The 57442-nt window shown below is 72.1% G+C and carries 51 protein-coding genes and 1 pseudogene; 33 read left to right on the forward strand and 19 right to left on the reverse strand.

The window, feature by feature from the left end; translation table 11 throughout:
- The 4 genes and pseudogenes from G6W55_RS26755 to hutI all read left to right on the forward strand — a co-directional run.
- A pseudogene (locus tag G6W55_RS26755) lies at window positions 1-233 on the forward strand (urocanate hydratase); the annotation flags it as partial.
- Window positions 230-1447, forward strand: coding sequence for an allantoate amidohydrolase (locus tag G6W55_RS26760; protein WP_175523376.1), 1218 nt, complete (start codon window positions 230-232; stop codon window positions 1445-1447). The pseudogene G6W55_RS26755 and the gene G6W55_RS26760, both read left to right, overlap by 4 nt.
- A complete protein-coding gene (locus G6W55_RS26765) occupies window positions 1444-2781 on the forward strand; it encodes a formimidoylglutamate deiminase (protein WP_175523377.1) in 1338 nt (445 codons plus the stop codon). The genes G6W55_RS26760 and G6W55_RS26765 overlap by 4 nt, the downstream gene beginning before the upstream one ends.
- Window positions 2782-2804: 23 nt before the next feature.
- On the forward strand, window positions 2805-3977 hold the full coding sequence (hutI, locus tag G6W55_RS26770; protein ID WP_175523378.1) for an imidazolonepropionase: 1173 nt from the start codon (window positions 2805-2807) through the stop codon (window positions 3975-3977).
- Between the two features lie 16 nt (window positions 3978-3993).
- Here hutI and G6W55_RS26775 read toward each other — a convergent pair whose 3' ends face one another.
- Entirely contained in the window at window positions 3994-4872 is an 879-nt protein-coding gene (locus G6W55_RS26775; protein WP_030792727.1) for an RNA polymerase sigma factor SigF, read from the reverse strand.
- A gap of 295 nt (window positions 4873-5167) precedes the next feature.
- On the opposite strand from G6W55_RS26775, the gene G6W55_RS26780 reads away from it, so the two are divergent.
- The 6 genes from G6W55_RS26780 to G6W55_RS26805 all read left to right on the forward strand — a co-directional run bounded on the left by G6W55_RS26780 (window position 5168) and on the right by G6W55_RS26805 (window position 10565).
- Window positions 5168-5548, forward strand: coding sequence for an STAS domain-containing protein (locus tag G6W55_RS26780; RefSeq protein WP_175523379.1), 381 nt, complete (start codon window positions 5168-5170; stop codon window positions 5546-5548).
- 207 nt (window positions 5549-5755) lie between these two features.
- Window positions 5756-6250 (forward strand): ATP-binding protein, encoded by a 495-nt coding sequence (locus G6W55_RS26785; protein ID WP_175523380.1) that lies wholly within the window; start codon window positions 5756-5758, stop codon window positions 6248-6250.
- 151 nt (window positions 6251-6401) lie between these two features.
- Entirely contained in the window at window positions 6402-7100 is a 699-nt protein-coding gene (locus G6W55_RS26790) for an LPXTG cell wall anchor domain-containing protein (RefSeq protein ID WP_175523381.1), read from the forward strand.
- Window positions 7100-7906 carry a hypothetical protein gene (locus G6W55_RS26795; RefSeq protein WP_175523382.1) on the forward strand — a complete coding sequence of 269 codons (807 nt, stop codon included), beginning with the start codon at window positions 7100-7102 and terminating at the stop codon, window positions 7904-7906. Before G6W55_RS26790 ends, G6W55_RS26795 begins: the two co-directional genes overlap by 1 nt.
- A gap of 194 nt (window positions 7907-8100) precedes the next feature.
- On the forward strand, window positions 8101-9252 hold the full coding sequence (locus G6W55_RS26800; protein ID WP_375372475.1) for a hypothetical protein: 1152 nt from the start codon (window positions 8101-8103) through the stop codon (window positions 9250-9252).
- Window positions 9253-9329: 77 nt separating this feature from the next.
- Entirely contained in the window at window positions 9330-10565 is a 1236-nt protein-coding gene (locus tag G6W55_RS26805; protein ID WP_175523412.1) for a hypothetical protein, read from the forward strand.
- Window positions 10566-10643: 78 nt separating this feature from the next.
- Here G6W55_RS26805 and G6W55_RS26810 read toward each other — a convergent pair whose 3' ends face one another.
- Window positions 10644-12140 carry an oligopeptide:H+ symporter gene (locus tag G6W55_RS26810; RefSeq protein WP_175523383.1) on the reverse strand — a complete coding sequence of 499 codons (1497 nt, stop codon included), beginning with the start codon at window positions 12138-12140 and terminating at the stop codon, window positions 10644-10646.
- Window positions 12141-12674: 534 nt separating this feature from the next.
- Between G6W55_RS26810 and G6W55_RS26815 the strand changes: the two genes are divergently transcribed.
- The gene (locus tag G6W55_RS26815) at window positions 12675-13352 is read left to right on the forward strand and encodes a response regulator transcription factor (protein ID WP_175523384.1); all 678 of its coding nucleotides are present in this window, start codon (window positions 12675-12677) and stop codon (window positions 13350-13352) included.
- Between the two features lie 70 nt (window positions 13353-13422).
- Window positions 13423-14697: a HAMP domain-containing histidine kinase gene (locus tag G6W55_RS26820; RefSeq protein WP_175523385.1), complete on the forward strand. Its 1275-nt coding sequence runs from the start codon at window positions 13423-13425 to the stop codon at window positions 14695-14697.
- A 430-nt stretch (window positions 14698-15127) separates the two neighbouring features.
- On the opposite strand, the gene G6W55_RS26825 is transcribed toward G6W55_RS26820, so the two are convergent.
- Entirely contained in the window at window positions 15128-15676 is a 549-nt protein-coding gene (locus G6W55_RS26825) for a GtrA family protein (RefSeq protein WP_175523386.1), read from the reverse strand.
- A gap of 222 nt (window positions 15677-15898) precedes the next feature.
- On the opposite strand from G6W55_RS26825, the gene G6W55_RS26830 reads away from it, so the two are divergent.
- From G6W55_RS26830 to G6W55_RS26845, 4 genes are read left to right on the forward strand one after another with little or no spacing between them, the layout of a single operon-like run.
- Window positions 15899-17038 (forward strand): 5-(carboxyamino)imidazole ribonucleotide synthase, encoded by a 1140-nt coding sequence (locus tag G6W55_RS26830; RefSeq protein WP_030792767.1) that lies wholly within the window; start codon window positions 15899-15901, stop codon window positions 17036-17038.
- Window positions 17035-17559, forward strand: a complete 525-nt coding sequence (purE, locus tag G6W55_RS26835) for a 5-(carboxyamino)imidazole ribonucleotide mutase (RefSeq protein WP_175523387.1) — start codon at window positions 17035-17037, stop codon at window positions 17557-17559. Before G6W55_RS26830 ends, purE begins: the two co-directional genes overlap by 4 nt.
- A 5-nt stretch (window positions 17560-17564) precedes the next feature.
- Window positions 17565-18743: a dipeptidase gene (locus G6W55_RS26840; RefSeq protein ID WP_175523388.1), complete on the forward strand. Its 1179-nt coding sequence runs from the start codon at window positions 17565-17567 to the stop codon at window positions 18741-18743.
- A gap of 34 nt (window positions 18744-18777) precedes the next feature.
- Window positions 18778-18951, forward strand: coding sequence for a type II toxin-antitoxin system Phd/YefM family antitoxin (locus tag G6W55_RS26845; protein WP_375372476.1), 174 nt, complete (start codon window positions 18778-18780; stop codon window positions 18949-18951).
- Window positions 18952-19023: 72 nt separating this feature from the next.
- On the opposite strand, the gene G6W55_RS26850 is transcribed toward G6W55_RS26845, so the two are convergent.
- Both G6W55_RS26850 and G6W55_RS26855 read right to left on the reverse strand, forming a co-directional pair.
- The gene (locus G6W55_RS26850) at window positions 19024-19425 is read right to left on the reverse strand and encodes a VOC family protein (RefSeq protein ID WP_175523389.1); all 402 of its coding nucleotides are present in this window, start codon (window positions 19423-19425) and stop codon (window positions 19024-19026) included.
- Window positions 19426-19462: 37 nt separating this feature from the next.
- On the reverse strand, window positions 19463-19822 hold the full coding sequence (locus G6W55_RS26855; RefSeq protein ID WP_078633708.1) for a VOC family protein: 360 nt from the start codon (window positions 19820-19822) through the stop codon (window positions 19463-19465).
- 144 nt (window positions 19823-19966) lie between these two features.
- Here G6W55_RS26855 and G6W55_RS26860 point away from each other — a divergent pair, with 144 nt between their 5' ends.
- On the forward strand, window positions 19967-20473 hold the full coding sequence (locus G6W55_RS26860) for a CGNR zinc finger domain-containing protein (RefSeq protein ID WP_175523390.1): 507 nt from the start codon (window positions 19967-19969) through the stop codon (window positions 20471-20473).
- Window positions 20474-20600: 127 nt separating this feature from the next.
- Here the strand turns inward: G6W55_RS26860 and G6W55_RS26865 are convergent, their stop codons facing one another.
- Window positions 20601-21944, reverse strand: a complete 1344-nt coding sequence (locus G6W55_RS26865; protein ID WP_175523391.1) for a UDP-glucose/GDP-mannose dehydrogenase family protein — start codon at window positions 21942-21944, stop codon at window positions 20601-20603.
- Between the two features lie 214 nt (window positions 21945-22158).
- On the opposite strand from G6W55_RS26865, the gene G6W55_RS26870 reads away from it, so the two are divergent.
- Window positions 22159-23316, forward strand: a complete 1158-nt coding sequence (locus G6W55_RS26870; RefSeq protein ID WP_078633706.1) for an acyl-CoA dehydrogenase — start codon at window positions 22159-22161, stop codon at window positions 23314-23316.
- A gap of 148 nt (window positions 23317-23464) precedes the next feature.
- Here G6W55_RS26870 and G6W55_RS26875 read toward each other — a convergent pair whose 3' ends face one another.
- Complete coding sequence (locus tag G6W55_RS26875) at window positions 23465-24496, reverse strand: site-specific integrase (protein WP_175523392.1); 1032 nt, start codon at window positions 24494-24496, stop codon at window positions 23465-23467.
- Between the two features lie 144 nt (window positions 24497-24640).
- On the opposite strand from G6W55_RS26875, the gene G6W55_RS26880 reads away from it, so the two are divergent.
- Window positions 24641-25192 carry a hypothetical protein gene (locus G6W55_RS26880; RefSeq protein WP_175523393.1) on the forward strand — a complete coding sequence of 184 codons (552 nt, stop codon included), beginning with the start codon at window positions 24641-24643 and terminating at the stop codon, window positions 25190-25192.
- A 76-nt stretch (window positions 25193-25268) separates the two neighbouring features.
- On the opposite strand, the gene G6W55_RS26885 is transcribed toward G6W55_RS26880, so the two are convergent.
- A complete protein-coding gene (locus G6W55_RS26885) occupies window positions 25269-25826 on the reverse strand; it encodes an acyl-CoA thioesterase (RefSeq protein ID WP_175523394.1) in 558 nt (185 codons plus the stop codon).
- 119 nt (window positions 25827-25945) lie between these two features.
- On the opposite strand from G6W55_RS26885, the gene G6W55_RS26890 reads away from it, so the two are divergent.
- Both G6W55_RS26890 and G6W55_RS26895 read left to right on the forward strand, forming a co-directional pair.
- Window positions 25946-27232, forward strand: a complete 1287-nt coding sequence (locus G6W55_RS26890; protein WP_175523395.1) for an LCP family protein — start codon at window positions 25946-25948, stop codon at window positions 27230-27232.
- On the forward strand, window positions 27225-27890 hold the full coding sequence (locus G6W55_RS26895; RefSeq protein WP_309243823.1) for an HAD-IA family hydrolase: 666 nt from the start codon (window positions 27225-27227) through the stop codon (window positions 27888-27890). The genes G6W55_RS26890 and G6W55_RS26895 overlap by 8 nt, the downstream gene beginning before the upstream one ends.
- Window positions 27891-27956: 66 nt before the next feature.
- On the opposite strand, the gene G6W55_RS26900 is transcribed toward G6W55_RS26895, so the two are convergent.
- The gene (locus G6W55_RS26900) at window positions 27957-28319 is read right to left on the reverse strand and encodes a four-helix bundle copper-binding protein (RefSeq protein WP_030792825.1); all 363 of its coding nucleotides are present in this window, start codon (window positions 28317-28319) and stop codon (window positions 27957-27959) included.
- A gap of 106 nt (window positions 28320-28425) precedes the next feature.
- On the reverse strand, window positions 28426-29880 hold the full coding sequence (locus G6W55_RS26905; RefSeq protein WP_175523396.1) for an LCP family protein: 1455 nt from the start codon (window positions 29878-29880) through the stop codon (window positions 28426-28428).
- 131 nt (window positions 29881-30011) lie between these two features.
- Here G6W55_RS26905 and G6W55_RS26910 point away from each other — a divergent pair, with 131 nt between their 5' ends.
- Window positions 30012-31055 carry a glycosyltransferase family 2 protein gene (locus G6W55_RS26910; protein WP_175523397.1) on the forward strand — a complete coding sequence of 348 codons (1044 nt, stop codon included), beginning with the start codon at window positions 30012-30014 and terminating at the stop codon, window positions 31053-31055.
- Window positions 31056-31118: 63 nt separating this feature from the next.
- Here G6W55_RS26910 and G6W55_RS26915 read toward each other — a convergent pair whose 3' ends face one another.
- The 4 genes from G6W55_RS26915 to G6W55_RS26930 all read right to left on the reverse strand — a co-directional run bounded on the left by G6W55_RS26915 (window position 31119) and on the right by G6W55_RS26930 (window position 37868).
- A complete protein-coding gene (locus tag G6W55_RS26915; protein WP_175523398.1) occupies window positions 31119-32810 on the reverse strand; it encodes an LCP family protein in 1692 nt (563 codons plus the stop codon).
- A gap of 115 nt (window positions 32811-32925) precedes the next feature.
- Complete coding sequence (locus G6W55_RS26920) at window positions 32926-34728, reverse strand: LCP family protein (protein ID WP_175523399.1); 1803 nt, start codon at window positions 34726-34728, stop codon at window positions 32926-32928.
- Between the two features lie 268 nt (window positions 34729-34996).
- Window positions 34997-36217, reverse strand: coding sequence for an LCP family protein (locus G6W55_RS26925; RefSeq protein WP_107419283.1), 1221 nt, complete (start codon window positions 36215-36217; stop codon window positions 34997-34999).
- An 892-nt stretch (window positions 36218-37109) separates the two neighbouring features.
- A complete protein-coding gene (locus G6W55_RS26930; RefSeq protein ID WP_175523400.1) occupies window positions 37110-37868 on the reverse strand; it encodes a TIGR03089 family protein in 759 nt (252 codons plus the stop codon).
- Window positions 37869-38029: 161 nt separating this feature from the next.
- On the opposite strand from G6W55_RS26930, the gene G6W55_RS26935 reads away from it, so the two are divergent.
- Both G6W55_RS26935 and G6W55_RS26940 read left to right on the forward strand, forming a co-directional pair.
- Complete coding sequence (locus tag G6W55_RS26935) at window positions 38030-39649, forward strand: N-acetylmuramoyl-L-alanine amidase (RefSeq protein WP_254876463.1); 1620 nt, start codon at window positions 38030-38032, stop codon at window positions 39647-39649.
- 176 nt (window positions 39650-39825) lie between these two features.
- Window positions 39826-40908, forward strand: coding sequence for a sugar phosphate nucleotidyltransferase (locus tag G6W55_RS26940; protein WP_030792855.1), 1083 nt, complete (start codon window positions 39826-39828; stop codon window positions 40906-40908).
- A 161-nt stretch (window positions 40909-41069) separates the two neighbouring features.
- On the opposite strand, the gene G6W55_RS26945 is transcribed toward G6W55_RS26940, so the two are convergent.
- The 4 genes from G6W55_RS26945 to G6W55_RS26960 form a co-directional block, all read right to left on the reverse strand.
- Window positions 41070-42083, reverse strand: a complete 1014-nt coding sequence (locus G6W55_RS26945) for a DNA-3-methyladenine glycosylase (RefSeq protein WP_175523402.1) — start codon at window positions 42081-42083, stop codon at window positions 41070-41072.
- Between the two features lie 99 nt (window positions 42084-42182).
- Window positions 42183-43487 carry a coenzyme F420-0:L-glutamate ligase gene (locus G6W55_RS26950; protein ID WP_175523403.1) on the reverse strand — a complete coding sequence of 435 codons (1305 nt, stop codon included), beginning with the start codon at window positions 43485-43487 and terminating at the stop codon, window positions 42183-42185.
- Entirely contained in the window at window positions 43484-44443 is a 960-nt protein-coding gene (gene cofD, locus G6W55_RS26955) for a 2-phospho-L-lactate transferase (protein ID WP_175523404.1), read from the reverse strand. Before cofD ends, G6W55_RS26950 begins: the two co-directional genes overlap by 4 nt.
- 133 nt (window positions 44444-44576) lie before the next feature.
- Window positions 44577-45131: a cysteine dioxygenase family protein gene (locus G6W55_RS26960; RefSeq protein ID WP_175523405.1), complete on the reverse strand. Its 555-nt coding sequence runs from the start codon at window positions 45129-45131 to the stop codon at window positions 44577-44579.
- Between the two features lie 722 nt (window positions 45132-45853).
- Here G6W55_RS26960 and G6W55_RS26965 point away from each other — a divergent pair.
- The 3 genes from G6W55_RS26965 to G6W55_RS26975 all read left to right on the forward strand — a co-directional run bounded on the left by G6W55_RS26965 (window position 45854) and on the right by G6W55_RS26975 (window position 51564).
- Entirely contained in the window at window positions 45854-46117 is a 264-nt protein-coding gene (locus tag G6W55_RS26965; protein ID WP_030792866.1) for a WhiB family transcriptional regulator, read from the forward strand.
- 174 nt (window positions 46118-46291) lie between these two features.
- Window positions 46292-50017, forward strand: a complete 3726-nt coding sequence (locus G6W55_RS26970; RefSeq protein ID WP_175523406.1) for a glycosyltransferase — start codon at window positions 46292-46294, stop codon at window positions 50015-50017.
- Window positions 50014-51564, forward strand: a complete 1551-nt coding sequence (locus G6W55_RS26975; RefSeq protein WP_175523407.1) for a DUF5719 family protein — start codon at window positions 50014-50016, stop codon at window positions 51562-51564. The genes G6W55_RS26970 and G6W55_RS26975 overlap by 4 nt, the downstream gene beginning before the upstream one ends.
- Window positions 51565-51653: 89 nt before the next feature.
- Here G6W55_RS26975 and G6W55_RS26980 read toward each other — a convergent pair whose 3' ends face one another.
- On the reverse strand, window positions 51654-52103 hold the full coding sequence (locus G6W55_RS26980) for a metallopeptidase family protein (RefSeq protein ID WP_078633690.1): 450 nt from the start codon (window positions 52101-52103) through the stop codon (window positions 51654-51656).
- A 304-nt stretch (window positions 52104-52407) separates the two neighbouring features.
- Between G6W55_RS26980 and G6W55_RS26985 the strand changes: the two genes are divergently transcribed.
- The 6 genes from G6W55_RS26985 to G6W55_RS27010 form a co-directional block, all read left to right on the forward strand.
- Window positions 52408-52827 (forward strand): DUF3499 domain-containing protein, encoded by a 420-nt coding sequence (locus tag G6W55_RS26985; RefSeq protein WP_175523408.1) that lies wholly within the window; start codon window positions 52408-52410, stop codon window positions 52825-52827.
- A 149-nt stretch (window positions 52828-52976) separates the two neighbouring features.
- Window positions 52977-54341 (forward strand): phosphomannomutase/phosphoglucomutase, encoded by a 1365-nt coding sequence (locus tag G6W55_RS26990; protein WP_030792880.1) that lies wholly within the window; start codon window positions 52977-52979, stop codon window positions 54339-54341.
- 119 nt (window positions 54342-54460) lie between these two features.
- Entirely contained in the window at window positions 54461-54631 is a 171-nt protein-coding gene (locus tag G6W55_RS26995) for a Trm112 family protein (RefSeq protein ID WP_020940431.1), read from the forward strand.
- Window positions 54632-54699: 68 nt separating this feature from the next.
- Window positions 54700-55833 (forward strand): SIS domain-containing protein, encoded by a 1134-nt coding sequence (locus G6W55_RS27000; RefSeq protein ID WP_078633687.1) that lies wholly within the window; start codon window positions 54700-54702, stop codon window positions 55831-55833.
- Window positions 55834-55882: 49 nt separating this feature from the next.
- A complete protein-coding gene (gene manA, locus G6W55_RS27005; RefSeq protein WP_175523409.1) occupies window positions 55883-57034 on the forward strand; it encodes a mannose-6-phosphate isomerase, class I in 1152 nt (383 codons plus the stop codon).
- A gap of 125 nt (window positions 57035-57159) precedes the next feature.
- Window positions 57160-57442, forward strand: a 283-nt coding sequence (locus G6W55_RS27010; RefSeq protein WP_175523410.1) for a cation diffusion facilitator family transporter, incomplete at its 3' end; no start/stop codon positions are given.

The following is a 57442-nucleotide window of genomic DNA, read 5'->3' on the forward strand; positions in this document are numbered from 1 at the left end:
CCTGGGTCTCCCTCCACCACGGCGGCGGCGTCGGCATGGGCCGCTCCATCCACGCCGGCCAGGTCACCGTCGCCGACGGCACCCCGCTCGCCGGCGAGAAGATCCGCCGCGTCCTCACCAACGACCCCGGCATGGGCGTCATCCGGCACGTCGACGCCGGATACGACATCGCGGAGACCGTCGCCGCCGAACGCGGCGTGCGCGTGCCCATGCGTGAAGGTGACGACGCGTGACCTTCCACAGCATGTGGGCGGAGCTGCTGCCGATCGGCCGCAGCTCCGCCTCCGGGGGCTACCGCCGCTACGCCTGGACGCCCGCCGACACCGACTGCCGGGCCTGGTTCCGGGAACAGGCCGAGACCCGCGGCCTCACCTACGAGACCGACCGCAACGGCAACCAGTGGGCCTGGCTCGGCGACCCCACCGCGGGCGACGCCGTCGTCACCGGTTCTCACCTCGACTCCGTGCCCGACGGCGGCGCCTTCGACGGCCCCCTCGGCGTGGTGTCCTCCTTCGCCGCGCTGGACGAACTGCGCGCCCGGCAGGCGCACTTCACCAAGCCCCTCGCGATCGTCAACTTCGGCGACGAGGAGGGCGCCCGCTTCGGCCTGGCCTGCGTCGGCTCCCGGCTCACCGCCGGAGCCCTGACCCCCGAGCAGGCCCACCGGCTCACCGACGCCGACGGCATCACCCTGCCGCGGGCCATGGAGGCCGCCGGACACGACCCCGACGCCATCGGCGCGGACCCGGAGCGGCTGTCCCGCATCGGCGCCTTCGTGGAACTCCACGTCGAGCAGGGCCGCGCCCTGGACCTGTCCGGCGACCGGGTCGGCGTGGCCAGCGCCATCTGGCCGCACGGCCGCTGGCGCTTCGACTTCCGCGGCGAGGCCAACCACGCCGGCACGACCCGGCTCGTGGACCGCCGCGACCCGATGCTGTCGTACGCCGAGACCGTGCTCGTCGCCCGCCGCGAGGCCGAACTCGCCGGTGCCGTCGCCACCTTCGGCAAGATCTCCGTCGAGCCGAACGGCGTCAACGCCGTGCCCTCCCTGGTGCGCGGCTGGCTCGACTCCCGCGCCGAGGACCAGGCCACCCTCGACACCGTCGTCGGCGGCATCGAGCGGGCGGCCCGCGCCCACGCCGACACGCACGGCATCGACCTCGACGTGGTCCGGGAGTCCTTCACCCCCGTGGTCGAGTTCGACCACGCCCTGCGCGACGAACTCGCCCGCATCCTGGGCACCGACACCGGCCTCAAGGTGCCCGTCCTCGGCACCGGCGCCGGACACGACGCCGGAATCCTCTCCGGACGCGTCCCGACCGCCATGCTGTTCGTGCGCAACCCCACGGGCGTCTCGCACTCCCCGGCCGAGTTCGCGGCCGAGGACGACTGCGTGGCCGGAGTGCACGCCCTCGCCGACGTACTGGAAGGACTGGCCTGCGCGTGACCAAGCGGACCTACTGGGCGGAGCACGCCTGGCTGGACGACACCGTCGAGCCGGGCGTGGCGCTCGACGTCGCCGACGGCCGCATCACCGCCGTCCACAAGGAGACACCCGCCCCGCCGCCCGGCGCGGAGGTGCTGCGCGGGCTGACCCTGCCCGGCCTGGCCAACGCCCACAGCCACGCTTTTCACCGGGCACTGCGCGGCACCGTCCAGATCGGCTCCGGGACTTTCTGGACCTGGCGCGACCTCATGTACCGCTTCGCCGACCGGCTGACCCCGGACACCTACCACGCCCTCGCCCGCGCGGTGTACGCCGAGATGACCCTCGCCGGCATCACCGCCGTCGGTGAGTTCCACTACGTCCACCACGCCCCCGGCGGCACCCGCTACGCCGACCCCAACGCGATGGGCGAGGCCCTGATCGAGGCCGCCGCCGCAGCCGGCATCCGTATCACCCTCCTCGACACCGCCTACTTCTCCGCCGGCTTCGGACAGCCCCCCAACACCCACCAGCTCCGCTTCTCCGACGGCACCGCGGACGCCTGGGCCGAACGCTGTTCACTTCTCAAGGAACGGGATCACGCGAGGATTGGTGCGGCGATCCACTCCGTACGGGCCGTGCCCGCCGGCCAGTTGGCGACCGTCGCCCGCTGGGCCGCCGAGCGCGGGGCGCCGCTGCATGTGCACCTGTCCGAGCAGACCGCCGAGAACGACGCCTGCCACGCCGCCCACGGCCGCACCCCGACCCGGCTGCTCGCCGACCACGGGGTCCTCGGCCCGCGCACCACCGGCGTCCACAACACCCACCTCACCGACGAGGACATCGCCCTGCTCGGTGACTCGGGCACCGGCACCTGCATGTGCCCGACGACGGAACGGGACCTCGCCGACGGCATCGGCCCGGCCGTCGCCCTCCAGGCCGCGGGCTCACCGCTCTCCCTCGGCTCGGACAGCCACGCCGTCATCGACCTGTTCGAAGAGGCGCGCGCGATGGAGCTGAACGAGCGCCTGCGCACCCGCACCCGGGGCCACTGGACGGCCGCCGCCCTGCTGCGCGCCGCCTCCGCCGACGGTCACGCCGCGCTCGGCCGCCCCGAGGCGGGCACCCTGGAGACCGGCGCGCCCGCCGACTTCACCACGATCGCCCTCGACACCGTCAGAACAGCGGGCCCGCTGCCCCGGCTCGGCGCCGAGACCGCCGTATTCGCGGCGACCGGGGCGGACGTACGGCACACGGTCGTCGCGGGCCGGCACGTCGTACGCGACGGGGCCCATACGCTCGTACCGGATGTGCCATCGGCGCTGGCGGGCGCGATCCACGCCCTGCGCGGCTGAACCCCATCACCCCTGAGGACACGATGAGCAGCACCGTCATCACCAACATCGCCACGCTGGTCACCAACGACCCCTCCCTCGGTGACAACTCCCCTCTCGGACTGGTCCGGGGCGCGGCCGTCGTCCTCGACGGCGACCGTGTCGCGTGGACCGGTGAATCCAGCAAAGCACCCGCCACTGACAATCGGGTCGACGCCGGCGGCCGGGCGGTGATCCCGGGCTTCGTCGACTCCCACTCCCACCTGGTCTTCGCGGGCGACCGCACCGAGGAGTTCAACGCCCGGATGTCCGGCCGCGGCTACACGGCGGGCGGCATCCGCACCACGGTCGCCGCCACCCGCGCCGCGACCGACCGGGAACTGGAGGCCAACCTCACCCGTTTCCTGGACGAGGCGCTGCGCCAGGGGACGACCACGTTCGAGACCAAGTCGGGCTACGGCCTGACCGTCGCCGACGAGGCCCGTGCCCTGCGCCTGGCCGCCGCCCACACCGACGAGGTCACCTACCTCGGCGCCCACATCGTCTCCCCCGACTACGCCGACGACCCGGCCGCGTACGTCGACCTGGTCACCGGCGAGATGCTCGACGCCTGCGCGCCGTACGCCCGCTGGATCGACGTGTTCTGCGAGAAGGGCGCCTTCGACGGCGACCAGGCCCGGGCGATCCTCACGGCCGGCAAGGCCAGGGGACTGCACCCGCGGATCCACGCCAACCAGCTCTCCCACGGCCCCGGCGTGCAGCTCGCCGTCGAACTGGACGCGGCCAGCGCCGACCACTGCACCCACCTCACGGACGCCGACGTGGACGCGCTGGCGAGCGGGAACACCGTCGCCACGCTGCTGCCGGGCGCCGAGTTCTCCACCCGGGCCGCGTGGCCGGACGCCCGCCGGCTGCTGGACGCGGGCGTCACCGTGGCGCTGTCCACGGACTGCAACCCCGGCTCGTCCTTCACCTCCTCCGTCCCCTTCTGCGTCGCCCTCGCGGTGCGGGACATGGGGATGACACCGGACGAGGCGGTGTGGTCGGCGACAGCCGGCGGCGCGGCGGCCCTGCGCCGCACCGACATCGGCCGTCTCGCTCCCGGCGCCCGGGCCGACCTGGTCCTGCTGGACGCCCCGAGCCATGTCCACCTGGCCTACCGGCCGGGCGTCCCGCTGGTCTCCCAGGTGTGGCGCCGGGGCGTACAGGTGCTCTGAAGAGCCGGGGGAAGCCCTACTCCTCCGCCGTCAGCCCCTCGCGCAGACGGCTCAGCGTGCGGGAGAGCAGCCGGGAGACGTGCATCTGGGAGATGCCGAGTTCCTCGCCGATCTCCGACTGGGTCAGCCCCGCGACGAAGCGCAGGGAGAGGATCTGGCGGTCGCGGGGCGCGAGCCCGGCGATCATCGGCTTCAGGGACTCGATGTACTCGATGCCCTCGATCCCGTGGTCCTCGTACCCGATGCGGTCGGCGAGGGCGCCCTCCGCGTCGTCGTCCTCCGGCTGGGCGTCCAGGGAGGAGGCGGTGTAGGCGTTGGACGCCGCCATGCCCTCCAGGACCTCCTCCGGGCTGCGGCCGAGGCGCTCGGCCAGTTCCGCGACGGTGGGCGCGCGGTCCAGCTTCTGGGCGAGTTCGTCGCCCGCCTTGGCCAGGTCGATGCGCAGCTCCTGGAGTCGGCGCGGGACCCGGACCGACCAGGACGTGTCACGGAAGAAGCGCTTGATCTCGCCGATGATGGTCGGCATCGCGAAGGTGGGGAACTCGACGCCGCGGGACAGCTCGAAGCGGTCGATCGCCTTGATCAGACCGATCGTGCCGACCTGGACGATGTCCTCCATCGGCTCGCTGCGCGAACGGAAGCGGGAGGCGGCGAACTTGACCAGCGCGAGGTTCAGCTCGACGAGCGTGTTGCGGACGTACGCGTGCGCGTGGGTGCCCTCTTCGAGGGACTCGAGCCGCTCGAAGAGCGTCTTGGAGAGGGCGCGTGCGTCGACGGCGCCGATCTCGTCGTAGGGAGGGATCTCGGGGAGGTCCTCCATGAGGGGGTCAAGATGTTCCGGTGGGGGTGCCGACGTCGCTGTGGGGGTGTGCGATGCGTCGAGCCGGGGTGACATGATGCCTCCATCGTTCTCGGCATAAGGCTGCCGAAGCCAGTGAGCGCACTACGGTGTGCGGCGCCTCCAAAGCCGGCCGTGTCGGTTGGGTGTTCCCCGGATGTCCTCCGGGGTGTTCCTCCTAGCCCTACCCGCTCCACCGAACCGATCGCAAGTTCGTTTTGTTGGTTTATGTCCGTTTATGGATGATTGTTCGGCTGTTGGAGTGCGAGTCGAAGGCGTAGTGTTCGAGGGCACGGCACACCGTGCGATGAGCAGTTCCACAAGCAGTGAGCGAACCCCGGGAGAGACACGCATGGACCGCGGGACGGTCGGCAGCGCCCAGTCGGGCCGGCTTCTGGTCGAGGTGCGGCAAGAGGGCTCCAATGCCGTCGTGACCCCGGCGGGTGAGTTGGATCACCACACCGCCGATCTCTTGCGTGACCCCTTGGAGGACTGCCTCGCCAAGGGGCTCAGCCGGCTGGTCGTGGACTGCTCACGGCTGGAGTTCTGCGACTCCACGGGGCTGAACGTGCTGCTCGGGGCCCGTCTGAAGGCCGAGGCGGCCGGCGGTGGGGTGCATCTCGCGGGCATGCAGCCGGTGGTGGCGCGGGTCTTCGAGATCACCGGTGCGGACGCGGTCTTCACCGTGCACGACTCCCTGGAAGCGGCGCTCGCCGACGACGACGCGGGCTGACTCGCGAGCCGGGGGGTGTTCCGGCCCGTCCCTCGGGCAGGAGACACCTGAACATGCCGACGGGGACGACGGCGACGACGGCCGTGAAGACGACGGCCGTGAAGATGACGGAAACGCCGTCCGGCCACGTAATGACCTACGAGTGATGACGTTCGAGTGATGACTTCTGAATCGTGAAGCTTGCGGAATCGGTGAGGTGAAGCGCTGATGAGCACCACCCGGCCCTACTCGCCGGGCGACCGCGGTCCGGAGCAGGAGCCGGAAGCCGACGGCGCTTCCGGGGCGCCGACGGGCCCCGAGGTCCGCCGGCTGAGCTTCGACGGGGCCAGCGGGGTCGTCCCGCTCGCCCGCGACTTCGCCCGGCAGGCGCTGTACGCGTGGGGCTGGCTGCCCGCGGCCACCGCCGACCGCCGCGCGGCCGCCGAGGACGTCCTGCTCGTCGTCTCCGAACTGGTCACCAACGCCTGCCTGCACGCCGAGGGACCCGAACAGATGGTCATCGGCTGCGACCGCAAGGTGATCCGCGTCGAGGTCTCCGACCGCGGCACGGGCCAGCCGGCCCCGCGCAGCCCGCACCGCGCGGGACGCCCCGGCGGCCACGGCATGTTCATCGTCCAGCGCCTCTGCCTGGACTGGGGCGTCGTCCGCGCCCCCGGCGGCACCGGAAAGACGGTCTGGGCCGAACTGGGCGCCCCGGCCTGACGGTCGCCCCGGCGTGACGGTCGTCCCGGCCTGACGTTCTCCGCGCCCCTTTTTCCCGCCGTCTCTTTCTTTCTCACCGTCTCTTCCCTCCTCAGGGTGCCCGGCGTACCTTGACGGCTCGATCTGATGCCTCGTCAGTAGGGATGGGACCGTGTCGAACCGGAAGCGAACCGCCGCGCTCGTGACCGTCGCGGCCCTGGCCGGCTCGGTGGTCTGGACGGCCGCCCCGGTGGCCACGGCCCAGGTCGTCGACGTGAACTACGCCTGCAAGACGCCCATCGGCGACAAGAGCGCCGTATCGCCCATCGACATCAAGGGCGTCAAGAGCGGCAGCGGCTACAAGATCACCATGTCGTGGCAGAAAGGCGTCTCCTCCAGCCCCGTCGAACTCGGCAAGGGCTCGATGAACCCCAGCGCCACGATCACGCTCGGCGGCGCGGACAGCGGCACCGTGGCCGTGACCGGACCGGCGAACCAGGCCGCGATCCCCGAGAACACCCCCATCAAGATCAACGACCTGAGCGGCACGTACACCCCGAGGAAGAGCGGGAAGGTCACCTTCACCGCGGGGGTCCTCACCATCAAGGCCCTCGGTACGACGACAACATGCACGCCCGCCAACAGCCCCGGCCCCTCGCTCACCCTGGACGTGACGGCGGCGGGCGGAACGGGTGGGACGGGCGGGACCGGCGGCTCGGCAAGCGGAGGTGGCGGCGGCTCGGGCGGTGCGGCGCTGCCCCAGACCGGCCCCGAGGACTCCGCCGTCGCCCTCGGCACCCTCGGCGGCACCGTCCTGCTCCTCGGCGCGGTCGGCACGCTCTGGCTGACCCGGCGCAACCAGCCCCGCTGATGTCGTACGCCCGCGCCGCCCTGCTGCTCTCCCTGCCCCTGCTGCTGGGCGCCACGCCCGCCCCCGGCGGCTGGTCGGCCGTGCCCTCCGGTGGCGGACGGCCCGCCTTCTACGCCGAGGGCGTCCCGGGGGCGGTGCTCCAGGACACCGTCTCCGTGGTCAACCGGGGCACCCGGCCGCTCACCGTCCGGCTGACTGGCACCGGGCTCCCCGTACGGTTCGCGCGCACGGCCGTCGACGTCCCCGCCCGCACCCGCGCCGAGGTGCCGTTCACGGTGAGCGTGCCGGGGGACGCGGGCCCGGGGGAGCGGACCGGGGAGATCGTCGTACGGGAGTCCGCAGGGCGCCGGCTCTCCGTGCCGCTGCTGCTACGGGTTGAGGGCCCCGAACTGGCCGCGCTGACCGTGGAACACGTGGCGGTCCGCGGCGACCGGATCACGTACGAGCTGGTCAACCGGGGGACGACCGACCTGGCGCCGAGCCTCGCGGTGCGCGCGGAGGGCGTGCTCGGCACCGTACTCGACCGCCCGCCGCACGCCCTGCCCGTCCACCTTCCCCCGGGCCGCCGCCTACGGCTCACCGAGCCCTGGCCCGACCGCCCGGCCCTGGACAAGGTCACCGTCCACCTGACCGCCACGTCCCCCGGCACCCCACCGGCCACGGCCCACACCACGACCCACTTCGTGCCCTGGGGAGCCCTGACGGCAGGCACGGCAACCGCCTTGGCTGCCGCCGCGGCGACTGTGACGGTCGTACGGCGACGCGGGCGCGGCCGTGCGGCCGGGGCGAGGGGGGTGGGGGCGTGAGAGGGACGACGCCACGGACGACGTGGCCGGCACCGACCCCGATCCCGACCCCGACCCCGACCCCGACCTCGACCCCGACCCCGACCGCGGGCCCGACCCTGGCCGCGCTGCCCCCGGCCGCAGCCCCGACCCCGAACCTGGCTCTGCCTCCGGCCTTGCCCCCGACCCCGACCCCGACCCCGGCACTTCTCGGGATGCCGTCGGGTGGTCGTCCGGCCCGGGGGAAACGGGGTGACGGCGTGAAGTGGACCGTACTGCGGGGTCTCGTGGTGGTGCTCGTTCTGGCGTCGGTGCTTCTCGGGCTGCCGGTGGGTGGGGTGGCCTTCGCTGCCGAGCGGCCCGTTGTCACCCTCTCCGACTCTCAGGCCGGGACCGGTGGCACGGTCACCGTCAGGGGGGAGGGGTGGCCCGCGCGGGCCCTGCTGATGGTGCTCGTCTGCGGTCGTGCCACGCCCGCCCGGGGTGTGCTCGGCGGCACCAACTCCTGTGCCAACGCCGACGGCCGGGCCGTCACCACCGACGCCGACGGACGTTTCAGCCGGCGGCTCCCCGTGACCGAGCCGCCCGTGCCGTGTCCGTGTGTCGTGCACGTGGCCACCGCGACCGGCGCCAAGGAGAAGGCCGACGCGGTGTTCCAGGTGGCCGGGCATCCGGTGGAGGCGTTGCCCGAGGAGACGGCCGGCGGGCGGCTGTCCGTCCTCACCGACCTCCGCCTCGAAGGCTCGGGCGGTCTGCTCACCTGGTTCGGCGCGCCGCCCCGCCGCACGCTCGTCCTCACCGTCGGCAATGTCGGCACCGGCTCGGTCCGCGACCCGGTCTTCCAGGTCGGCACCGCCCACGGCGTGTTCGCCCCGCAGTGGGACGAGCGGCCGTGGCGCGGCACGATCGCCCCCGGCCGGAAGGCCCGGATCGAGCTGCCCGTCGAACTCTCCGCCGGCGCCCACGGCGACTACACCGTCTCCCTCAAGTACGGCGGGAAGGTCGTCGCCGAGCAGCCGTGGCGGGTGGGCCGCCCCTGGGGCGTGACCCTGTTCTGGATCCTGCTGTGCGTGGTCGTGCCGACCGCCGTGTTCCGGATCGGGATGGCGGTCGTGGACCGGATACGGCCCCCGGGACAGAGACCGCGACAGAGACAACGGCAGAGGCAGCGGCAGGGGCGGCGTCCGCGCCACGGACGCCTGGCGACGCGGCCCGGCGCCACCGAGGGGCCGCCGCGACCGGCCTCCACCCCGGCGGTCCTCCCCTGGTTCACCCCGGACGCCGGTCCGGGCCCCGTACCGCACGACGACCGTCCGACGAGTCCCACGACTCCGACCACGACTCCGACAGGGAAGGGAACCCCGTGAGCGAGAGGGAGAGCGAGAGAGCCGCACCGCCCCGCGCCGGACGACGGAGAGGGGCCGCCGCGGCCGGTGCCGTCGTCCTGTTCGCCGGGGCCGCCGCCCTGCTGGGCGTGACCGCCGGACCGGCCCAGGCCGCCGAGGTCTCCTACGCCACCAAGTGCGTCCCGCCCCCGGGCGTCGGTCTCCCCGACGTCAACGGGACCACCAAGGTGGAGATCACCGCGCCCGCGACGGCGAAGGTCGGCGACACCGTCGACGTCGTCTGGAAGTTCACGCAGGCCGCGTCCAAGAACCCGGACATCATCGACCTGCCCGCGAACTCGGTGCAGCCCTCCGGCACCCTCAAGGCGGCCGGCGCGCAGAGCGCGGACGTCGCGATGAGCGGACCCCGCCAGAACCCGGCGATCCCCAAGGGCGCCGCGATGGCGTTGTCCGACATGAAGGGCACGCTGAAACTGACGGCGGCCGGCCAGGTGACGCTGACCCCGGACGCGTACGTCGTCAACGCGCTGTCGACGGACACCAAGTGCGCGCCCACGGAGGCGGTCCAGCCCGCGGCGACCATCAACGTCACGGCGGGTGAGGGCAGTTCGGAACCACCCAGCTCAAGCCCCAGCCCAAGTCCGAGCCCCAGCACCAGCCCCAGCACCTCCCCGAGCCCCTCGCCGTCCCCCTCCGGCGACACCCCCACCGACTTCACCGGCAAGGTCGTCGACGTCCCCTACACCTGCCAGTCGCCCATCGGCGAGAAGAAGGCCACCTCGCCGGTGCAGATCAACGCCAGGAAGAACGGCGGAAGTTACGACCTCACCGTGCAGTTCAAGAAGTCGGTGATGGACAGCCCGGTCGCCATCCCGGCCGACTCGGTGAAGCCGTCGATGCGGGTCGTGCTGGGCGGTTCGGACCAGGGCTCGGTGACGGTGACCGGTCCGACGAACGCCTCGCCGATCGCCCAGGGCGCCCCGATCGAGATCCCCGATCTGACCGGGACGTACAAGCCGGGCGCCACCGGTGAGTCCACGCTCTCCCCGGGCGTGCTGATCGTCGAGGCCCTCGGCACGACCACGACCTGCACCCCGGACAGCACGTCGGTCTCGCTCACCCTGGACACCGAGGAACAGGCGAGCGGCGCGTCCGGCGGGAGTTCATCCGGGGGTGCGTCCGTAAGCGGGAGTACGTCGACCGGTGGCGGCCTCGCCGAGACCGGCGCCGGTGACCACGGCACCCTGAAGGCCCTCGGTCTGGTCGCGGGCACGGCCGTCCTGCTGGGCGCGGCGGTGTTCACGTTCCTGCCGGGACGCAGGTGGCTGCGCTGAGACTGAGACGACCGGACAAACGCGGAGGGCCGCCCCGGCGACCACCGGGACGGCCCTCCACCACAACCGAGGACTACGTCAGTTGACGTTGCCCATCAGTTCCCTGACGCGCTTGCGGTACATCCACACCGCGACACCCGCGGCGACGGCCAGGACGGCCTGGAAGGCCACGATGCCCGTCTTGTTGAGGTCGACACCGGCGATGGAGAGCAGACCGGTGGTGGCGTCACCGGCGGTGACGGCCAGGAACCAGACGCCCATCATCTGGGAGGCGTACTTCGCGGGCGCCATCTTCGTGGTGACCGACAGGCCGACCGGGGAGAGCGTCAGCTCACCGACGGTCTGCACGAAGTAGATGCCGACCAGCCACATCGCGGCCGCCTTGTGACCGCCGTCGGCGATCGCGAGCGGGGCGAGGAAGAGGAAGAAGGACGCGCCGATCAGGACCAGGCCCATCGCGAACTTCGTCGCGGTGCTCGGCTCCTTGCCGCGGCGGGCCAGCGCCAGCCAGGCCCAGGCGAAGACCGGCGCCAGCGCCATGATCATGACCGGGTTGACCGACTGGTACCAGGAGACCGGGAACTCCCAGCCGAAGACGGTGTTGTCGGCGGAGGAGTCCGCGAACAGGGACACGGTCGAGCCGCCCTGGTCGTAGATCATCCAGAACACGGCGGCGGCGACGAAGAACCAGATGTACGCGGACATCTTCGACTGCTCGGCGCGGTCCAGGTCCTTGTCGCGCTTGATGCGGGCGATGACCAGGACGGGGATGAGCAGACCGGCGATGGTGATCGGGACCAGCAGCCAGTTCAGGGTGTAGTGGCCGGAGACACCGACGATCGTGTAGAAGACGGCGGCGACGGCGGCCCACAGACCGGCCTTGCGCAGGGTGGCGCTCTTCTCGGCGGCGCTCATCGGGGTCGGGACGAGGTCCGAACGGGCGTCGAGGTGACGGCTGCCGAGCAGGAACTGGGCGAGGCCCAGGCCCATGCCGAGCGCGGCGAGCGCGAAGCCGAGGTGCCAGTTGACGTTCTCACCGACGGTACCGATGACCAGCGGGGCGGCGAAGGCGCCCAGGTTGATGCCGATGTAGAAGACGGTGAAGCCGCCGTCGCGGCGCGGGTCGTCCGGGCCGTCGTAGAGGTGGCCGACCATCGTGGAGATGTTGGCCTTCAGCAGACCGGAGCCGACGGCGACCAGGCCGAGACCGGCGTAGAAGGTGCCGGAGTTCGGCAGGGCCAGCGTGAGGTGGCCGAGCATGATGATCGCGCCGGCCACGGCGACCGTCTTGCGGGGGCCGAGGACACGGTCCGCGAACCAGCCGCCGGGCAGGGCGAGCAGGTACACGAGGGACAGGTAGACCGAGTAGATCGCGGTCGCGGTGGCCGCGCTGAGGTGCAGGCCGCCCGGTGCCACCAGGTACAGCGGGAGCAGGGCCTTCATGCCGTAGTAGGAGAACCGCTCCCACATCTCGGTCATGAAGAGAGTGGCCAGTCCGCGGGGGTGGCCGAAGAAGGTCTTCTCGGAACCGGGGGTGCCCGGGCGGACCGAGTCCTTCGTCAGGCTGGACGCCATGGTCGTTCCTTGCTGGTCGGGACGCGCGCATGCGTGAGCGGACGCGCGCCCGGTGGGGGGCGGCCGGCACCGGCGGGTCGTGGCCCGTCCACCCCACGCCCACGGGGAGCCCGCTCCGGATCGCGGAGCGGTGGACGGCGACCACCGGGATCCACGCCCCTGCGCGTGTCACGCGGTCGGGGCCCGGCCGTAGGTCATTCCTTTCAAGGCCGGAGGGGACTGCCCGCACCGGCCCGCACACAAAAGAGACCCTCGGCGTCAAGCGAGCCGAAGGCCGCCCCGGTGCTACAGGCGTTGTTTCACCATACGTCAGCACAGTGCCGGATATGGAAGGACTTGAGACGCGGATCACAGGCGATCAAGGAACCGCGCTCATGGTTTTGAAGGCGGAACCATCCTGCCATCCATCGACCATAGGTCTGTACCACTAGGGGCGGCGCTGGCCGGGACCTCGATGTCCGACTTGTCCCTCGGTAAGAAACGGGGCCGTCGATCACACTTCGGGCGCTGGCCCCCGCGGACTACCATCAGCTCATGACCCGTGTACTGCTCGCCGAGGACGATGCGTCCATCTCGGAGCCGCTGGCCCGCGCCCTGCGCCGGGAAGGGTACGAGGTCGAGGTGCGTGAGGACGGACCGACCGCGCTCGACGCCGGGATGCAGGGCGGCATCGACCTGGTCGTGCTGGACCTGGGCCTGCCCGGCATGGACGGTCTGGAGGTGGCGCGCCGGCTGCGCGCCGAGGGCCACACCGTGCCCATCCTGATCCTGACCGCGCGCGCCGACGAGGTGGACACCGTCGTCGGGCTGGACGCGGGCGCCGACGACTACGTCACCAAGCCCTTCCGCCTCGCCGAACTGCTCGCCCGGGTCCGGGCCCTGCTGCGGCGCGGCTCCGCCGAGCCCGCGCAGCCGCCGGCCACCCACGGGGTGCGGATCGACGTCGAGTCGCACCGGGCGTGGATGGGCGAGGAGGAACTCCAGCTCACGGCGAAGGAGTTCGACCTGCTGCGGGTGCTGGTGCGGGACGCGGGCCGGGTCGTCACCCGCGACCAGCTCATGCGCGAGGTGTGGGACACCACCTGGTGGTCCTCCACCAAGACGCTGGACATGCACATCTCCTGGCTGCGCAAGAAGCTCGGGGACGACGCGGCCAACCCGCGGTACATCGCCACCGTGCGGGGTGTGGGCTTCCGGTTCGAGAAGAGCTGACCGGACCCGCGCTTCGAGAGCCGGGCCGGGTCCCGCCCCGGTTCGCCGACCCACCGCTGCGGAGAGCACCGTGCGCCGTCGTCTCATCCAGTCCACCCTCGCCGTCGTCCTCGTCGTCATCGCCGTGTTCGGGGTCTCGCTCGTGATCGTGGAGACCCGCACGATCAGCAACAGCGCCCAGGAGCGGGTGGACTCCGAGGCGCTGCGGCTGGCCAGCATCGTGGACAGCAGACTGGTGGGGGCGGAGGACGTCACCTCCGAGATACTGCGCGACCAGGTCGCGCAGGACCGGTACGCCGTGGTCCGCATCCCCGGGCGGGCGCCCATCGAGGTCGGCAGCAAGCCCGGCGGCGACGTCATCGAGTCCACGGCCAAGGGCGAGGAGGGCGAGAGCGTCCTGGTCCAGGAGCCGCGCTCCACGGTCACCCGGGAGGTCGGCCGGACCCTGCTGATCATCGCGCTGGTGGCGCTGCTCGCGGTGATCGCGGCGGTGCTGCTCGCCATCCGGCAGGCCAACCGGCTCGCGTCCCCGCTGACCGACCTCGCGGAGACCGCCGAACGCCTCGGCTCCGGCGACCCGCGCCCCCGCCACAAGCGCTACGGCGTCCCCGAGCTGGACCGGGTCGCCGACGTCCTGGACTCCTCGGCCGAGCGGATCGCCCGGATGCTCACCGCCGAACGCCGGCTCGCCGCCGACGCCTCCCACCAGCTCCGCACCCCGCTCACCGCGCTGTCGATGCGGCTGGAGGAGATCACCCTCACCGACGACCCGGACACGGTGAAGGACGAGGCGACGATCGCGCTCACCCAGGTCGAGCGGCTCACGGACGTCGTGGAACGCCTGCTGACCAACTCCCGCGACCCGCGCACCGGCTCCGCGGTCACCTTCGACCTCGACGAGGTCATCCAGCAGCAGCTCGCCGAGTGGCGCCCCGCCTACCGCGGGGTGGGCCGGGCCATCGTCAGCTCCGGCAAACGGCATCTGCGGGCGGTCGGCACCCCGGGCGCGGTCGCCCAGGTGCTGGCCGCGCTCATCGAGAACTCCCTGATGCACGGCGGCGGCACGGTCGCCCTGCGCACCCGCGTCACCGGCAACCAGGCCGTGATCGAGGTCACCGACGAGGGCCCCGGCATCCCCACCGAACTGGGCGCCCGCATCTTCGAGCGCGCCATCAGCGGCCGCAACTCGACAGGCATCGGCCTCGCCGTCGCCCGCGACCTGGCGGAAGCCGACGGCGGCCGCCTGGAAATGCTCCAGGTCCACCCCCCGGTCTTCGGCCTCTTCCTCTCCCGCACGGCCCCTTCGAAAAAGTCCCCGGAGAACGGCGAGACGACGGTGAGGTGAGGGGGCGTTGCGGGCTCGACCCAGGGCTTCGACGCGGCCTGCCTGCGCGCTCGGCCCCCGGCGAGGGCTGGGCCCGGTCTCGGCCCCGGGCTCCGACACGGCCTGCCTGCTCGCTCGGCCCCCGGCCAGGACTGGGCCCGGCCCCGGCCACGCGCTCGGCCTCGCCCTCACCTCCGAGCCCGGCCTCGCCGTCAGCCTCGGCGGGCCAGGAATCGGCCTCGGTCCCGGCATTTGCCCAGGACTCGGCTTCTGGCTCGGCTCCGGACTCCGGTTGGGCCCCAGCCCCGGGCCCGCCCCGGCTCTCGCCCTGGACTCCGGGCTCCGCCCCGGCCTGGGGCTCGGCCTCGTCCTTTCGACGCGGGCCCGGACACTCGACGCGGCCTCGGACACAGCACCGCCCCCGGCCCCAGACCTGGTCCCGGGCTCGTGCTCAGGCCCGCTGGCGGGCCTTCGGCTTGCGGGGCTGTTGGCGGGTTACGCGGGAGCTCTCGGCCACGAGGATGGATTCCGCGCGGGCCACCGTCTCCTTCGCGGGGAGGGTGCGGAAGACCCAGGTGCGGTAGGACCAGAAGCGGAACAGGGTGGCGACGCCGATGCCGAGGAACTTGAAGATGTTGCTCTGGAGCGGGGTGTCCCAGCCGAAGCCGTACGTCGCCGTGAACAGCAGGCCGTTCTCGATGACCAGGCCGACCACGCTGAACAGCAGGAACAGGGTCAGTTCCCGGGTCCGGCCGCTCTTGTCGCGGTCACGGTAGGTGAAGTACCGGAACCCGATGTAGTTGAAGATGATGGCCACGACCGTCGCGATGACGCTCGCGCGGACCACCGGCAGGTCCGTGACCTGACGGACGAGGTTGAAGACGCCCAGATTGACCAGAAGCCCCGCGCCACCCACGGCACCGAACTTCGCCAGCTCGCGGAAAAGGCGCCGCAACCTGGACGAATGCACCGACGACTGCCCCGAGGAACCATGTGCCATGGTCGTACAGGCCCCCGTCCGGGTTCGGTTTCGTCAACCCAGCCATGCTAACCACGACCCCCGCCGGTTTCCTGTGGTCGGACTCACGGGTCGGGCCACGAGAGGGCGAGAACCCGGGAAACGCCCGGTGTGAGCGCGGAAAGCGGACGGTAAGAGACCCGCGACGGCCGGCCGGAACGGCACGGGATCCGGCCGCACCGGCGCGGCCGATACCCTGGGGGCGTGACGTTCCCGGTAGTCGGCATGGTCGGCGGGGGTCAGCTCGCTCGTATGACACACGAGGCGGGCATCCCGCTCGGCATCAGGTTCAAGCTCCTCAGTGACACCCCGCAGGATTCCGCGGCGCAGGTGGTGAGCGAGGTCGTCGTCGGCGACTATCGCGACCTCGACACGCTCCGTGACTTCGCGCGGGGCTGCGATGTGATCACCTTCGATCACGAACACGTACCCACCGAACATCTCCGGGCCCTGGAGGCGGACGGCATCCCCGTCCGCCCCGGCCCGGACGCGCTCGTGCACGCCCAGGACAAGGGCGTGATGCGGGCCCGGCTCGACGCGATCGGCGTGCCCTGCCCACGGCACCGCATCGTCGCCGACCCGGCCGACGTGGCCGCCTTCGCGGCCGAGGGCGAGGGCTTCCCCGTCGTCCTCAAGACGGTCCGCGGCGGCTACGACGGCAAGGGCGTCTGGGTCGTCGACTCGGCCGAGGAGGCCGCGGAGCCGTTCCGCGCCGGCGTCCCCGTGCTCGCCGAGGAGAAGGTCGACTACGTCCGGGAGCTGGCCGCCAACGTCGTCCGCTCCCCGCACGGCCAGGCCGTCGCCTACCCGGTCGTCGAGTCCCGGCAGGTCGCCGGCGTCTGCGACACCGTGATCGCGCCCGCCCCCGACCTCGACGAGGCGCTCGCGCTGAAGGCCGAGGAGATGGCGCTCACGATCGCCAAGGAACTCGGCGTCGTCGGCCATCTCGCCGTCGAGCTGTTCCAGACCCGCGACGGCCGCATCCTCGTCAACGAACTGGCGATGCGCCCCCACAACTCGGGCCACTGGACCCAGGACGGCGCGATCACCAGCCAGTTCGCCAACCACGTCCGCGCGGTCCTCGACCTCCCGCTCGGCGATCCGCGCCCGCGCGCCCCCTGGACCGTAATGGTCAACGTCCTGGGCGGCGACTACCCGGACATGTACTCCGCGTATCTGCACTGCATGGCGCGCGACCCCCAGCTCAAGATCCACATGTACGGCAAGGACGTGAAGCCCGGCCGCAAGGTCGGACATGTCAACACCTACGGCGACGACCTCGACGACGTGCTGGAGCGCGCCCGTCACGCAGCCGGCTACCTGAGAGGCACGATCACCGAATGAGCCCCGTTGTTGGCATCGTCATGGGGTCGGACTCCGACTGGCCCGTGATGGAGGCCGCCGCCCAGGCCCTGGACGAGTTCGAGATCGCGTACGAGGTCGACGTCGTCTCCGCGCACCGCATGCCCCGCGAGATGATCGCGTACGGCGAGCAGGCGGCCGAGCGCGGCCTCAAGGTGATCATCGCCGGCGCCGGCGGCGCGGCCCATCTGCCCGGCATGCTCGCCTCGGTGACCCCGCTGCCGGTGATCGGCGTCCCGGTCCCGCTGAAGTACCTCGACGGCATGGACAGCCTGCTGTCGATCGTGCAGATGCCGGCCGGTGTCCCCGTCGCCACCGTCTCCGTCGCCGGCGCCCGCAACGCGGGCCTGCTCGCCGCCCGCATCCTCGCCTCCCACGACGAGGAACTGCTCGGCCGGATGCGCGAGTTCCAGCAGGAGCTGAACGACCAGGCCACCGAGAAGGGCAAGCGACTGCGGGCCAAGGCCGAGAACGCCGGCAGCGGCTTCGGCTTCGGGAAGTGACGCGGATGACCTCGCTGGACCGGGCCAGGGAACTGCTCGCCGAGTTCCCCGTGGCCGACGGGCACAACGACCTGCCCTGGGCCCTGCGCGAGCAGGTCCGCTACGACCTCGACGCCCGGGACATCGCCACCTCCCAGGCCGCCCACCTGCACACCGACATCCCCCGGCTGCGGGCCGGCGGCGTCGGCGCCCAGTACTGGTCGGTGTACGTGCGCGCGGACCTGCCCGACCCGGTCCCGGCGACGCTGGAGCAGATCGACTGCGTACGCCGGCTCATCGACCGCCACCCGGCCGACCTGCGCGCCGCGCTGACCGCCGCCGACATGGAGACGGCGCGCGAGCAGGGCCGTATCGCCTCGCTGATGGGCGCCGAGGGCGGGCACTCCATCGCCAACTCGCTCGGCACCCTGCGTGGCCTGTACGAGCTGGGCGTGCGGTACATGACGCTCACCCACAACGACAACGTGGACTGGGCGGACTCCGCGACGGACGAGCCCGGCGTGGGCGGTCTGTCGGCGTTCGGCCGCGAGGTCGTCCGCGAGATGAACCGGCTCGGCATGCTGGTGGACCTCTCGCACGTCGCGGCGACGACCATGCGGGACGCGCTGGACGCCTCCTCGGCGCCGGTGATCTTCTCCCACTCCTCGGCCCGCGCCGTCTGCGACCACCCGCGCAACGTCCCCGACGACGTCCTGGAGCGGCTGCCCGCCAACGGCGGCATGGCGATGGTCACCTTCGTGCCCAAGTTCGTGCTCCAGGCGGCCGTCGAGTGGACCGCGGCGGCCGGCGAGAACCTGCGCGCGCACGGCTTCTTCGACCTGGACACCACCGCCGAGGCGATGAAGGTCCACCGGGCCTTCGAGGAGGCCAACCCGCGCCCGGTCGCCACCGTCGCGACGGTCGCCGATCATCTGGACCACATGCGCGAGGCCGCCGGCATCGACCACCTCGGCATCGGCGGCGACTACGACGGGACGGCCTTCACCCCCGACGGCCTGAACGACGTCTCCGGCTACCCCAACCTGATCGCCGAACTCCTCGACCGCGGCTGGTCCACCGCCGACCTCGCCAAGCTGACCTGGAAGAACGCGGTCCGCGTCCTGGGCGCCGCGGAGGACGTCTCCCGCGCCCTTCAGACCACCCGCGGCCCGTCCCACGCGACGATCGAGTCGCTGGACGGCTGAGTCCGGTAGGGCTCCAGGAGGGTTGCACACGACCATGAGCGTTCTCATGTCCGCCGACGACCACGAGTCCTGGCAGGAGACCAGCTACCTGCTGCGCTCTCCTGCCAACGCCCGCCGTCTCATGGAGGCGGTCGCGCGCGACAAGGAGGGTTCCGCCGCGGTCCCCACGACGTCGGCGGAACCGCGCGCCCTGTCGGGTGACGAGTGACGAGTGACGACACGAACGTGAAGATCCTCAAGGCCCGGTACCACTACCGCGACTGACAGCCGCCCCGTCCCCTCAGGGCTGCTCGATCCGGCACAGGCAGAACGGGTGGCCCGCCAGGTCGGCGTACACCACGAAGTCCTTCTTCTCGCGGTTCTCCAGGTCCAGGGGGCGGGCGCCCAGCTCCCGTACCCGTTCCTCGGCCGCGTCCACCTCCGCCCAGGTGGTGCCCGCGTCCAGGTCGAGGTGGAACTGCTGCGGGTTGCGGTCGGCGCGGGGCCACTCGGGCGGGGTGTAGCCCTCGACCCGCTGGAACGCGAGGCGGGGGCCGCCGGGGATCCGCAGGACGTACCAGGAGTCCCCGCCGCCCTCCTCCGCCTCCGGTGTCCCGCCCAGGAACGCCGCGTAGAAGGCGGCGAGCGCGCCCGGATCGGGGCAGTCGAGCACCACGGAACGGAAACGGACTACGGGCGGCATGGGGCCCTCCTCGGCCGGTGGACGCGCGACCGCCGGATCAGCAGGCGCACAGACAGAACGGGTGCCCGGCCGGGTCCGCGTACACACGCCAGCTCCGCGAGCGGTCGTCCGTGTCGAGCGGCTTGGCCCCCAGCGCCAGGACCGACTGCTCCGCCGCGTCCAGGTCCTCGACGGTCAGGTCGAGATGGAACTGCTGGGACTGCTCGGGCGCCGGCCACGCGGGCGGGACGAACCCGGGGGCGGCCTGGAAGGCGAGCGTCCGCCCGTCCGGCACCTTGAGGTCCACCCACTCCTCGTCGCCCTCGACGGTGCCGCCCAGCACCTCGGCGTAGAAACCGGCGAGCGCGCGCGGGTCGGGGCAGTCCAGGACGACGGCACCCAGCTTGGCGACAGTCATGACTCCTCCTCGATACGGGGATACGGGGATACGGGGACACTGGGGTTACCTGCTGAGACGGGTAACCGGTAACCGTTACCCCATGCTCCCGTAGTGGCGGTAACCTCGCAAGGGGATTGCCGGACCGGGAGGTAGCGTGCGGCCATGAGCGAGAGAGCGCCCGCGCCGGGAGGGCTGGCCCTGGTCGAGTCCCTGGTCAACACCCTGGACCTGGAGTCGGGCGCCGACGCCCTCGACACCGCGGAAGGGCGGGCGCGGCTCGGCCTCGCCGACGACGAACTCCCCGCCGCCCGCGCCCTGCGCGAGTCCCTGCGCGCCACCCTGCTGGCCCACGCCGGCCACCCGCCGCACCGCGCCGTGACTCCGCTCGGCGACCTGCTCGCGGCCGCCCCGCTCCGCGTGACGGTCGACGCGCACGACGGCTCGGCCCGGCTCGCCCCCACCGACCCGGACCCGCTGCTCTCCCGAGTCGCCGCCGCCGTCGCGGAGGCGCTGGTCGCGGGCACCTGGGACCGGCTCAAGGCGTGCGAGGCGCCCACCTGCCACTGGGCGTACTACGACCGCAGCCCGGCCGGACGCGGCCGCTGGTGCTCGATGCAGGTGTGCGGAGCGCGCGCCAAGATGCGCCGCTACCGGGCCCGGGAAGCGTGATCCACAAGACGTTCTTACGCCATGTACCGGCCACGTGCGGCAGAATGCACGCAGACGCCGGTTCGGCCGACTGAGCCTCGGCCGAACCGGCGTCGTCCGTACGGCACGCGTACGCCGCAGGAATGCGTCAGGCGGTCGGGCGTCCCATCGCCCGGTACGTCCAGCCCGCGGCCCGCCACAGCGCCGGGTCCAGCGCGTTGCGCCCGTCGAGAATCAGCCGCACCGACGCGACCTCCCCGAGCGCCACCGGGTCCAGCTCCCGGAACTCCCGCCACTCGGTCAGATGCAGGACGACATCGGCGCCCCGGACGGCGTCCAGCGCGGTGTCGGCGTACCCGAGGGTCGGGAAGACCCGGCGGGCGTTCTCCATGCCCTTCGGGTCGTAGACGGTCACCTGGCCGCCCTGGAGGTGTATCTGCCCGGCCACGTTCAGCGCGGGCGAGTCGCGCACGTCGTCGGAGTCCGGCTTGAAGGTGGCGCCGAGCACCGCGACCCGCCGGCCCAGGAACGAACCGCCGCCCAGCGCCTCGCGGGCCAGCTCCACCATCTGCCCGCGCTGGCGCATGTTGATCGAGTCGATCTCGCGCAGGAAGGTCAGCGCCTGGTCGGCGCCCAGCTCACCGGCGCGCGCCATGAACGCCCGGATGTCCTTGGGCAGACAGCCGCCGCCGAAGCCGATCCCGGCCCGCAGGAACTTCTTGCCGATCCGGTCGTCGTACCCGATGGCCTCGGCGAGCTTGGCCACATCGCCGTCCGCGGCCTCGCACACCTCGGCCATCGCGTTGATGAAGGAGATCTTGGTGGCCAGGAAGGAGTTCGCGGCGGTCTTCACCAGCTCCGCCGTCGGGAAGTCGGTGACGACGAACGGCGACCCCTCCGCGACCGGCGTGGCGTACACCGCGCGCAGCAGCTTCTCGGCGCGCTCGCTGCGCACGCCGACGACGATCCGGTCCGGGTGCAGGGTGTCGTCGACGGCGAAGCCCTCGCGCAGGAACTCCGGGTTCCAGGCCAGCTCGGCCGCCGCGCCCGCCGGGGCCAGCTCGGCGATCGTCGCCGCCAGCCGGTCGGCGGAACCCACCGGCACGGTCGACTTGCCGACGACCAGCGCGGGCCGGGACAGATGCGGGGCCAGTGAGCCGATCGCGGACTCGACGTACGACATGTCGCAGGCGTACTCGCCGTGCTTCTGCGGTGTGTTCACGCAGACGAAGTGCACATCGCCGAACGCGCCGACCTCGGCCCAGTCCTGGGTGAAGCGCAGCCGTCCGGTGGAGCCCTCGATCCCGGCGACATGCCGGCGCAGCAGCTCTTCGAGCCCCGGCTCGTACATCGGGGTCTCGCCGCGCTCCAGTTTCTCGATCTTCTCCTTGACGACGTCCAGGGCGAGCACCTCGAAGCCCAGCTCGGCCATGGCCGCGGCGTGGGTGGCGCCGAGATAGCCGGTGCCGATCACGGTGATCTTGAGGCTCATGGATGCTCCAGGAAGAAAAGCCGGGGATGCGCGCTGCCTGAGCATAGTCGGGCGGGGACGGCCCTCTCACCGGGCGGTTTCCCGGGCCCGGACCGCGCCTCGTTCCGCCTTGTTGCCCACCTCACGTGCCACGGGCACGGGCGGAGCCTTAAAATTTGAGTTACTTAACGGTAATTAGCGTGATCACCCCAGCGTTCATGGAGCGTGAGAGACCTTGGCCGGATCGGCTGACTTCGACCTGTACCGCCCGTCCGAGGAGCACGACATGCTCCGCGACGCCATCCGCTCACTGGCCGAGGCGAAGATCGCGCCGTACGCCGCCGCGGTGGACGAGGAGGCCCGCTTCCCCCAGGAGGCGCTGGACGCCCTCGTGGCGAGCGACCTGCACGCCGTGCACGTACCCGAGACGTACGGCGGCGCGGGCGCGGACGCCCTCGCCACGGTGATCGTCATCGAGGAGGTGGCCCGCGCCTGCGTGTCCTCCTCGCTGATCCCCGCGGTGAACAAGCTGGGCTCGCTCCCGGTGATCCTCTCCGGCTCCGAGGAGCTGAAGAAGAAGTACCTCGGCCCGCTGGCCAAGGGCGACGCGATGTTCTCGTACTGCCTCTCCGAGCCCGACGCGGGCTCCGACGCGGCCGGTATGAAGACCAAGGCGGTCCGCGACGGCGACCACTGGATCCTCAACGGCGTGAAGCGCTGGATCACCAACGCGGGCGTCTCCGAGTACTACACGGTGATGGCCGTCACCGACCCCACCAAGCGCTCCAAGGGCATCTCCGCCTTCGTCGTCGAGAAGTCCGACCCGGGCGTCTCCTTCGGCGCCCCGGAGAAGAAGCTCGGTATCAAGGGCTCCCCGACCCGCGAGGTCTACTTCGACAACGTCCGCATCCCCGCCGACCGCATGATCGGCGAGGAGGGCACCGGCTTCGCCACCGCGATGGCCACCCTGGACCACACCCGCATCACCATCGCCGCCCAGGCCCTCGGTGTCGCCCAGGGCGCCTTCGACTACGCCAAGGGCTACGTCCAGGAGCGCAAGCAGTTCGGCAAGCCGATCGCCGACTTCCAGGGCATCCAGTTCATGCTGGCCGACATGGCCATGAAGATCGAGGCCGCCCGCCAGCTCACCTACGCGGCCGCCGCCAAGTCCGAGCGCGGCGACAGCGACCTCACCTTCCAGGGCGCGGCCGCCAAGTGCTTCGCCTCGGACGTCGCGATGGAGGTCACCACCGACGCCGTCCAGCTCCTCGGCGGCTACGGCTACACCCGCGACTACCCGGTGGAGCGCATGATGCGCGACGCGAAGATCACACAGATTTATGAAGGAACGAACCAGGTCCAGCGCATCGTGATGGCAAGGAACCTTCCCTAGTAGGGTTTTCGCAGGTCAGAGCTGTTTGGAAGGGTCGTTCTGGGCGCCATGCCGGGGATTTCCGGGTAGATGGCGGACCGAGGGCGGTCGCTGACCTGTACAAACAACACAGCCCCCGGCGCGACGCCGGGGGCTGTCGTCATACGGATCAGGCGACCTCTGATGCCTCCGTCGGATCGTCGGCACCAGGGGTCAACATTGTTGCGATGGCGTCCCGGCCGCGCTGCTCGGACCCTTCGAAGATGTAGTGGTAGTGCTCCCGCAGCACGTCCGTACTGCTGTGGCCCATCCAGTCGGCCACGTCGTTCTCGGGGACGCCGGCATACAGCAGTCGTGACCCGTAGTAGTGCCGGAGTGAGTGCGTCTTGCAGTAGTTCACCTGCCCCTTGCCCAGAGCCTCCATCCAGATCTTCGGGTAGAAGTAGGACGCGTAGAGATAGCCGGTCCGCGTCACGTTGGGGAAGAGGAGACGCTCCGGCCCCCATGCGCCGTGGTTCTTGATGTGCCGTCGAAGCTCAATCGCGACGTTCGGTGGAAGGGGGACCGTACGACCTGGCTCGTCCTTTTCACGAGCCTTGATGTGCCGACGTTGGATCGCGCTGTTCTTCCCCGACTCGGTGTCTCCGTCCTCCGCGATCTGGAAGTCCACACGAAGTGTCGCGGCCTTGAAGTCGACCTGATCGCGGGACACCGCCATGGCCTCACCCACCCGCAGGCCGCACCCTGCCATGAGCCATAGCATTGCGCGGTATCGCGCAGGAGCGGCGTTCAGCATCGCCAGAACTTCCCGCGTCGTGAGCCGCCTTGCGGTGTTCTTCTGCTCCCGGATCTCCTTGGTACGGCTGCCCGCGCCCTTGACCTGCTTGCACGGGTTCCGGCCGACGATCTCGTTGACGACAGCCCAGTCCATCATCCCGGAGAAGAACGAGAACCGCTGACGCCGTGTGCGGGCGGACAGCCTTCGGTCATGCTCCATCCACAAGAGCCATTGCTCAACATCAGCGCTTCTCAAGGACACGATGGAGCGTGCTTTGAAGAACGGCTGAATGGTCGTCTTGAGGATGGACCGGTATTGCTTCCTTGTACTGTTCTCCAACTTTCTTTGATTCGTCCACTGCTCCCACACGTGCGTCACGGGTTGCTTGCCGTGCGGGTCGTACCAAGACGTCGCCCTTGTCACTGGCGGCCCCCTCCTGCTGCCGGCGACGCACGGGCCCGCCCCGCCGTCGCGCCGGTCACTCTCCGGCGTTCTCAAGTGTGCGCACTGGCCACCCTGTGTTGTCAACCCAGGGTGGGACCCCCTGGGTGTGTTAACTTGGGTGATATGGAAGCGGATGGCAGTGGGTTCGAGATCACTCAGCGGCAGGGCGCCTGGGTGGTCCGTATGTGGTGGCCCGTGGGGCCGGTCAACGGCGGGCCGCAGCGGATCATCATCGAGTCGGGCGAAGACGCCCCTGCTCGTGAGGTGGCTCGGGGTATCTCGACCACTGTCCTGCGCAGGCTCGATGTGGCCGCAGCCCTGGAGTTGGCCAGGCAGGCTCCCGAAGCCCGGCGAACGTTGGAGGAAGCGGCGGGGAAGCTGAATGGGATGGGAGAGGCGGCGGGGCTCGCCCTAGAAGGCGAAGGCGTCTCAGACCGGTACTTGGCCCTGCTTGTTGCCACGTATACCGCCATGGCGGATTCTGGAACTCCCGCGCCCATTCCTTGGCTGGCACGGCTCATCGGCCGCCGACCTGAGACGGTGAAGGATCACCTGAAACGGGCCAGAAGGGACGGTTTCTTGACCACGGTTGCTGGTAAGGCGGGTGGAGAGTTGACGGGCAAGGCCAGAACGGCACTTGCGGAATTGGCCGAAGCAGGCAGTCAAGGTGACTGAACCGCATTTCTCTTTATGCTGGTTTCGGTTGTTTGACCGGCTGTTGCTGGTGGCCGCGGCACGTTCTCAACAAGGGTCAGTGCTCGTACCCCTCCGCCAACCGCCGCTCCCGGAGTTCCCGGATCGCCCGGCGGCGGGCCAGGCGGTGGGTGCGGCGGATCTGGGCCTCCTGGTAGCGGCGTTCGTCGCGTTCCGTCTCCGGGAGGACCGGGGGGACCGTGCGCGGCTTGCCGTCGGCGTCCACGGCCGCGAAGACCAGGTAGGCCGAGCCGACCTGGGTGGGCGGCGCCGATTCGTTCCAGCGTTCGGCGAGGACCCGGACGCCGACCTCCATCGAGGTCCGGCCGGTCCAGTTGACCTGGGCCTTCACATGGACGAGATCGCCGACGCGGACCGGTTCGAGGAAGGCCATCTCGTCCATGGACGCGGTGACGGCGGGACCGCCGGAGTGCCGTCCGGCCACGGCGCCCGCCGCGTCGTCGACGAGTTTCATGATCACACCGCCGTGCACCGTGCCCAGGAGGTTGGTGTCGTTGTGGGTCATGATGTGGCTGAGCGTGGTGCGGGACGCGGACGTGGGCTTGCCCGGGATGTCCGGGGTGTCCGAGTCCGCTGCGGTGACCTGGTCTGTCATGTCCTCCACCTTATGCCGAGGGGGACAAGCCGGAACTTTGTGTCAGCTTGGCAACAGCGGGGCTGTGATTTTCCGACGCCCCTATGGGGGACACAGCCGCTGCCTGCACACTGGTCCGCATGAACGATTGGCCCGAGGGATGGTCCGACAGCGACCGCGGCTCCCGGTACGGAAACGGCAGCGCCGCCGCACAGCCCGAGAGCGCGCGCGTCATGCGGCAGGTCCGGCGCGGCCCCGCCGCCCCGCCGCACGGCGCCGGCGTTCCCCAGCAGCCGTCGTACGTCAACGGCCAGGGGTACGGCGACTACACCGACGCCCGGCAGACCGGCTACGACAGCGGCTACAACACGGGCCAGGTCTACGGCGGTCCCGGCGGCCCGGGCGGCCCCGGCCCGGAGGACCCCTACGGCTCCGCCCCGCGCCCCGCGCCGAACTGGCGGCGGCGCATCAAGTGGACCGCGATCACCGTCGTGAGCGTCCTCGTCGTGACGACCGTGGGCACCTACTTCTGGGCCGACGGCAAGCTCAAGCGCGAGGTCGACCTCTCCAAGGTCATCGACCGTCCCGAGGCCGGCGAGGGCACCAACTTCCTCATCGTCGGCTCCGACAGCCGTGAGGGCATGTCCGCCGAGGACAAGAAGAAGCTGCACACCGGCTCCGCCGAGGGCAAGCGCACCGACTCGATGATGATCCTGCACACCGGGTCCAACGGCGACACCCTCATCTCGCTGCCCCGCGACTCGGACGTGGAGATACCGTCCTTCGTCGGCTCCGAGTCCGGCAAGACGTACAAGGGCACCGGCCGGCACACCAAGCTGAACGCCGCCTACGCCGAGGACGGCCCCGAACTCCTCGTGCGCACCGTCGAGTTCAACACCGGCCTGCACATCGACCACTACGTCGAGATCGGCTTCGCCGGCTTCGCGAACATCGTGGACGCCGTCGGCGGCGTCGAGATGGACATCCCGCAGGACATCAAGGACACCAAGTCCGGCGCCGACTTCAAGAAGGGCAAGCAGACCCTGGACGGCCAGGAGGCCCTCGCCTTCGTCCGCACCCGGTACGCGCTCGCCGGCTCCGACCTGGACCGCACCAAGAACCAGCAGAAGTTCCTCGCCGCCCTCGCCAACCAGGTGGCCACCCCGGGCACGGTCCTCAACCCGTTCAAGCTCTACCCGACCATGAGCGCGGGCCTGGACACCCTGATCGTCGACAAGGACATGGGCCTGTACGACCTGGGCTCGATGTTCTTCGCGATGAAGGGCGTCAACAGCGGCGACGGCAAGTCGATGAACATGCCGATCTCCGGTTCCACCGGCGGCAACCTCGTCTGGGACAAGGCGAAGGTGAAAAAGCTGGTCGAGCAGCTCAAGAACGACGAGAAGGTGACGGTCTCGGGTGGCTGACACCCCCGGCGCCAGACCGGCGCCCGCCATCGGACCGGTGCCCTCCACCGGACCGCCGTTCGACGCCGTCCTGTGCGACGTCGACAACGTGATACGGCACTTCGACTCCGCCCACCTGGAGGCGCTGGAGCGCGCCGCGGGCCTCGCGGAGGGCACGACCAAGAAGGTGGCGTTCTCCCCGGAGGTCGACGGACCGCTCCTGCTGGGCCGGATCACCGAGCAGGAGTGGGTGGCGGCCATCGCCGAGGGCCTCGCCGGACTCGTGGACGACGAGACGGGCTGGGCCCTGGGCACCGCCCTCCTGGAGTCGCCCTTCCACGCCGACGAGGCCGTGGTGACCCTGCTGCGCCGGGCCCGGGTCCGGGTGCCGGTGGTCCTCGTCTCCAACGCCACCCTCGGCCTGGAGCGCGACCTCGACGCCCTGGGCCTGTCCGAACTCGCCGACCACGTCGTCAGCAGCGCCCGTGTCCAGCTCGCCAAGCCCGACCCGCGCATCCTGCACCTCGCGGCGGCCAGGGCGGGCGCACGGCCCGAGCGGTGCCTGTTCGTGGACGACACCGAGGAGAACGTGGCGGCCGCGGCCGCGCTCGGCATGCGCGCCGTCCACTTCCGCGAAGCGGCCGACCTTGAGCGGGAGTTGGCGCCGCTCCTCGGCTGAGCCGGCCCCGGACGGCAGCACTCGGGGGCACCCGCGGGGGCGCCCCCGAGCGGTCGCGCGGCGGTGTCACATCGTGGCGCCCGCCATCGCGCGGCACATCTCGGCGCAGCGGCGACAGGAGTCGGCGCAGCGCATCATCTGCGGATCGTCCGGCATGGACATACACGCCTCGGCACACATGTCACAGGCCGTGGCGCACATCGCGCACATCTCGGCGGCGAGCGGCGAACGCCGCATCATCATGTCGGCGCACATCCGGGTCGTCTCGGAGCAGTCCATGAGCGCGCGCATGATCTGCATCTGGGCCTGGCCGCCCATGTTCATGCAGGCGCTCATGGTCTCCTCGCACACGCCGTGGCACGCCATGCACGCCTGGACGGCGTCCTGCATCTCCTGGGTCATGGTCGTCATGGATCCGGACTGGGTCATGGCTCCTCCTGCGGGGTGAGAGGCCGCCCGGGCGGGCCCCGGGCCCTGCCTGCCCTTCCGTCCTACGCCCGCCCGCCCCCGCCCGCCATCCGGAGACACGCCGCGCTCAGGGACAGCCCACCTCGTTGCCCCGTACCACCTCGGACTCCTTGCCCACCGGCTCCGGGCCGCGCACCGGACGGACCTCGTGGAACTCCGTGCCGGCGATCACCTTCAGGGTGGGGCCGAGCCCGGGGACGGCCTTCAGCTCGGCGCCGGGCAGCGCGGCGGCCAGGGAGCGCGCCGAGCGGTCCCAGCGGGGGTCGTAGGCGACGACCGTACGCCGTACGGTCCGGTCGGCGGCGTCGACGGGGCGGCGGGTGGTGCGGAAGCCGGTCGCCGCCAGGGCGGTGTCGACGCGGTGTCCGAGCCCCTTCTCCGAGGTGCCGTTCTCCACCTGCACGTTGATCTGCTGCGGGGCCACCGCCACCCGCGGCGCCGGTGCGGTGCGCGCCTTCGGCGCCGTCGCCAGCGGCTTGTCGTCGCGCAGCGCCCGGAAGAGCCGTTCCGACTTCTCCGGGTCCCACTTCAGCGTCGAGCCGATGCCCTTGACCGTGAAGCCCATCGTGCCGATGGGCACGGTCGTGAACTCGGAGGACGACGGCGAGAACGTCCGCATCGCCCGCCCCAGGTCCAGCAGCTCGTCGGTGCCGAAGCCGCGGTCGGCCCGCACCGAGCCCAGCACCGCCCGGGTCACGTCCCGGAACTTCAGCGGGTTCAGCAGGATCCCGGACGAGGTGGCCTGCGCCACCAGCGAGGCCAGGAACCGCTGCTGGCGCTTCATCCGGCCCAGGTCCGAGGAGGCGTCGGCATGCCGGGAGCGGACGTACTGGAGCGCCGCCCCGCCCCGCAGGGTGTGGGTGCCGGGCGCCAGGTCGAGGCCCGTGTACGTGTCCTTGAGCGGCTGGGCGGTGCAGATCTTCACACCGCCGACGACGTCCACCGTCTTCATGAAGCTCGCGAAGTCGACCTCCAGATAGTGGTCGATCTTCACGTGCGTCATGCTCTCCACCGTGCGCACGGTGAGCTGCGGACCGCCCTCCGCGTAGGCGGCGTTCAGCTTGATCGGATGACCGCGGTGCTCCTTGCCGGTGACCTGGTCGGTGTGCGGGGGCGTCTCGGCGTAGGAGTCGCGCGGCAGGCTGACCACGCTGGCCCGCTCCCGGTCCTCCGAGATGTGCACGATCATGATCGTGTCGGTGCAGTTGCAGGGCGCCCCGCCGAGCCGGAAGCGGCGCCGCTCGGTGTCGTCGATCTTGTCGCGGCCGTCGGTGCCGACCAGCAGCACGTTCATGCCGTGACCCGCGCGGGGACGGTTCTTCATGTCCTTGAAGGGGTCCACCCGGGCGATGTCCGCGTCGAGGCTGGTGACCACCGAGTGACCGATGCCGGCCGAGGCGAGGACGACGACGGACAGCGTGGTCGCCGCCCGCATGGCCCAGCGGGGCCGGCGTCTGCGGACGGGGCGCACCGGGGGGCGCGGCGGACGGCGCCGGGACCGGGGCGGCGGTGTGGCGGGCATGGGGACACCTCCGGGCGACGGCCTGGGCGGGGGGAGCCGTGAGTACCGTAGGCCCGTACGATCTGTCGCCCGGGGCAGCGCACCCGGCGGGGCGCACCGCTGTCCCCCGTTCGCGGTAACGTGAGCCCCCTATGAACGCCAAGTCCGACGTGCAGCTCCCCGCCGTGTCCGTCATCATGCCCGTCCTCAACGAGGAACGGCATCTGCGCGGAGCCGTCCAAGCGATCCTCGCGCAGGAGTACGCCGGCGAGATGGAGGTCGTGATCGCCCTCGGTCCGTCCACGGACCGTACGGACGAGATCGCGGCCCAGCTCGTCGCCGAGACCGCGTCGAGCGAGAACAAGCGGGTGCACACGGTCCCCAATCCGACCGGCCGCACCCCCGCCGCCCTCAACGCCGCGATCAAGGCGTCCCGCCATCCGGTCGTCGTCCGCGTCGACGGGCACGGCATGCTCTCGCCCGACTACATCACCACCGCCGTACGGCTCCTGGAGGAGACCGGCGCGCAGAACGTCGGCGGCATCATGCACGCCGAGGGTGAGAACGACTGGGAGCACGCGGTGGCCGCCGCGATGACCTCGAAGATCGGCGTCGGCAACGCCGCCTTCCACACCGGCGGCCAGGCCGGGCCCGCCGAGACGGTCTACCTCGGGGTGTTCCGGCGCGCGGCGCTGGAGCAGCAGGGCGGCTACAACGAGGAGTTCATCCGTGCCCAGGACTGGGAGCTGAACTTCCGGATCCGCGAGGCCGGCGGGCTGATCTGGTTCTCGCCGGAGCTGAAGGTGTCGTACCGGCCGCGGCCCAGCGTGAAGGCGCTCGCCAAGCAGTACAAGGACTACGGCCGCTGGCGGCACGTCGTCGCCCGCTACCACGAGGGCTCGATCAACCTGCGCTACCTGGCCCCGCCCACCGCGGTGTGCCTGATAGCGGCCGGGATCGTGGTGGGCGCGGCGCTCACCCCGCTCGGTTTCGTCGTCCCCGGCGGCTACCTCGCGGCGATCGCCGCCGGGTCGGTGCCGGCCGGCAAGGGGCTGCCGCTCAGGGCGCGGCTCCGGATCCCCGTCGCGCTGGCCACCATGCACATGTCGTGGGGGTTCGGCTTCCTCACCAGCCCCAGGTCGCTGGCGCGGAAGGTCATCGCCTCGCGGCGCCCCGCGGTCCTCAGCTCCTCCTGACGAAGCTCCCGCGAGGGAGCTTTCCTGAGAAAGCCCTCGCGGGGAAGCCCCGCCGGACCCGGTCTACCAGCTATAGGCCGGGTCCACGTGCATGCACTGGCTCTCGTCGGCGCCGTTCATCGCCTGCGCCGACTCGGGCGTGGTGTCGTCGTCCTCCTTCTTCTCCGGCGCCTTGTAGGTGTCGCCGGAGCGCCAGTCGGCGCCCACGAAGAGGGTGACGCCGGAGACGTCGGTGGACTTCTTCACCTGGTCCGCCGGGATGCCGAGGACCGTGGCGACGCGCAGCGCGTCGGCCTGGAGGTCGGTGCTCGGGTAGCGGATCACCGTGGTCTCCTCGGAGGTGGCCGCGGAGGTGTCCGCGAGGGCCCCCGTGAGCCCCTTGTCCTGGAGCAGCCCGGTGACCGCCGTCGCCCGGCCGCCGGCCGGGGCCAGCGTGTCGGTACGGGTGCCGTTGTGCACCTGCACCGCGATCTTCTCGTCGGCGGCGGCCACGTCGGTGACCGTCGGCGCGGGGCTCGCGGTGGGCTTCTTCTTGTCCTTGCCGTCCAGCGCGATGTCCTCGCGCACCAGCCGGAACAGCTTGTCGGCGTCCTCGGTGGGCACGACCCGGCCGGTGTCGTAGGTGTCGTACCGGTTGGGCATCGTCGTCATGGTGATGCGCTCGGTGGGCACCTTCTGAAGCTCGGTGGCCAGGTCGTACATCTTGGTGATGCTGCCCAGCCCGTCGTCCACGGTGATCGCCTTCGTGGCCGCCTCGGCCAGCTTGCGCAGCGAGTTCGGCTTGGTCAGCTTCGCCTCCGAGCGGAGCTGACGGACCATCGAGTTCATGTACATGTGCTGGGCCTTGGCCCGCGCGAGGTCGGTGTCGTCCTCGAAGCCGTAGCGGGTGCGCAGCCACTGGAGGGCCTGCTCGCCCTTGACGGCGGTGGTGCCCTCCTCCAGCTTCAGACCGGAGCCCTTGCCGGTGCTGGTGTGCGAGTGGACGTTGGCGTCCACGCACACCGGGACGCCGCCGATGGCGTCCGCCATCGACACCACCCCCGCGAAGTCGATCATCATGAAGTGGTCGATGTGGATGTCGGTGAGCTTCTCCCAGGTGGCGACCGTGCAGCCGGGGCCCCCGCGGCCCAGGGACTCGTTCGTCATGGCACGGTCGCTCGCCCCGTACACCTTCCCGGACTCGGGGTCGGTGCACTTGGGGATGGAGAGCAGGGTGTCGCGCGGCATGCTCACCACGGACATGTTGGTGCGGTCCGCGGAGACGTGCAGCAGCATCTGGACGTCGGCGAGCGGCGGGCCGTCGAAGGTGTCCCGGGCGCCGCCGAGCTTCTGGTTCTCGGTGGAGTCCCGGGCGTCCGAGCCGATCAGCAGGATGTTCAGCGCGGTCTGCCCGGCCGAGTTGGCCCGGGTCTGCGACGCGCGGTCCTTGGCGTCGCCGAGGTTGAGGTCGGCGCTCTTGATGTTGGCGTTGAGATGACGGTAGTAGAGGTATCCGGCGCCGGCCGTCCCGAGTATGACCAGCGCCAGCACGGACGCCGACCAGCGCAACGCGCGTCGACGGCGGCGTCTGCGGTCCGCGGGACGACGGCCGCCCGCGCCGCTGTCGCCGTCGCCGGTGCCGTCCTGGCCGCCGTCGCCGCTGCCCTTGCCGCCGTGCTCGCTCTGCGACGCGTCGCCGTCCCGCTGTGCCGGGAACGCCGTCTCCGCGTCCTCGGCCGCCGGTACCTCCGCGCGCACCCCGCTTCTCCCCGCCATACCCCTGCCCCTCCCCGCCGAACGCCTGACACGGGCCCGTCCCGCGTCCAGTCAGACGCACGACGGGCCCGAAGGGTTACCCCTGTTCGCCTACCCGGCTTTCACCGATCGGCGCCTACTTGGCGCACTGCACCTTGTCCGCCGTGGACTTCTGCACCGAGTCCGGCACCTTCGTCGCCGCCGTCAGCGGCACACCGGCGCCCTTGAAGTCCTTGCCCAGGGTCAACGTCATCGTCGGCAGTCCCTGCGCGTTCTGGACGCTCTCGCCCGGCTTCAGCGCGGTCCCCGGCAGGCCCATGATCTCGGCCAGCCTGCGGGCCTGGTCCGCCTGGTCGGGGTCGTACTCCAGCGTGGTCCTGCTGAGCGCCTCGGGCGCGTTGCCCGCGTTCTCGGACTTGGTGACGCCCTCGTCGATCTGGAGCCAGTTGAGGGTCTCCTGCGCGCTGCCGGCCGGGGCGCCGCCGTTCATCACCTGCACCCGGACCTCCGAGGCGGCGGACTTGGTCCCCTTCAGCCGGGCCGCTGCCGCCGCGGCCGCCGCGTCCTTGGACGCCTTGGCCTTCTGCTTCACCTCGGTGAAGGACACATCGTCCTTGATCATCTGGAAGACGGTGGGTGCCGTCGACTCGTTCAGGACGACGGTGGCCTTGACTTTCTCCGCCGGGTTGTCGACCACCGGCACCGTGGTGAAGGTCAGGTTCTTCACATTGAGCTTGCCCAGCTCCAGACCGAGGTCCTTGAGCTTGTCGATGCTGTCCAACTTCGAGTCGACGGTGAGCGCCTTGGTGCCCGCCTCCGCCAGCTTGATCATCTTGGTGGGGCTGGAGAGCGTGTCGTTCGACTTCAGCTTGCGCATCAGCGCGCTGAGGAACTGCTGCTGGATCTCGATACGGCTCAGGTCGCCGCCGAAGCCCACCGAATGCCGGGTGCGCACGAAGGCCAGCGCCTCCTCGCCCTCGATGGTGTGCGTGCCCTTGGACAGCTTCAGATGGGAGTCCGGGTCGTCGATGTCCTTGGCCAGACAGACCTCCACGCCGCCGACCGCCGAGGTCAGCGTCTTGACCGCGTTGAAGTCGGCCACCATGAAATTGTCGGCCTGGATCCCGGTCAGCTCGGTGACCGTGCGCACGGTGCAGCTCGGGGTGCGCTCCTCCTGGCCGAGGCTGGTGTTGAACCGGACACCCTGGGTGCCCTTGATCACCTTGGTGCTGCCGTCCTCCTGCGTGGTCGGGCAGTCCGGGACGTCCACGATCAGGTCGCGCGGGATGCTCAGCGCGGTCGCGTTCGTCCGGTCCTTGGAGACGTGCAGCAGGATCGTGGTGTCCGCGTGGCCGACGCTGTTGGCGTCGCCGTAGCCCTTGTTGCCGGAGCCGGTGCGCTTGTCGGTGCCGATCAGCAGGATGTTGATCGCCTTGTCCGTGCTGAAGCCGCCGGTGCTCGCGCCGTCGTCGGAGACGGACGTGATGTTGTCGTTGAGGTGCTGGAGATAGAGGTAGGCCGCGCCGGCCGTGCCCACCAGCAGGAAGGCCATCGTCCCGCCGGTCCACAGCAGGATCTTCCTCGCCCGCGACTTCTTCTTCACCGGACGGCGGCCGCGCCGGTTCGGCGGCTCCTCCGGCACACCGCGGCGGCGGCGCGGCGCCGGGACCCGGCCCGGTGCGTCGTCGTCGTAGTCGTCGGCGTCGGAGTCCGACTCCCGGTCGGGTGCCGTCGAACGGCCCCGTGCCGCGCCCGGCGGCGGACCGCCGGCCGGTGCTCCCGGTGCTCCTGCGCGGGAGGCGACCCTACGGGGTCCGGGGACCGCCGATTGCGGAGCGGAAGGAGTCAGTCGCAGTTCGTATTCGCCGGTTCTCGGGTTGAGCACCCACTGGTCTGCGGGGTCGATGTCGTCCGCCCGCCCACGGCCTTGCGCGTCCACGGTTGTCTGAATCCTCCGTCGGGGCCACGCGGCGCCTCTCCCCCTCAAAAGGCGCTCGGGTCGTCACGCTCAATCAGTCGGTTTCGCTGGGTCGCTCGGTGCACGGCGCCAGGACGGACCTCGCGGCCGGGTGCACCGGATCGCTCACACTATCCGGCCGGTTCGGCGTGGAGCGACGCCCGTGACACATTCCACGTCCCTACAACCGGGCAATCCGGCGCATTTCTTTGAACTGGAGTTCCCCATAGGGCACACCTTGACAACCGCTTTACCCGCAGCCGTCCTCGGCGGCGGTGTTCCCGCGGAACGTGGGGGCGGGGGGAGTGGGCGAAATCCCGGGCGAAACACCGGGTGGGAGCGCACGGACCCCGTACGGACCGTGGTCGCCCGACTCCGTAGGGATTGTTTTCATGGGAAGTTCCTGAGAAACCACGACGGGTGCGTCGGTGCGCAGCCGCTCGAAGAGTTTCTCCGCCTCGGGCTCCACCAGTTGGTCGCGATTGACGTTGTAGACGTACGACTCCCGCGGAACGGTCAGGAATTGCACGGCTTCGGTGGGAATGTCGCGCAGACCCCGCACCAGGTCGTAGAGCCCGCGCAGGCTCGCCAGGTCCGGGTCGGTGGTGAGGGAGGAGGTGGCCGCGTCCAGCACCGGGTACAGCTTCGCCGGGTTCAGCAGGACGTCGTTGCTCTGCACCTTGTTGACGAGCGCCCCGAGGAAGCGCTGCTGCCGGTCCATCCGGTCGGTGTCGCTGCCGTTGCCCAGCGACTTGCGCGCCCGCACGTACGCCAGCGCCTGCTCCCCGTCGAGCGTCACCCGGCCCGCGGGCAGCCGCAGCTTCGCCGCCTTGTCGACGACCGGTGCCGTCAGACACACCTGGACGCCGTCGACCGCGTCCACCATCTCCTTGAAGCCGCTGAAGTCGACCACCATGTGATGGTCGATCCGCACCCCGGTGAGCTGCTCCACCGTCCGGATCGTGCAGGCCGAACCGCCGGTCTCGAAGGCGTAGTTGAACATCGCGAACATCGGCTCGGTGCGGGTGCCGTCCGGCTTCAGACAGGCCGGCACGTCCACCATCAGGTCCCGGGGTATGGAGACGGCGGTCGCGCTGTGCCGCCCGGCGGCCAGGTGCAGCAGGATCACGGTGTCCGACCGCTCGGTGCCCGAGTCCCTGCCGTACTTGGCGTTGTCCTCGCCCGCGCGCGAGTCGGACCCGATCAGCAGGATGTTCTGCGCGTCCTTCACCAGCGAGGTCGGCCGCTCCCCGGCGTACCGCTCCAGCTCCGCGGCGGCGGCCTCGTCGGCCGTGATGTTCCCGTCGAGCTTCGCGTACAGCGCCCACCCGGCGACCCCGGCCCCCACCACGAGCACCGCCGCCACCCCGGCCCCGTACCGCACCCACCGCCGCCGACGCCGCCGCGCCAGCCCGCGCCCGTCGGCGGAGGCCCCCACCCCCGGCCCGAGAGGCCGCCCCGAACTGTCGATTTCGCCCACGCCTGGAAACACCCCTCCCACGTCCAGCGGTACGAACGGGCCGCGCTGCTCCTCCTACGACCATGGCGGCTCGGGGGGTGGGGTGCGGGCGGGGGTGGGCTGAACGGGTGACGGGGGCTGTGCCCTTGTCGCGTGTTCGGCGCGGGCCCTGCCGGGCCCCGGGTGGCGGCGTGCGAGGCCCTGCCGGGCCTCCTGGGCAACGGCGCGCGAACGGGCGCCCGGCCCCCGGTGTCCGGACCGGGCTGGAGGGCCGTCACCGGTTGGGCGGGGGAGCTTCGGAGGGAGCGCCTCGCCGGCGGTGGGTTCGGTGGGGGCCGGTCCGGCGGCCGGGGGCGCGAGGGGAGCGGCGGGTGAGCGGGTTCGACGGGCGAGGGCCGACGGTTCGGCGGGGATCCGGTGTCGGCCGCGCCACGCCTTGCCGGTCGCCCGGCGTGGGACACCGACGGCTGGGCGCCGGCCAGGCGGGCCCGGAGCGGCCCCGCCCAGTCCTGCGTTGCGCGGGGGTGCTTTCAAGCAAGAGGGAGGCGCCTGACGGGCGCGAGCGTCCCCGCCAGGCCCTCCGTTCCGCGCGCCCGAGGTGCTGCCGAGGGGAGGTGCCCCGGGCGGCGGGTCATCCGGTGCCGGTGAACGGGGGGCGGCGTTTCGTGGGGGTAGGGGGAGAGACAGGGGGCGTGCCGGTGGGGATTTCGCGTCGGCTCTGCGAGGTCCTGCCGGCCGTCCGGCGTGAGGCGTCGGTGGCTGGACGCCCGACCCGGGGACCCGAAGCCTCCCCGCCCGGTCGGCGAGAGCGCCTCCCCCCGGGGCCTCTGCCGGCCTTCGACGCCCGCGGCGCTTCCGAAGGGGGGCGAGGCGATCTTGGGCAGGCGGGGCAGGGGACGTCGGGTCAGCGGGCCGTTGCTGTGATGCGTTCGGATTCGATTCGGCGGGTCAGGGTGTCCTCGGTCGCCCGGTCCAGGTTGCGGCACAGGACCACCGAGCCGCCGCTCGCCAGGGGGCCGTACAAACCCGCGCTCAGGCCCTCCCAGGTGTCGTAGGGGAGGCCCGACAGGAGTCGGGAGCCCGGGCCCGTCAGGCCGAGGCCCGCCGCCTCGGCGCGGGCGCGCTCCACCACCTCCGCGCCGCTGTACTCGGCCCCCGCCACCACCAGCGCGGGCGCCTCGGGATCGACGGGCGCGTACGGCGCGAACCGGTCGCCGTACGTCGGGACCTCCACGGCGTAGTCGGCGTACCCCTCCGGCGGCGACGGCACGAACCGCCGGCCGAGCGGCGCCAGCGACAGCGCGTACCGGTCCCCGCCGCAGGCGAGCCCCGCCTCGAAGTGCCCGGGCCCGGCCACCACATGGTCGGCGCGCCCCGGATCCCCGCCCACGTCCGCCACCGCACCCACCGAGGCGCACGCCAGCAGCCACACCGCCGTCTGCCAGTGCGCGGGCAGCAACAGGGCGATCCGGTCGCCGGGTTCCACCGACATCCCGTCCTGGAGGAGGTTCGAGGTCTTGGCCACCCAGTTGGCGAAGGTGGCCACGGACAATTCGACCCGCTCGCCCGTGGCGTCGTCGTAGAAGGTCACCAGGGGACGCGAGGGATCCGCGGCGAGCGCGGAACGCAGCAGGTCGGCAGGGGTGCGATCGGTGGCGTTCACCCGCGCAAGCGTACGCGCCGCACGACCGGCACCCGTACCGCACGGCCACCGGTTCGGCCGAACGCCCCCGCCCGGCGCACCACCGGTTCGGCGGAACGCTCCCGACAGCCCGTCAACTCACCGATGGACAGATATGTATGGGTATGTCCAGGATCGTTGGCATGCGTGGATTGCTCACTTCCTCGATCGGCGTCACGTGTGCGGCGGCTCTCGCCCTCCCCCTGACGCCGCCCGCCTCCGCGGCGCCGGCGCCAACGGCGCCGAGTGCGGAGGTGGCGCCCGTCGTCGCCCCCGATGCCCCCGACCTCTCGGGCAGCACCCAGTCGCTGCCCCTCACCCCCCTGACCCGCGACCGCGCCGCAGGCGCCGCCGCCGAACAGGGCGTGTCCCGCCGGGACGTCCGCCCCTTCTCCCTCCTCGGTGTCGTCTGGGACGACCCGGACACCGACCTCGCCGGCACCGTCCAGGTCCGCACCCGCGGCACCGGCACCGGCGCCTGGTCCGGCTGGCAGGACGTCGAGACCCACTACGCCGACCACGGCGCCGACCCCGACAGCGCCGAGCGCGCCTCCGGTCATCCCCGGGGCGCCACCGCCCCCTTGTGGGTCGGCGACTCCGACGGCGTCGAGGTCCGCGTCCGCCCCGACGCGGCCCACCGCGCGGAGGGCACCGTCCGCGGCACCCGTACGCCCGCTGCCTCCGCCCCGCTCCCGGCCGGCCTGCGCCTGGAACTCGTCGACCCGGGAGACACGACGACGGCCGCGGACCGCTCGACGACGGCCGACGCCGTTCCCGACACGGATACGGCCGTTCCCGACGCCGTGTTCCCCGATGCTCCCGACACCGCGACCGGTGCCCGCCCCGGCGCCGACGCCCCCTCGGGACGCACGGCCGACTTCCTGTCGTCCGCCGCCCTCTCCGAGGGAACCGTCCTGACCACCGACCCCGCGACCACCCGCACCGCCCCGTCCGCCCACAGCGCCAGATCCATCGGCGCCGGCACCCCCCGTACCGCCGCGTCCGCCGTCTCCCCGTCCGTCGCGGCCTCCGCCGCCAACGCCGCGCTCGCACCCCTCGGTGCCTCGGAGATCTCCGCGCTCGACGCGGCCGGGACCCGCAGCGAGCTGTTCGCCCTGCGCGGCGGCGAACTGACGAAGGCACAGCGGGCGAAGCCGTACATCGGCCCGCGCCCCCGCATCGTCACCCGCCACGGCTGGGGCGCCGACGAGAAGCTCCGCGAGTCCGGCTTCCGCTACACCAGCACGGTGAAAGCGGCGTTCGTCCACCATTCGGCGACCGGCAACTCGTACAAGTGCTCGCAGGCGCCCTCCGTCATTCGCAGTATCTACCGCTACCACGTCAAGAGCCTGCGCTGGCGGGACATCGGCTACAACTTCGTCGTCGACAAGTGCGGAACCATCTACGAGGGCCGGGCCGGCGGCGTCGCCAAGGCGGTCCTCGGCGCGCACACCCTCGGCTTCAACAGCAACAGCATGGGAATCGCCGTTCTCGGCACGTTCACCTCCACCAAGCCCAGCTCCGCCACGGTGAAGGCGGTGGCCAGTCTGACGGCATGGAAGCTGGGTCTCTTCGGGGGTAATCCAAAAGGAAAGACATATCTGAAGTCCGGAGGTGGCAATCTCTACCCAAAGGGAAAGAACGTACGACTGAACGTGATCTCCGGTCACCGGGACGGATTCGCCACGGAATGCCCAGGGCGGCAGCTCTACGGCAAGCTCGCCTCGGCCCGAAAGACGGCGGCCGGCTACCAGGGCCGCTGAAAGCCGCGGCCGGGGAGATCGCTCAGCGGGGGGCACATTCATCAGCCGTCGTGGGGGGACAGTCTCCTGGGACTGGGACGGAACACCGCACGGCCTCGAACGCGCCACACACGGTCTGCATACACTGGCCGGCCGAAAGACAGTTCGGCCGGTCCCGGCAGGAAGCAGAGACGAAGGTGACAGAAGCGATCCTCCTGGTCGGCGGCAAGGGCACCCGACTGCGCCCGCTCACGGTGCACACGCCCAAGCCCATGGTCAGAGCGGCCGGCGTGCCGTTCCTGACCCACCAGCTGGCGCGGGCCAAGGCGGCGGGGGTGGACCACATCGTCCTCGCGACGAGCTATCTGGCCGAGGTCTTCGAACCGCATTTCGGCGACGGCTCGTCGCTCGGACTCCACATCGAGTACGTCACGGAGGACGAACCCCTCGGCACCGGCGGCGCCATCCGCAACGTGGCGTCCCGGCTGCACTCCGGCCCGGACGACCCGGTGCTGGTCTTCAACGGTGACATCCTCACGGGCCTGGACATCAGACGCCTGGTGGCGACGCACGAGACGACGGGGGCGGACGTCTCACTGCATCTCACCCAGGTGACCGACCCCCGGGCCTACGGCCTGGTCCCCACCGACGAGACCGGCAGGGTGCTGGCCTTCCTGGAGAAGCCGCAGACCCCCGAGGAGATCGTCACCGACCAGATCAACGCGGGCGCCTATGTGTTCCGCCGGTCGGTCATCGACACCATCCCGGCGGGCCGTCCGGTCTCGGTGGAACGCGAGACGTTCCCCGACCTGCTGGCCGCCGGGGCCCACCTCCAGGGCATGGTGGACTCCACCTACTGGCTGGACCTCGGCACGCCGGCGGCCTTCGTGCGCGGCTCGGCGGACCTGGTCCTCGGCCGGGCCCCGTCCCCGGCGATCCCCGGCCGCTGCGGCGACCGGCTGATCCTGCCCACGGCGATGGTCGCGGAGGACGCCAAGCTCACCGGCGGCACGGTGGTCGGCGAGGGCGCCTTCGTGGCGGAGGGCGCGCGGGTCTTCGGCTCGACGATCCTGCCGGGCGCGGTCATCGAGCCCGGCGCGGTCATCACCGACTCGCTCATCGGCACCCGCGCCCGCGTCGGCGAACGCTCCGTCCTCACCGGGACGGTCATCGGCGACGGCGCGATCATCGGGCCCGACAACGAGCTGCGCGAGGGTGCCCGGATCTGGTGCGACGCCCAGATCCCGGCGGGCGCGGTCCGCTTCTCGTCGGACCAGTAGTACGTCACGTTCCGGACGCCGGCGGGTTCCCGCGAGGGGGCCTGACCGGCGTCCGGTGCGTCCGGTGCGTCCGGTGCGTCCGGTGCGTCCGGTGCGTCCGGTGCGTCCGGTGCGTGGCGTGCGTCCGGCGGCGGTGGGGGAGTGGGCAGGGGCAGGGCCCCTCACAGCTTCCCGATGTCCCCGCGGGTCATCCGCGGCGCCCGCCGCTCCGGCACCCGCCCGCTCAGCAGGATCAGCCGCGCCGCCCGATGCCGCTGCCCGGCGTACGGCTCCAGCAGCTCCAGCATCTCCGCGTCGTCCGCCGACCGGTTCCCGGCCAGCGCCCATCCGACGATCCCCGGCAGATGAAGATCGCCCACGGTCACCGCGTCCGCCGCGCCGTGGCTGCGCTGCACCGTCTCCGCCGAGGTCCACGGCCCGATGCCCGGCACCAGCTCCAGCCGGGACTGCGCCGCCCCCGCCTCCATCCCCGACGCCTCCTCCATCCGCGCCGCGACCCGCACCGCGCGCAGGATCGTCGACGCCCGCTTGTCGTCGACCCCCGCCCGATGCCACTCCCACGACGGGATCAGCGCCCAGGTCCGGGGCGCCGGCATCACCCACAGCCGCCCGCCCGCCGCGGGCCCCGGCGCCGGCTCGCCGAACTTCCGCACCAGCAACCGCCACGCCCGGTACGCCTCGTCCGTCGTGACCTTCTGCTCCAGGACCGACGGGATCAGCGACTCCAGCACCAGCCCGGTCCGCGTCAGCCGAAGCCCGGGACGCCGGTGCCGGGCCAGCGCCACCACCCGGTGCCGTGGCGCGAACGCCTCCGGCTCGTCCGAGGCGCCGAGCAGATCCGGCATCCCGTCGAGCAGCCACTCGCCGCCCGGCCCCCACGCCTCACCGCGTACGGCCCCGCCGCCCGGCACCACCGACACCCTCAGCGTGCCCGGCCCCGAGGGCGTCAGACTCGCCCGCCACACCGACCCGTCGGGCGTCGCCCGGAACGTCGGATCCCCGGGCCCGCGCCGCAACGGCCCCAGCACCAGCCCCAGATCGACCGGCCCCGCGGACACCCAGGTCCGCACCCGCCCCGCCTCCGCGCGCGCCGGCCGTGGCACCCCGGCGGGCACGGGGACATGGCCGCCGCGCACGGTCGTACGGGTGGGGCGGGGAGCGAATCGTCCTGCCACGGATGAGGTCCTGGAAGCTCGGGGTTCCCCGCCGCGTCCGGGAGGGGCCCTACGAGGGTAGGCCGAAACCCGCTCCGCACCTCACCCCTTCTTCCGTTCTCACCGCACCTCGATGAACGCCCCCGCGTCCCGCTCCGGCCGGGCCCGCGGCTCCTCCGCCGGATGCCCGACGGCCACCGCGCCCATCGGGTCCCAGCCCTCCGGCAGTCCCAGCACCTCCCGGACCACGTCCCGGCAGAACATCGTCGACGACACCCATGCCGAGCCCAGCCGCTCCCCGGCCAGCGCGACCAGGAAGTTCTGCACCCCGGCCCCGGCCGCGACGACGAACATCTCCCGCTCGGCACCGTCCCGCCGCGGATCGCCGTAGTGGTGCGAGCCGTCCATGACGAGACACGGCACCACCAGATACGGCGCGTTGCGCAGGACGTCCCCGCGCCGCACCCGCTTCGCGATCGACTCCTCAGACTTGCCGTCCCGTCCGAGATCCGCGATCCACGCGTCCCGCATCGCGTCCAGCAGCCGCACACGCGACTCCTCCGACTCCAGCAGCACGAACCGCCACGGCGTGGTGTGGTGCGGGGCGGGCGCCGTCACGGCCGCGGCCACCGCCCGCCGTACCGCCTCCGGGTCGACCGGTTCACCGGTGAACGCCCGCACGGTCCGCCGCTGGGTCACGGCCAGCCGCACCGCCTCCGACGTGCCGAGCCGGAACATGTCGTCGCGCGCGCCGCGCACCATGACCCGGGCGCCCTCCCCGGTGTCGTCCGCCACCACCTCCGGCAGCCCGCGCACCACGGCCACGGGCAGCCCGGCGGCCTTGCCCTTCACCAGGTCCCCGGCCGCCGCGAGTTCGTCCGCGGTCGCCACGACCGTCGCGCTCAGCGCGTTGCCGTGCGCGTCCGTGCCGCCGCGCAGGTCGTCCAGCACCCGTACGCCCGCGGCGCCGATCGCCACGTCCGTGAGCCCGGCGCGCCAGGGCCGCCCGAAGGTGTCGGTGACGACGACGCCGACCTCGACGCCGAGCGCGTCCCGCAGCCCGTCCCGGATCGCCCGGGCCGACGCGTCCGGGTCCTCGGGCAGCAACAGCACGGTCCCGGCAGGGGTGTTGGAGGCGTCGACGCCGGCCGCCGCCATCACCAGGCCCTGCCGGTTCTCGACGATCCGCAGCGCCCCGCGGCGGGCCACGACCCGTACGGTCTCGGCGTCGATCGCCGCCTCCCGGTCGTCGGCCGCGACGATCCGGCCCTCCGCCTTGGACACGATCTTCGACGTGACCAGCAGGACGTCCCCGTCGCGCAGGCCCGGCTCGGCGGTGGCGATCAGCTTGGCGAGGTCGTCGCCACGCTGCACCTCGGGCAGTCCGGCCACGGCCCAGACCCGGTAGCCGCTCTCCTCGCTCACGCCCCCCGCACCTCCTCCGCCAGCTCCAGCGCCTCACGGGCCATCCGCGTGGTCGCCTCGATGTCGCTCATCATCAGCGGCACGGCCCGGCAGCGGATCCCGGCCGCCTCGATCCGCTCCACCGACCCCGCGTCCACGGTGTCCACCAGCCAGCCGTCCAGCAGCCCCGAGCCGTAGTGCTCGGCGACCGCCGCGGCCGTCGACTCCACGCCCACCGCGGCGAGCACCTTGTCGGCCATCCCGCGCACCGGCGCGTCCCCGACGATGGGGGAGAGGCCCACCACCGGCACCCCGGCCCCGGCGATCGCCTCGCGGATACCGGGCACGGCGAGGATCGTGCCGACGGAGACGACCGGGTTGGACGGCGGGAACAGCACGACGTCCGCCGCGGCGATCGCCTCCAGCACCCCCGGCGCCGGCTTGGACTGCTCGGCCCCGACCGGTACGACGGCCTCGGCCGGCACCGACGCCCGCATCCGCACCCAGTACTCCTGGAAGTGGACCGCCTTGCGCTCGCCGTCCACCTCGACGGCGACATGGGTCTCCACCCGGTCGTCGGTCATCGGGATCAGCCGCACCCCCGGCTTCCACCGGTCGCACAGCGCCTCGGTCACCGCGCTCAGCGGGAACCCGGCGCCGATCATCTGCGTCCGCACGATGTGCGTGGCGAAGTCCCGGTCGCCGAGCCCGAACCACTCCGGCCCGACGCCGTACGCCGCCAGCTCCTCCTTCAGATGGAAGGTCTCGTCGGCCCGGCCCCAGCCCTGCTCCTCGTTGATGCCGCCGCCGAGCGTGTACATCACCGTGTCGAGGTCGGGGCAGACCTTCAGCCCGAAGAGATGGATGTCGTCGCCGGTGTTGCCGATGACCGTGATGTCCGCGTCCGGCACGGCCTTCTTCAGACCGCGCAGGAACCGGGCACCACCGATACCGCCTGCAAGAACCACAATGCGCATGGGAGCCAGTCTCGCAGGCGGCCGGGACCCGGCACCGGGCGGTTGTGGACAACCACCGGCCTGTGGACATCCGGGCCACCCGTACGAGTTGCCCCTGCCCCGTTCCGCCGCCGCGCGTCGTCCCGTTCCGCCGCTACGCGCTGACGGTGTCCACCTCGTCGTGCTCGTCGTGAGTCTCCCGCGCCGCGCAGGCCACCGGGGCCGCGGCGGCCGGGCGGAACCGGGAGCCGGGGTGCATCGGCATCTCCGTCAGTCCCGGGAAGTAGACGTGCAGGCTGACCGCGGGCTCCAGCGCGTCGTTGGCGACCTCGTGCACATACCCCGGGGCGAACACCCGCTGCGCGCCCGCGCCCAGCACCCGCTCGCCCTGCTCGGTGCGCTCGGTCAGCGCGCCGTCCAGGATCGTCAGCACACCGGAGGAGAGTCCGTGGTCGTGCGGTCCGCTGCCCTGACCGGGCACCCACGACAGCAGCCACACCTCGTAGCCGGGGCCGGTGCGCAGCCGGTGGTACCAGCGGGAGGCGGCGTCGTAGCGGACCAGGTGCTCCCACTGCGAGCGGTCCGCGGCGAGGGAGCGGGCCAGTCCGACGAACTCGGCCACGGTCGCCGGGTGCTCGCGCGGCGGCTGGAGGAGGTGCGGGACCTCGAGGATGTCACCGGCGATCTGGAGGTCGCTGTCGCTGTTCATGGGATGCGGGGTTCCTCGGCGGAAGAAGTGTGGGGGGCTGGGGTCTCGCGTGCCGTCCGCCCGGATCGCGGGTGGAACAGATGCGCCCTGGTACGGGCCAAGGGGAAACAGCAGCCGGGTCTCGGTCGACGCGGGGACAGCCGGAGCGCGTTGGGCTCAACAGCTTGAACAGAGACAACAGCTACAGCGAGCACGGGCAGCACCGTGGGACCCGGCGGAGCGGGTCGAGGTGAGCGCCAAGTTCGCGAGCATGCCCACAAGGACACCGGTTCACACCTTCACTGTCAACTCGACGCCCGGTATGTGGGACATGGTTCACCTCATCCGGTGCACCTGTGAGGCGAAAGGTTTGTGCAGGGGCCAGCCGGGAGACATGGCGCACATGCCGGGCGCGCAAGCCTTGTGGTGATCCCGTGATCGGACTGTGATCAGGTTCGCTTCCGCGCGTGTGTCGCAACGGGATCGCTTCCCTGGACGTCTTTCCCCGCACAAGCGCTGTGCGGAGCCGGGCTTCCGCCGGGGCCTCTTCCGCGTGTCAAGGTTTATGCCGATTTGAACACTTACCGCACGGCCTTGGTTCCGCAGAGTGAATAAGGGGCCCAATAGCAGATCCCGGCTTGACTCGCCCGGAGCAGCACACTTGTAATTTCACTCGTGTCGTTCAGCCGCACATCGGTGACGGCCACGTCACGGGGACGCGAAAGACAGAGCGAGGGGCGCACATGACCGAGCTGGTGCAGCAACTGCTGGTCGACGACGCGGGCGAGGAACTCGGCTGGCAGGAGCGCGCACTGTGCGCCCAGACCGATCCCGAGTCCTTCTTCCCCGAGAAGGGCGGCTCCACCCGCGAGGCCAAGAAGGTCTGTCTCGCCTGTGAGGTCCGCTCCGAATGCCTCGAGTACGCCCTCGCCAACGACGAACGGTTCGGCATCTGGGGCGGTCTGTCCGAACGGGAGCGCAGGCGGCTGAAGAAGGCCGCAGTCTGAGCCTCCCGGCACGGACTTCGGGACAGGGTGAACGGCCCGTCGCAGGTGGTTGTCCACAGGCGGCGGGCCGTCCGCATGCCCAGCCGCTAGTGTGGGCGCTCGTCCGAGACACCCCGCCGCCGCCACGCGGCGCAGGGGTCCACCACAGTCCACCGAACCGGGGCCCGTACCTCGATGTCCGTGCACAGCCACCCGGCAGCCCACCGCGACGCTGCCACACCTGAGTTCCCGCGTCATGTCGTGACCGCGGTCCTCGTCTCCCACGACGGAGCCCGCTGGCTGCCCGACGCGCTCGCCGGGCTGCTCGGCCAGGAGCGCCCCGTCCAGTCCGTGATGGCCGCCGACACCGGCAGCTCGGACCACTCCGCGCAGCTCCTCGCCGACGCCCTCGGCGACGACCGCGTGCTCCACCTCGCCCGCCGCACCGGCTTCGGCCAGGCTGTCGAGGAGGCCAACCGCACGGCCCCCGTCCTCACCCCCGAGGAACTGCCCTACCTGAAGCGGCCCAGCGGCTGGGACCCCGTCACGCGCACCTGGCGCGACGACGCCTACGACCTGCCCGAACTGCCGTACGGCGAACCCGTGCAGTGGCTGTGGCTGCTGCACGACGACTGCGCCCCCGCACCGGACGCCCTCGCCGAACTGCTGCGCGTCGTGGACAACGAACTCGAACTCGGCCGGGACGACGTCGCCGTGGTCGGCCCCAAACTGCGCGGCTGGTACGACCGCCGGGCGCTCCTCGAGGTCGGCGTCACCATCGCCCACTCCGGCCGCCGCTGGACCGGCCTGGACCGCCGCGAACAGGACCAGGGCCAGCACGACCACGTCCGACCCGTGCTGTCCGTCTCCTCCGCCGGCATGCTGATCCGCCGTGACGTCTTCGAGGAACTCGGCGGCTTCGACCGCCGGCTGCCCCTCATGCGTGACGACGTCGACCTGTGCTGGCGCGTCACCGCCGCGGGCCACCGCGTCCTCATCGCCCCCGAGGCCGTCGTACGGCACGCCGAGGCCGCCTCCCGCGAGCGCCGCGCCGTCGACTGCGCGGGCCGCACCACCGCCTCCCCGCACAAGGTCGACAAGGCCGGCGCCGTCTACACCCTGCTCGTCAACAGCCGTACGGCCGTGCTGCCGTGGATCCTGCTCCGGCTGGTCCTCGGCACCGTCGTGCGCACCCTCGCCTACCTCGTCGGCAAGGTCCCCGGCCAGGCCCTCGACGAGATCCGCGGTCTGCTCGGCACCCTGCTGCGTCCTGAGCGGATCATCGCCGGGCGCCGCAGTCGCGGCACACCCGTCGTCGACAAGGACGAACTGCGGCCCCTGTTCCCGCCGCCCGGCGCGACCGTGCGGGCCACCGTCGAACAGGTCGCCGGCAACCTCTTCGGCGCCTCCGACGCCGAGACCCCCGGCGGCGCCGGCCGGCACGGCGGCGGCATCGAGTCCGGACCCGGCGGCGACGACGCCGACTTCCTGGAGATCGAGCAGTTCGCCCGCCTCAAGCGCATCGCCCGCAAGCCCGGCCCGGTGCTCTTCCTGATCCTGCTGTTCGTCTCCCTCGTCGCCTGCCGCAACCTCCTCGGCGGCGGCGCGCTCGCCGGCGGCGCCCTGCTGCCCGCCCCCGCCGACGCCTCCGACCTGTGGTCGCGCTACCTCGACGCCTGGCATCCGGTCGGCGCGGGCGGCACCCCGTCCGCACCGCCCTACCTCGCGATCATCGCCTCGCTGGCCACCCTGCTGCTCGGCTCGACCGGCCTCGCCCTCACCGTGCTGCTGGTCTGCTCGGTGCCACTGGCCGGCCTCAGCGCCTACTTCGCCTCCCGCCCGCTCGTGGAGTCCCGCCTCCTGCGCGCGTGGGCGGCCGTCGCCTACGCCTTCCTGCCCGCCGCCACCGGCGCCCTCGCCGGCGGCCGCGTCGGCACCGCCGTACTCGCCGTCCTGCTGCCGCTCATCGCCCGCGCGGGCATCGCCGCGAGCGGCCTCGCCAACAGCTCCGGCGCCCGCGGCAGTTGGCGCGCCACCTGGGCGTACGCGCTGCTGCTGACGGTCACCACCGCCTTCACCCCGATCGTCTGGCCGATCGCGCTCGTCCTCGGCCTCGCCGTCCTGGCCGTGCGCCGCACCGAACTCGCCGCCTACGGCGCCCGCTTCCTGGCCCAGCTCGGCACCCCCCTGCTGATCCTCGCGCCCTGGTCGCTCACCCTGCTGCCGACGGGCTTCTTCACCCAGGCCGGCCTCGACCACGGCGCCTCCACCGCGACCGCGCTCGACCTGCTCGCCGCCAGCCCCGGCGGCCCCGGCACGGTCGACGGACTGATGCTCATCGGCATCGTCCTGGCCGCCCTCGCCGCCCTGCTGCGCGGGCAGCGCCAGTCCGGGATCCGCACCGCCTGGGCCGTCGCCCTGATCGGCCTGGTCTTCGCGGCCCTGTCCAACGCCTCCACCTGGGCCGGCCCCGCCACCCTCGTCTACGGCATCGCCCTGCTGGCCGCCGCCGTCATCGGCGCCGACGGCGCCCGCGCGCGGGTCGCCGAACAGAGCTTCGGCTGGCGCCAGCCGGTCGCCGCCCTCATCGCCTTCGCCTCCGCCGCCGGCCCGCTGCTGCTGGCCGCCGGCTGGATGATCGGCGGCGCCGACGGCCCCCTGGAGCGCCGCGACCCGGTCCAGGTGCCCGCGTTCGTCGCCGAGGAGGCCGGCACCCGCGACCAGGCCCGCACCCTCGTCCTCGACAGCGACTCCACCGCGCGCGTCGGCTACATGCTGGTCCGCGGCTCCGGCGCCCGCCTCGGCGACGCCGAACTCGCCGCCGCGGACGGCGAGAACGCCACCCTCGACAAGGTCGTCGCCAACCTGGTCGCCGGCTCCGGCGCCGACCAGAGCGACGAACTCGGCAAGTTCGCCGTGCGCTACGTCCTCGTCCACAAGGGCGCGCCCCGCGAGGTCACCCGCGTCCTGGACGCCACCCCGGGCCTGAGCCGGCTCAGCCAGCAGGACGGCAGCGCCCTGTGGCGGCTCGACCAGGAGGTCTCCCGCGCGGGCATCGTCGCCGCCGACCGCGAGGGCACCCCGGTCCCGGTCGCCGCGGGCCCCGTCGAGATCCACACCACGATCCCGGACGGCACCGACGGCCGGATCCTGCGCCTGGCCGACACCGCCGCGGAGGGCTGGACCGCCACCCTGGACGGCACGCCGCTCAAGCGCACCACCGTCGACGGCTGGGCCCAGGGCTTCGAACTCCCCGCCTCCGGCGGCACGCTGGACGTCGTCTACGACGACCCGTTCACCCACACCGTCTGGCTGTGGACCCAGGGCTTCCTCGCCCTGGTCCTGGTCGTCCTCGCCCTGCCCGGCCGCCGCCGCGAGATCGACGACGACCTGCCCGAGGAGGCGCTCGTCCCCGCCCAAGCCGTCGACGGCGAGGGCCGCCGCGCGCGCCGCCTGCGCGCCCAGGCCGAGGAAGCGGGGGAGGAGCAGGGAGACGCGGCCGAGACCGGCCCGGTCACCGGCCCCGGCCAGGACACCGGCTTCCCCGGTGAACCGGACACCCCGGTCGTGCTCCCGCAGCAGCAGTCCTACGCCGAGTGGGACCAGCCCGACCCCGTGGGCGCCGAGTACGGCGGCTACCCCGCCGAGCAGTACCAGGACGGCGCGCAGCAGTACCCGGCGGGCGGCTACGACCAGCAGTCCTACGACCCCTACCAGGCCGGCCAGTACGACCCGTACGCCTACGACGGCCAGTCCCCGCAGGCGCCGTACGGGCAGACGTACGGCTACGACCAGGGCCAGGGCCAGGGCTACGGCGACCAGGGCTACGACCCGGCCTACGATCCCGCCTACGACCCGGCCCGGCAGGGCCACGACCCGCACGGCAACGGCAGCGAGCGCCCCGACGGGAGCCAGCAGTGAACCGCACCACCCTCTCCCTGATCGCCGGCACGGCCGCGCTCGCCGCCGTCACCGGGTTCGCCGCCCTCAACCAGCCCGCGGCCGCCGGCCCGGACACCGCCAGGGCGGCCGCCGAACTGCCCGTGGAGCGCACGAGCCTGGTGTGCCCGGCGCCCAGCTCCTCCGACCTCGCGGAGACGGCGTACACGGCCTTCACGCCCGTCACGAAGGGCACGCAGGACAACGGCTCCGCCGAACTCCTGCCCGCCGGCCAGGAGTCGACGGACACGGGCGACGAATCAGGCGAGGGCGACAAGGACGAGACGGACGAGAAGGGAGAGAAGGACGGCAAGGGCGACAAGAAGAAGGCCGCCGAGAAGCCCCTCCTGACGCAGAAGGAGCCCGGCACCCCGGCCGTCGGTGAGACCAACGGCGGCGACGCGCCCGCGCTGCTCGGCACCGCCGAGGGGCAGTTCGCGCCCGGGTGGACCGTCCAGGCGACCAGCGAGGTCGCCGCCGGCAGCGGCCGCGGCCTCCTCGGCGTCACCTGCACCCCGGCCGACACCGAGTTCTGGTTCCCCGGTGTCAGCACCGCCGCCGACCGCACCGACTACGTCCACCTCACCAACCCGGACGACTCCGCCGCCGTCGCCGACATCGAGCTGTACGGCAAGGACGGCGCCCTCCAGACCACGGTCGGCGAGGGCATCACCGTCCCGCCGAACTCCAGCGAGCCGGTCCTGCTGTCCACGCTCACCGACGAGAAGCAGGACGACGTCACCGTCCACGTGAACATCCGCAGCGGACGCGTCGGCGCCGCCGTCCAGGCCCTGGACGACAAGCTGGGCGGCGACTGGCTGGCCGCCTCCGCCGAGCCCGCGGGCAGTCTGGTGATCCCCGGCATCCCCAAGGACGCCACGGCCGTCCGCCTGATCGCCCACACGCCCGGCGACACCGACGCCGACCTGAAGGTCCAACTCGCCTCCCCCACCGGCCTGATCACCCCCGCCGGGCACGAGACGCTGCACATCAAGGGCGGCATGACGACCGCCGTCGACCTCGGCGACGTCACGCGCGGGGAGGCCGGCTCGCTGATCCTCACGCCGGTGGACCGGTCGGTCCCGGTCGTCGCCGCCGCACGCGTGCTGCGCGGCAAGGGCGACGACCAGGAGTCGGCGTTCATCCCGGCCGCGGCCCCCGTCGGCACGCGCGCGTCCGCCGTCGACAACTCCGCCAAGGGCTCCACCCTCTCCCTGACGGCCCCCCGGGGCACCGCCAAGGTCAAGGTCACGGCGTCCGCGGGCAGCGGCGGCGGCAAGGCCGCCTCCCAGACGTACACGATCAAGAAGGGCACCACCCAGGACGTCGAACTCCCCGTCCCCGACGGTCTGAAGGGCACCTACGCGCTCACCGTGGAACCCCTCACCGACACCCCGGTCTACGCCGCCCGCACCCTGAAGGCCACCCGGGAGGGCGTCCCGGGCTTCACCGTCCAGACCCTGCCCGACGACCGGGGCACGGTGGCGGTGCCGGAGGCCGACGAGGACGTGGCGGTGCTCCAGAAGTAGCCCGGCCCACGGCCGCGCGGGGCACGCGGCGGGTAACTCGATCGGGGGACGCGGTCACTCGTAAGGGGGGTGGTGGGCGGGGGCGCCGGTCAGTCCTCGCCGTAGCGGGGATCCACCGTCTCCGGGGTCAGCCCGAGCAGCTCCGCCACCTGCTCCACGACGACCTCGTGGACCAGCGCGGCCCGTTCGTCCCGCCCCTTGGTGCGGATCTCGACCGGCCGCCGGTAGACGACGACCCGCGCCCGCCGCCCGTCCCGCGCGGGCACGGTCCCGCCGAGCGGCACCGCCTCGTCGTTCCACGGCTCCCCGGCCGCGGCCGGCCGCGGCACCTCCAGCACCATGAAGTCGATCTCGCCGAGCTGCGGCCACCGCCGCTCCAGCCGCTCCACGGAGTCCTGCACCAGATCGGCGAACACCTCGGCACGGCTGGCGGCCAACGGCACCTGCGGCGGCGCGATCGGCCCCCGCATGCCGCGGCCGTGACGATCGCGACGACGCGGCCCGGGGCCTGCGGCAGGGGGCGGTACGGGGTTGTCCATCACTGGTGCAGCCTAGACCCCGTCAGGACCCGGCGACCGGCTCCACGCCCCCGCCCGGCCGGACCGCCCCGGAGCACCCCGGTACACCCCGCATGTCGCCGGATGACCATTCCGGCCAAGCTTGGGCTCGATTCCGTTACCCTCCGGGACCGGCGATCTCGCGGCAATTGGTGAGGTTTGTACCAGGTGATGACCGGGCGGTGTGGTCTTCCTCCCGTTAATGACTGGTGTTCGCGCAGGTCAGCGGGGTATGACTGAGGAGGCGCGTGGGGCGTTTCACAACACGACACGGTGGAGTGACCTGGTGGAGAGTCGTCGCGGCCCGCTCAAGAGTGCGGTACCGTCCAACGTCGTGAGCCCTGTACGTCGCTGTTCGCGAACCGCCTGCGGCCGACCCGCCGTGGCGACGCTGACGTACGTCTACGCCGACTCGACCGCGGTCCTCGGCCCGCTCGCCACCTACGCCGAACCCCACTGCTACGACCTGTGCGCCGAGCACTCCGAGCGCCTCACCGCCCCGCGCGGCTGGGAGGTCGTCCGGCTCCTCGACGGCTCGGCCCCCGCCCGCCCCAGCGGCGACGACCTCGAAGCGCTCGCCAACGCCGTCCGCGAGGCCGCCCGCCCCCAGGAGCGGCGCGCCGGAGCGGCAGGCGGCCGCGGCGCCGACCCGATGGAAGTCGCCCGCCGCGGACACCTGCGCGTCCTGCGCTCCCCGGACAACTGACGCCGCCACGCCGCTTTCCCCGCCGCACCCGCGTCCGATGACTGCGCGCAGGTTACTTCTGTGGGTCCACTCGGCGGACTCACAGCGCCTCCTGAACCGTTCCGGGTAGTTTGTGGCGACGTGAACAGGACTTCCAGGAAGGTCGGCCCGTGGCTGTAGATCTGTCGCAGATCGTGAAGGCGTACGACGTGCGCGGGGTGGTCCCGGACCAGTGGGACGAGTCGCTCGCCGAACTCTTCGGCGCGGCCTTCGCCCAGGTCACCGGCGCCGCCGCGATCGTCGTCGGCCACGACATGCGCCCCTCCTCGCCCGGTCTGACCAGCGCCTTCGCGCGCGGCGCGGCCGCCCTCGGCGTCGACGTCACCGAGATCGGCCTGTGCTCCACGGACCAGCTCTACTACGCCTCCGGCGCCCTCAACCTGCCCGGCGCCATGTTCACCGCCTCGCACAACCCCGCCCGGTACAACGGCATCAAGCTGTGCCGTGCCGGCGCCGCCCCCGTCGGACAGGACACCGGCCTCACCGAGATCCGCGAGCTGGTCGAGCGCTGGAGCGAGACCGGCGCCCCCGAACCGGCCGCCGTACCGGGAACCGTCACCCGCGCCGACACGTTGAACGACTACGCGGAACACCTGCGCTCCCTGGTCGACCTCACCTCCATCCGCCCCCTGAAGGTCGTGGTCGACGCGGGCAACGGCATGGGCGGCCACACCGTCCCCACGGTCCTCGACGGCCTCCCCCTGACCGTCGTCCCGATGTACTTCGAACTCGACGGCACCTTCCCCAACCACGAGGCCAACCCGCTCGACCCCGCCAACCTCGTGGACCTCCAGAAGCGCGTGCGCGAGGAGTCCGCCGACCTCGGCCTCGCCTTCGACGGCGACGCGGACCGCTGCTTCGTCGTCGACCAGCGCGGCGAGCCCGTCTCCCCGTCCGCGATCACCGCCCTCGTCGCCGCCCGCGAACTGGCACGCAACGGCGGCACCGGCACGATCATCCACAACCTGATCACCTCCTGGAGCGTTCCCGAGGTCGTGCGCGAGCACGGCGGCACCCCGGTCCGCACCCGCGTCGGCCACTCCTTCATCAAGGCCGAGATGGCCACCTCCGGCGCGATCTTCGGCGGCGAGCACTCCGCGCACTACTACTTCAAGGACTTCTGGAACGCCGACACGGGCATGCTGGCCGCCCTGCACGTCCTCGCGGCCCTGGGCGGCCAGGACGGCCCGCTCTCCGCCCTGGTCGCCGCGTACGACCGCTACACCGGCTCCGGCGAGATCAACTCCACCGTCGCCGACCAGGCCGACCGCATCGCCGCGATCAAGGCCGCCTACGCCGACCGCCCCGACGTCACCCTCGACGAGCTGGACGGCCTCACGGTCACCTCCACGGACTGGTGGTTCAACGTCCGCCCGTCCAACACGGAACCCCTCCTCCGCCTCAACGCCGAGGGCCGCGACGAGCCCACCATGGCCAAGATCCGCGACGAGGCACTGGCGATCATCAGGGCGTGAGCGCGTACGGGGTGGGGGGCCGACCCGACCCCCCACACCCGCTGCCGCCCGGCGGTACGCTGACCAGGCACGTCCGCATACCCGCACACCCCCCGACCGCCACCCAGAAGGGACACCCCATGCCGCTCGAAGCCGGCCTCCTGGAGATCCTCGCCTGCCCGGCCTGCCACGCCCCGCTCAAGGAGCAGGACGCCGAGCTGATCTGCACGGGACAGGACTGCGGTCTGGCGTACCCGGTCCGCGACGGCATCCCCGTCCTCCTCGTCGACGAGGCGCGCCGCCCCGCGTAACCCGCGACCGGGCCGCGGCCATCCGCGTTCGTCCCCCGAACAACCCCCGGTGATCGGAGACTTCCGCCATGCTCGACGACTCGCTGCTCGACACGCCGGAGGCCCTCGCCGAGGCCGACCGCCGGGCCCTCCTGCGCGGCGCGGCCGAAGCGGGCGCGCGCGTCCGCACCGCCGCCCGCCTGGCCGCCGAGGCCGGTGTCCACGAGCTCAAGCCGGACGGCCGCCCCCGCGCCATCCTGATCGCCGGCCCCGGCGCCGCCGCCACCTGCGTCGCCGACCTCCTCGGCACCCTCGCCGGCGCCGCCTGCCCGGTCATCCGCCTCGCTCCCACCGGCGTGGCCCCCGCCGCCGGCGCCCTGCGCTGGGAACTCCCCGGCTGGGCCGGCTCCGTGGACCTCCTCCTCATCGCCACCCCGGACGGCACCGAGCCCGGCCTCTCCCTCCTCGCCGAGCAGGCGTACCGCCGTGGCTGCACCGTCGCCGCCGTGGCCCCGGCCGGGACCCCGCTCACCGAGGCGGCCGTCGCCGCGCACGGCCTCTTCGTACCGCTCGCGACAGCGCCGTACGAACAGGACGAGCAGCCGCCCGTCGCCGCCTCCGCGCCCGGCGTGCTGTGGGCCCTCCTCACGCCGCTCCTCGCGCTCCTCGACCGCATCGCGCTGCTGTCCGCCCCGGCCGACGCGCTGGAGAAGGTCGCCGACCGCCTCGACCAGGTCGCCGAACGCTGCGGCCCCGCCGTCGCCACGTACAGCAACCCGGCGAAGACCCTCGCCGCCGAACTCGCCGACGCGCTCCCGGTGATCTGGACCGAGGGCGTCTCCGCGGGACCCGCGGGCCGCCGTTTCGCCGCCGCCCTCGCCGAACTCGCCGGGCGCCCGGCCGTCGTCGCCGAACTCCCCGAGGCCCTCGCCGAGCACAACGCCCTGCTCGCCGGCCCCCTCGCCGCCAGCGCCGACCCCGACGACTTCTTCCGCGACCGCGTCGAGGAAGCCCCCGCCCTGCACGCGCGCGTGGTGCTCCTGCGCGACCGTCCCCTCGGCGGCCTCACCGCCGCCCCCTCCGCACGCGAGCTGGCCCTCAGCCACGACACACCGATCAGCGAACTCGAACCCGAGGACGGCGACGAACTCGTCACCCTCGCCGAACTGATCGCCACCACCGATTTCGCCGCCGTTTACCTGGCGCTCGCCACCCAGAGCTGACACTCAGACAGACACAGATGTAGAGACAGACAGGCAGGCACAGAACCCGATGGACCGCCTCGACAACACCGTCCGCCCCTACGCCTGGGGCTCCCCGACCGCGATCCCGCACCTGCTCGGCACCGAGCCGACCGGCGAACCGCAGGCGGAGATGTGGATGGGCGCCCACCCCGGAGCACCCTCACGCACCCCCCGGGGCACCCTCGTCGAGATCATCGAGCGCGACCCGCGGCACGCGCTCGGCGCGGCGGCCGTCGACAGGTTCGGCCCCCGCCTGCCGTTCCTCCTCAAGCTCCTCGCCGCCGGCGCCCCCCTCTCCCTCCAGGTCCACCCCGACCTCACCCAGGCCAAGGAGGGCTACGAGGACGAGGAACGCCGCGGCATCCCGCTCGACGCCCCGCACCGCAACTACAAGGACGCCAACCACAAGCCCGAACTCATCTGCGCGCTCACCGAGTTCGACGGCCTGTGCGGCTTCCGCGACCCGCTGCGGGCCGCCGACCTCCTCGACGGCCTCGGCGTCGACTCCCTCAAGCCGTACGTCGACCTCCTGCACGCCCGCCCCGAGGAAGCCGCCCTGCGCGAGGTCCTCACCGCGATCCTCAGCGCCGACCCCGACGAGACGGCGGCCACCGTCAGCGCCGCCGCGGCCGCCTGCGACCGACTCGGCGGCGACTACGCCCCCTACGCCGGCATCGCCCACCACTACCCCGGCGACCCCGGCGTCATCGCCGCCATGCTCCTCAACCACGTCCGGCTCCAGCCCGGCGAGGCCCTGTTCCTCGGCGCCGGCATCCCGCACGCCTACCTCGACGGCCTCGGCGTGGAGATCATGGCCAACTCCGACAACGTCCTGCGCTGCGGCCTCACCCCCAAGCACGTCGACGTCCCCGAACTCCTGCGCATCGTCCGCTTCGAACCCGGCGACCCCGGCATCCTGCGCCCCGAGGCGTCCCCCGACGGTGAAGAGGTCTACGAGACCCCCATCGACGAGTTCCGCCTGTCCCGGTACGTCCTCCCCGAGGGCGGCGGCACCCACGACCTCACCCGCTCCACCCCGCAGATCCTGCTCTGCACCGCCGGCACCGTACGGACCGGAGACCTCGAACTGACGCCCGGCCAGTCGGTCTTCGTCCCCGCGGGCGAGCACACGCGCGTGTCCGGAGCGGGCACTCTCTTCCGGGCCACTGTGATGGTATGACCGGCCCTGTGGACACCTGACACACCATCGCCGCGCCGTGCTGCAAGAATGACCCACCGGCAAAGGCCGGGCAAAGGCCCGCACGGCGAACCGGCGGTTCGAAGGCGAAGGGACAACGCGGACACATGAGCGCGTCAGGCGGCACCAAGGCGATCGTGGCGGCACTCGCCGCCAACCTCGCGATCGCGGTATCGAAGTTCGTGGCGTTCGCCTTCAGCGGCTCGTCGTCGATGCTCGCCGAAGGCGTGCACTCGCTCGCCGACTCGGGCAACCAGGCACTCCTCCTGGTCGGCGGCAAGAAGGCCCAGCGCGAAGCCACCCCCCAACACCCCTTCGGCTACGGCCGCGAACGCTACATCTACGCCTTCCTCGTCTCCATCGTCCTCTTCTCCGTCGGCGGCATGTTCG

Origin of the sequence: Streptomyces sp. CAI-85 (genome assembly GCF_013363615.1) — a bacterium.
GTDB lineage: Bacteria > Actinomycetota > Actinomycetes > Streptomycetales > Streptomycetaceae > Streptomyces > Streptomyces antibioticus_B.

Bases quoted from the DNA above. Each gene is read 5' to 3' on its own strand.
- G6W55_RS26970 (WP_175523406.1), top strand. From the start codon at position 46,292: ATGTCCGTGCACAGCCACCCGGCAGCCCACCGCGACGCTGCCACACCT.
- G6W55_RS26815 (WP_175523384.1), top strand. From the start codon at position 12,675: ATGACCCGTGTACTGCTCGCCGAGGACGATGCGTCCATCTCGGAGCCG.
- G6W55_RS26780 (WP_175523379.1), top strand. From the start codon at position 5,168: ATGGACCGCGGGACGGTCGGCAGCGCCCAGTCGGGCCGGCTTCTGGTC.
- G6W55_RS26965 (WP_030792866.1), top strand. From the start codon at position 45,854: ATGACCGAGCTGGTGCAGCAACTGCTGGTCGACGACGCGGGCGAGGAA.
- G6W55_RS26775 (WP_030792727.1), bottom strand. From the start codon at position 4,872: ATGTCACCCCGGCTCGACGCATCGCACACCCCCACAGCGACGTCGGCA.
- G6W55_RS26995 (WP_020940431.1), top strand. From the start codon at position 54,461: ATGCCGCTCGAAGCCGGCCTCCTGGAGATCCTCGCCTGCCCGGCCTGC.
- G6W55_RS26840 (WP_175523388.1), top strand. From the start codon at position 17,565: ATGACCTCGCTGGACCGGGCCAGGGAACTGCTCGCCGAGTTCCCCGTG.
- G6W55_RS26915 (WP_175523398.1), bottom strand. From the start codon at position 32,810: ATGGCGGGGAGAAGCGGGGTGCGCGCGGAGGTACCGGCGGCCGAGGAC.
- G6W55_RS26825 (WP_175523386.1), bottom strand. From the start codon at position 15,676: ATGGCACATGGTTCCTCGGGGCAGTCGTCGGTGCATTCGTCCAGGTTG.
- G6W55_RS26900 (WP_030792825.1), bottom strand. From the start codon at position 28,319: ATGACCCAGTCCGGATCCATGACGACCATGACCCAGGAGATGCAGGAC.
- G6W55_RS26800 (WP_375372475.1), top strand. From the start codon at position 8,101: ATGCCGTCGGGTGGTCGTCCGGCCCGGGGGAAACGGGGTGACGGCGTG.
- G6W55_RS26910 (WP_175523397.1), top strand. From the start codon at position 30,012: ATGAACGCCAAGTCCGACGTGCAGCTCCCCGCCGTGTCCGTCATCATG.
- G6W55_RS26810 (WP_175523383.1), bottom strand. From the start codon at position 12,140: ATGGCGTCCAGCCTGACGAAGGACTCGGTCCGCCCGGGCACCCCCGGT.
- G6W55_RS26960 (WP_175523405.1), bottom strand. From the start codon at position 45,131: ATGAACAGCGACAGCGACCTCCAGATCGCCGGTGACATCCTCGAGGTC.
- G6W55_RS26785 (WP_175523380.1), top strand. From the start codon at position 5,756: ATGAGCACCACCCGGCCCTACTCGCCGGGCGACCGCGGTCCGGAGCAG.
- purE (WP_175523387.1), top strand. From the start codon at position 17,035: ATGAGCCCCGTTGTTGGCATCGTCATGGGGTCGGACTCCGACTGGCCC.
- hutI (WP_175523378.1), top strand. From the start codon at position 2,805: ATGAGCAGCACCGTCATCACCAACATCGCCACGCTGGTCACCAACGAC.
- G6W55_RS26795 (WP_175523382.1), top strand. From the start codon at position 7,100: ATGTCGTACGCCCGCGCCGCCCTGCTGCTCTCCCTGCCCCTGCTGCTG.
- G6W55_RS26880 (WP_175523393.1), top strand. From the start codon at position 24,641: ATGGAAGCGGATGGCAGTGGGTTCGAGATCACTCAGCGGCAGGGCGCC.
- manA (WP_175523409.1), top strand. From the start codon at position 55,883: ATGGACCGCCTCGACAACACCGTCCGCCCCTACGCCTGGGGCTCCCCG.
- G6W55_RS26845 (WP_375372476.1), top strand. From the start codon at position 18,778: ATGAGCGTTCTCATGTCCGCCGACGACCACGAGTCCTGGCAGGAGACC.
- G6W55_RS26860 (WP_175523390.1), top strand. From the start codon at position 19,967: ATGAGCGAGAGAGCGCCCGCGCCGGGAGGGCTGGCCCTGGTCGAGTCC.
- G6W55_RS26885 (WP_175523394.1), bottom strand. From the start codon at position 25,826: ATGACAGACCAGGTCACCGCAGCGGACTCGGACACCCCGGACATCCCG.
- G6W55_RS26935 (WP_254876463.1), top strand. From the start codon at position 38,030: ATGCGTGGATTGCTCACTTCCTCGATCGGCGTCACGTGTGCGGCGGCT.
- G6W55_RS26905 (WP_175523396.1), bottom strand. From the start codon at position 29,880: ATGCCCGCCACACCGCCGCCCCGGTCCCGGCGCCGTCCGCCGCGCCCC.
- G6W55_RS26865 (WP_175523391.1), bottom strand. From the start codon at position 21,944: ATGAGCCTCAAGATCACCGTGATCGGCACCGGCTATCTCGGCGCCACC.
- G6W55_RS26890 (WP_175523395.1), top strand. From the start codon at position 25,946: ATGAACGATTGGCCCGAGGGATGGTCCGACAGCGACCGCGGCTCCCGG.
- G6W55_RS26980 (WP_078633690.1), bottom strand. From the start codon at position 52,103: ATGGACAACCCCGTACCGCCCCCTGCCGCAGGCCCCGGGCCGCGTCGT.
- G6W55_RS26850 (WP_175523389.1), bottom strand. From the start codon at position 19,425: ATGCCGCCCGTAGTCCGTTTCCGTTCCGTGGTGCTCGACTGCCCCGAT.
- G6W55_RS27000 (WP_078633687.1), top strand. From the start codon at position 54,700: ATGCTCGACGACTCGCTGCTCGACACGCCGGAGGCCCTCGCCGAGGCC.
- G6W55_RS26855 (WP_078633708.1), bottom strand. From the start codon at position 19,822: ATGACTGTCGCCAAGCTGGGTGCCGTCGTCCTGGACTGCCCCGACCCG.
- cofD (WP_175523404.1), bottom strand. From the start codon at position 44,443: ATGCGCATTGTGGTTCTTGCAGGCGGTATCGGTGGTGCCCGGTTCCTG.